The organism is Mesorhizobium sp. LNHC221B00, assembly GCF_000502935.1.
GTDB lineage: Bacteria > Pseudomonadota > Alphaproteobacteria > Rhizobiales > Rhizobiaceae > Mesorhizobium > Mesorhizobium opportunistum.
The window spans coordinates 1-47,397 of sequence record NZ_AYWR01000035.1 but is presented as its reverse complement, the minus strand read 5'-3'; the positions used below and the strand labels follow the sequence as shown (position 1 = coordinate 47,397).

Genomic DNA, 47,397 nt, shown 5'->3' with positions numbered 1-47,397 from the left:
CCAAGCTGGAACACCCCTCATCCGACCTCGCTTCGCGAGGCCACCTTCTCCCACAAGGGGAGAAGGGAAGGCCGCTTTATGCTTCTTCCTTAACCGCCGCAACCTTCTTCCAGTCTCCGGTCGTGTTCCACCAACGATTCGGGTTGGCGCGGTCGTCCAGCCCCTTGGACCTGCTGGCAAGGATCGGCTGGATGCGGATCACCGGCTCCTGATAGGAGTGCGCCTGGAAAATCGCCTCGACGACGCGGGCAGCCAGCGCCTGGTCATCGGGCAATTCGAATGAAACCTCGACCGTGCCCGGGCGGCGGCGCAATTCGGTTTCAGCGCCGGCCGCTGCCCCGTCAAGCGGCCTGTAGCGCTCGATGCCGTGCGCGGACTGATAGGCGTTGCGGTCGTAGTTGCCCATGGCCAGCGGGGCGAGCGCCACCACCGCGTCCATGATGCGGTCGACATCGGCGGCCGGAGCCTGGAAGCTCACAAGCAGCAGAAGCGTCATGCGCAGGGATGTGGTTTCAAAGCCGCTGTCGATCATGGGAGTGTCCTCAACTTCGGATGTTTTGGGGACACTCTTTTAACTGGGTGCTCCTGACAAGGTTCTGTCAGCATCGTGCCTCCGGGGCGGACAAGGGCTTCGACCGGTGCGAGGCTACAAAAGGATCTTGCGGATCAGCCTGAAGCAGACCAGGGCGATGTAGGCGCCGAAGAACAGGCCGAGCGACCAGCCGAAGCCAGACGGACCGAATGCATCCATGCCGATGCCGATCGCCTGTGGACCGAGCACCATGCCGACGCCGTAACAAAGCACGAAGGCGGCGTTGGCGGATGCCAGCTCATGGCCGGAAAGCTGCGAGCCGAGATGGGCAAGGCCGATCGTGTACATGGCCGCGACCACACCGCCCCACACAAACAAAAGGGCGGCCATCAGGTGCCAATTCTGCGCAAAGAAGGGCATGAAGACGGTGCCGACGAGACCGACGGTGGCGCAGGCGAGCAACAGGTAGCGGCGGTCGCTGACGCGATCGCTGATCATGCCGATCGGGATCTGCAGCAAAACGTTGCCGAGACCGATCATGGTCAGCAGCAGTGCCGCGTCGGCTTCGGAATAGCCGATGCGGTTGCCGTAGACCGGAAACAGCGCGAAGCCGCCGGTCTCGACGGCGCCGAACACCAGGACCGCGGCGGTCGCCGACGGCACCAGCCAGATATAGCGCAGGAAATTGCTGGTTTCGCCATCGGCTACGATGCTCGGGCTCTCGTTGCGCGCGGCCAGCACCGGTATCGCGGCCAGCGTCACCAGCGCGATGATGACGCCGAACGGCCTGAAGCCGGAACTGCCGAGATGAGCGAACAGCCACGGCCCGGCGGCAAAGCCGAGCGACAGGACGGTGGCGTAGATGCCAAGGACCAGACCGCGCCGGTGCGGCGGCGCCGAGGTGCTGATCCAGAACTCCGACAGGATGAACAGCACCGTCAGCGCGATGTGCAGCACGATGCGCAGCGGAAACCACATCCAGAAATCAGGCGCGAAGTGAAAGCCGACGAAGGCCAGCGCGCCGGCGGCGATCATCGCGATCATGGTCCAGGCGACACCGAAGCGCATGGCGAGCGGGGTGGCGAGCGGGGCGCCCGCGATCGAAGCCAGGCCGGCGACGGCCGTGTTGAGGCCGATCATCGAAGCCGAATGGCCGCGCGTTTCCAGGATGACGCTGAGCAACGGCATGCCGAGGCCGATGGCGATGCCGACGACGCTGATCGACGAGATCGCCGCCACCATCGGCAGCCAATGTACGCGTTCGTCGCCCTGTTGTTGGGTATCGACCGTCATGAGATGCTGAATACTCTGTCTTTTTGATGTTACGCAATTCCGGACGGAAAACCGCGTCACGCTTTTCCTGGAATTGCTCTAGAGAAGTTCGCGGGTGAAGCGGTTGCCGACAAGCCGGTAGAAGGGGACGGAACCGCCTGGACGCAGCAGCGGATCATGGGCGAGGCGCTTTTCCAGCTCGTCCAGGATCATTCGCGTGATGTCGGGGATGTCGGCTTCCCTTGCCTTGGCAAGCGGCAACCAGACCAGTTCCTCGAGTTCGTTGGTCGGGCCGCCCCCAGGCAATTCGACGGCGACATCGTCGCGCCAGGCGCTGAAGAAACGCGTGTCGAAGCGGCGCACCCGGTTGGGCGGGGTAATGGCCCGCGCGATAAAGCGCAGCATGTCCAGGGAGGGCTGCACGCCATGTTCGGCAAAGCCTTGCCAATCGCGCCTGGCGGTGGCGAAGACGCCTTTGCGGCCGATCAGCAGCCCGGCCTCCTCATAGGTCTCGCGGATCGCCGACAGGGCGATGGCGCGGGCGCGCGCCGAGCTTGTGCGGCCGGGACCGGCAAGCAACTTTGCTTGCTGCTCGGCGTGTAGTGCGGCGGCGACCGGGATGCGGCTGTCGGCAGGGTCGGTGCGGCCACCGGGAAAAACGAATTTTCCGGGCATGAAGGCATGGCCGGCGTGGCGGCGGCCCATCAGGACCAGTACTTCATCGCCCTTGCGGTCGAGAAGGATCAGGGTCGCGGCATCGCGCGGGCGCATCGGCCGATCGCTATGAGCGACCATGCTCCTCTCGATCCCGTCGACTTGCGCCTTGGTCATACCATCCATGCGCACGACCTAGCGGAAACTTCTTGCATGCGAAAGTGGCCTTAACCGTTGGCGTATTGCGCCAGCCTGCACCTCAGGCCCCGGGATGCGGCTCGATTGCATCCTTTTCGCCACCGAATCCGTGCATATAGAACGCCCATTGCAGTCCGATGACGGCACCTTTGACAGGCTGCAGCAGCGCAACCGACAAAAGGATGGTCAAGGGCACCCAGATGACGATGTGCTGCCAGGTCGACAAGGTCGACGTCGCTTCCACACCCATGAAGGCACCGAGAATGATGTGGCCGACAATGACGATGACCAGATAAGCAGGCAGGTCGTCGGCGCGATGATGGTGGATCTCTTCGCCGCAGACGCTGCAGGCGTCGACAGTCTTGGTGAAGCCGCGGAACAGCTTGCCTTCGCCGCAATTCGGGCAGCGGCCCAGCAGGCCGCGCTTCATCGCCGTCCACAGCGGGCGGGCAACCCGGCCCGAATGATGTTCGCCGCCGAAAACCTGTTCTTGTATCCCTAATTCTTTTGACATCATCGTCTCCTGCCGCGCGAACCCGGTCGCGATTGCGACGCGCGGGCGCGGCCCTTGGCCTTGTGAAACGACTTGACGGAGCCTGGCAGGGGCTTCGGGTCGGTCAACATCTCGAAGCGCATCGCGCCGGCCATCGGTGCCACCTCGACGAGCCGGACCTCGACCCGATCCGCGAGCTGGTAGCCTTTGCCCGAGCGTTCTCCAAACAGGGAGCGGGCCGTTTCGTCGTATATATAGTAATCGCCGCCCAGAGTTGACACCGGGATGAAACCATCGGCGCCATACTGCGGCAATTGGACAAATAGTCCCGATTTGGTGACGCCGGAGATGCGGGCGTCGAAGCGGTCGTCGATGCGCTCGGCGAGGTAGGCGGCGATCAGCCGGTCGACCGTATCGCGTTCGGCAGCCATTGCGCGGCGTTCCGTGCCGGAGATCAGCACCGCGACGTCTTCGAGCCGAGCCTCTTCGTCGCGCGTCAGCCCGCCCGGGCCGAGGCCGAGTGCGGCGATAAGTCCACGATGCACGATGAGGTCGGCATATCGGCGGATCGGCGAGGTGAAATGCGCGTAGCGCCTGAGGTTCAGGCCGAAATGGCCGATGTTCCCAGGCGAATATTCGGCCTGGCTCTGCGACCGCAGCACCACTTCGTTGACCAGCCCTTCATTGTCGGCGCCGCGCACCCGCTCCAGGATGCCATTGAACTGGCTGGGCCGCATCTGCGCGCCGCGCGCCAGCGACAGCCCCAGCGTCTGCAGGAATTCGCGCAGCGATTCCTGCTTGGCGAGCGATGGCGCGTCGTGGACGCGGTAGACCAGCGCCTGCTTCTTCGCCTCGAGCGACTCGGCGGCGGCGACATTGGCCTGGATCATGAATTCTTCGATCAGCTTGTGGGCATCGAGCCGCTCCGGCACGATGACGCGGTCGACCGTTCCATCCGGTTTAAGCAGGATCTTGCGCTCCGGCAGGTCGAGTTCGAGCGGCTGGCGGCCGTCGCGTCCGCGCTTCAGGATCGCATAGGCATCCCACAGCGGCTTTAGCACCGTGTCGAGGATCGGGCCGGTCTTGTCGTCCGGCACGCCGTCGATCGCCGCTTGCGCTTGCGGGTAGGCGAGCTTGGCCGCCGATTTCATCATGATGCGGTGGAAGGAGTGCCTGATCTTGTGACCGTCGGCGGAGAAGGTCATGCGCACTGCCAGCGCCGGACGGTCCTGGCCTTCGCGCAGCGAACAAAGATCGTTGGAAATGCGTTCGGGCAGCATCGGCACGACGCGATCCGGGAAATAGACCGAATTGCCGCGCTTCAGCGCTTCGCGGTCGAGCGCCGTGCCATAGCGCACATAGGCGGCGACATCGGCGATGGCGACCGTGACGACCACTCCGCCCGGATTCTTCTCATCGAGGTCCGGCGTGGCGAACACCGCATCGTCATGGTCCTTGGCGTCGGCCGGATCGATGGTGACCAGCGGCAGGTCTCGCCAGTCCTCGCGGTGATCGAGCGTCGCCGGCTTGACGGCCTCGGATTCGGCGATGACGTCGGCCGGGAAAATGTGGGGAATGTCGTGGGCGTGGATGGCAATCATCGAGACCGCCTTTTCGCTGGTCAGCGAACCCAGCACATTGAGCACCTTGGCGTGGGGCAGACCGTAGCGCGAGGCGCGCGCGGGCTCGACCTCGACCAGATCGCCGTTTTTGGCGCCGTTCTGGAATTCCTTGTCGACGATCAGTTCCGGCTGGCGCCGTTCCACCGGTTCGATGCGAAAGGTGCCGTCCTTGAGCACGCGGAAGACGCCGAGAACGGCATCGGTGCGTTTCTCGAAGATCTTCATCACCCGGCCGGTATAGGCAGGGCCGCCCAGCGCGACATTCGTCTCGTCGGCGGGAAAGGTCTTGGCCAGCACGCGGTCGCCAATGCCGGGCGCCGGTCCACCACCACTGCGCGACAGGCGGATGGAAACGATGGGCGGCGGTCCATTGGCCGTGTGTTCGATGGGACGCGCCAACAGCACGCCGTCGGCGTCACGGTCGAAAATATCAAGCACCGTGACGTGGGGCAGGGCGCCGACGCGGGCCAGCCCCTTGCGCTCCTTGGTCAGGACACCTTCGTCCTGCAGGTCACGCAAAATGTCCTTCAGCCAGATGCTGTCGTCGCCGCGCAAGGCGAACGCCTTGGCGATGTCGCGCTTTCCGGCGCGATCGGGATTTTCGGCGATGTAGCGCAGGATCTCGTCACGCGACGGCCGGTAGTCGTCCTTGACCTTGGCCCTGGTGTCGGCGGTGCGCGGATCGCCGTGGCTTCTTCCGGTGATCTTGCGCGCCACGCCGTCCTATCCTTTTTTCTTCGCGGCCGGCTTCTTGGTCGCTGCTTTCTTGGTTGCCGGGGACGCTGCCTTGCGGAACGGCTTCTTGCCGCCGCCGCCCTTGGCTTCCCTCTCGGCGATCAGCGCCAGCGCATCCTCGATCGTCACCGATTGCGGATCCTTGCCCTTGGGCAGCGTGGCGTTGACCTTGCCGAAATTGACGTAGGGTCCGTATTTGCCGTCGCGAACGACGATCTTGCCACCGCCCTCCGGATGGTCGCCCAGTTCTTTCAAGGCAGCGGCGGTGCCGCCGTTGCGGCCGCCCTTGGCCTTCGATTGCTTCTCGGCAATCACGGTGACGGCGCGGTTGAGGCCGATCGAAAACACGTCCTCGATGCTGTCGACATTGGCGTAGGTGCCGTCGTGCAGCACGAACGGACCGTAACGACCGAGCCCGGCCGAGATCATCTTGCCAGATTCGGGATGTTTTCCCACATCGCGCGGCAATGACAGCAGTGCCAGCGCTTTCTCATGGTCGATCGATTCGGGTGTCCAACCCTTGGGCAGGCTGGAGCGCTTGGCTTCCTTGCCGTCGCCGCGCTGGATGTAGGGGCCGAAGCGGCCTGAGCGCAGCGTGATTTCCTCTGCCGTGTAGGGATCCTTGCCGAGCACCTTGGTGCCGTCCTCGCCGCCGCCATTCTCGCCATTGGGGTTGGCGGCGTCGCCGAGCTGGCGGGTGAAGGAGCATTCGGGATAGTTCGAACAGCCGACGAAAGCGCCGAACTTGCCGAGCTTCAGCGACAGATTGCCGGTGCCGCATTTCGGGCAGATGCGCGGGTTCGAGCCGTCCTCGCGCGCGGGAAATACCAGCGGCGCCAGCTCCTCGTTCAGCGCATCGAGCACGTCGGTGACGCGCAGTTCCTTGATATCGGCGACGGCGCCTGAAAAATCCTTCCAGAAGTCGCGCAGCACGTCCTTCCAGGCGAGCTTGCCGTCGGAAATCTCGTCGAGCTTTTCCTCCAGCGAGGCGGTGAAATCATATTCGACATAGCGTTCGAAGAAGCTTTCCAGGAAGGCCGACAGCAGCCGGCCCTTGGCCTGCGGCACCAGCCGGCGCTTGTCGATCGTGACATAATCGCGGTCCTCAAGTGTCTTCAGGATCGCGGTGTAGGTCGACGGGCGGCCGATGCCGAGCTCTTCCAGCTTCTTGATCAGCGACGCCTCGGAATAACGCGGCGGCGGCTCGGTTGTGTGCTGGGTGGCGTTGATCGCCTGGCGGGCGAGCTGCTCGCCGGCGCGGATCTCGGGCAGGCGGCGGTTTTCCTCGTCCTCCGCGTCGTCTTCCTTCTGGTCGGTGTAGGCGGCGATGAAGCCGTCGAAGCGGACGACGGAACCGACGGCGCGAAGCTCGGCGGTGCGCGAGCCGTTCACCGCCTCGATCTCGACGGTGGTCCGCTCGATCTCGGCCGGCTGCATCTGGCTGGAGATGGCGCGCTTCCAGATCAGCTCATAGAGCCGCATCTGGTCGGAATCGAGGTACTGCCTGACCGATGCCGGGGTGCGCATGAAATCCGTCGGACGGATCGCCTCGTGCGCTTCCTGGGCGTTCTTGGCCTTGGTCGTGTAAACGCGCGGCTTTTCCGGCAGGTATTTCGGGCCGAATTCCTTGGCGATCGCATCGCGGGCAGCGTCGATCGCTTCCGGCGCCATCTGCACGCCGTCGGTTCGCATATAGGTGATCAGGCCGGTGGTTTCGCCGCCGATCTCCATGCCTTCATAGAGCCGCTGCGCCACCTGCATGGTGCGGGTGGCGGAGAAACCGAGGCCCGAGGAAGCCGCCTGTTGCAGCGTCGAGGTGGTGAAGGGCGGGCCCGGATTGCGCTTGGTCGGCTTGGCCTCGACGGACAGCGCCTCGAAGGCCGCACCTTCGAGCATCGCCTTGATGTCGTCGGCCTGGGCCTTGTTGGCAATGTCGAGCTTCTGCAGCTTCTTGCGCTCGAAGGCGGTGAGCCGGGCTTCGAAAGTCTCGTTGCGGGGCGTGCCGAGGATGGCGGCGATCTGCCAATATTCCTCGCGGATGAAGCGCTCGATCTCGGATTCGCGGTCGCAGACAAGGCGCAACGCCACCGACTGGACGCGGCCGGCCGAGCGGGCGCCCGGCAATTTGCGCCACAGAACCGGCGACAGCGTGAAGCCGACGAGATAGTCGAGCGCCCGGCGGGCCAGATAGGCATCGACCAGCGGCGCATCGATCTGGCGCGGATTGGCCATCGCTTCCAGCACCGACGACTTGGTGATGGCGTTGAAGACGACGCGGCTGACCGGCTTGTCCTTCAGCGCACGCTTCTGCTTCAGCACTTCCAGCACGTGCCAGGAAATGGCTTCGCCCTCGCGATCCGGGTCGGTGGCGAGGATCAGGCCATCGGCATCCTTGACCGCCTTGGCGATGTCGGCGAGGCGCTTGCCCGAAGCGGTGTCGACCGCCCAGGACATGGCGAAATCCTCGTCCGGACGCACCGAGCCGTCCTTGGCCGGCAGATCGCGGACATGGCCGAACGAGGCCAGAACCTTGTAGTTCTTGCCGAGGTATTTGTTGATTGTCTTTGCCTTGGCCGGCGATTCGACGACGACGACGTCCATGAGGTCTCTTATTCAGCTGTGATGCGCCAGAAGAATTCCGCTGCGCGCGACGAAATCTCGTTCCTGTTGCCGCTCACATGGCCGCGCTTTCGCATCCGGTCAAGGGGAAGCGCCCAAATTGCGGGGATGCCGGCAGCAATACACTCTTAGAGTGTATGGAGAAAATCACAGAATTTGGCTGAGAGAGACGATGGTCGCAAATTGGCGAAAACGACCGAGCCCCGTTTCGATGAGTCGAGGAATGCCGTCCCTCGATCATGAGGCCGGCCGCCGGCGGTATCGAAGGATGCCCGGCGACCAGCTGATGTCCCGCCAACAGGCGGGAAGGAGGCTCAGTCGGCCTTGACGACGTGCCAGACGCCAGCGACACCGTCACCGCTCATGTCGCCAGCCTTCTTGTCCTTGACGAAGGTGTAAACCGGCTTGCCGTCATAGGCCCACATCTTGGTGCCGTCGGTGCGTTTGACAACGCTCCATTCGTCGTCCGCCTTGGCGCTGGCCGCGGCCTTCAGCGGCGGCCAGTTGGCGGCGCATTTGTCGTAGCAGTTCGACTTGCCCTTGCTGTCCTTGTCATAGGTGTAAAGCGTCATGCCCTTGGCATCGGTGTAGATCTTGGTGCCGCCGACATCGGCTTCCTTCCACGCCTCGGCGGCGAAGGATGCGGCGGTGCTGAGCAGAAGCGCGGCCAGCCCTGCGGTTATGATTTTCATGGAAACCTCCCTGATATGTGGAGACGCGCGGGAAATCGCGGTCTCGTTGTGTCAACGCCTGCCGGCCGGAGGTTCTTCCCGAAAGGGCTTGTGGGATATCGGTAGCTGGGCTTTGGTTGTCAGTAACAATTCCCTCGGTTCGGTCGTACTTGGTTGGGTGGGGTCAGCGAGATTGCCCGAACAGCGACTGGTTGCCACACATTGGTGATTGGCGCACAGGCCAGGGCTTCGCTATATCGGCGCCCAAACAGTATCGTCGCCGAAACAGTAGGGCTTTTGGAATGGCATTGGATATCGGCTATGTCAGCGCGGTCGGGGCGGGCGCTATCTCGTTCCTGTCGCCATGCGTGCTGCCGCTGGTGCCGCCCTATCTCTGCTACATGGCCGGCGTCTCGGTCGACGATTTTCGCGGCAATGCGGGGGCGACGGCGCGTGAAGGCACGCGCGGCGCGCTGCTCTATTCCTCGATCGCCTTCGTGCTCGGCTTCTCGACCGTGTTCGTGGCGCTCGGCGCAGGCGCTTCGACCATCGGCCGGCTGCTGCGCGTCTGGCAGGAGCCGCTGGCGATGGGTGCCGGCGTGCTGATCATCCTGATGGGCCTGAATTTCCTCGGTATCCTGCGCATCCCGCTGTTGTCGCGCGAGGCGCGCTTCCAGTCGCAGGGCAAGCCGGCAAGCGCTGTCGCCGCCTATGTCATGGGACTCGCCTTCGCCTTCGGCTGGACACCTTGCATCGGCCCGGTGCTGGGACCGATCCTGACGCTGGCCGGCGGTCGCGAAACCGTGGGCGAGGGCGCGCTGCTGCTCGCCGCCTATTCGCTTGGGCTTGGCATACCCTTCCTGATCGCGGCGCTGTTTTCCGGCGCCTTCATGCGTTTCCTCGGCAAATTCCGCGTCCATCTCGGCCGAGTGGAAAAAGCGATTGGTGCGCTGCTGGTCGTCGCGGGCGTGTTTTTCCTCACCGGTGGCGTTCAGGCCGTCTCCTACTGGCTGCTGGAGAATTTCCCGGTGCTGGGACGGCTGGGCTAGCGATCCGGCCGCAGCACGGCCGTTTGATGTACCAGGCGGTAGACCTACTGATTAAAAGCCGCCTGCTCCGCCATCTCACCGGAATTTAACCGCATTGGTGCAGCATGGCGCCACTGCTAGCATGATTTGATTCCCAACGCTTTTCATATGGTTTTCCATCCATGAGCCAGAGATCCTGCCTGTCGATCATCCTCGCCGCCGGCGAAGGCACGCGCATGAAGAGCGCGCTGCCGAAGGTGCTGCACAAGATCGCCGGCCTGCCCATGGTCGCGCATGTGGTGAAGGCCGCCGAAGCCGCCGGGGCTGGCGACCAGGCGATGGTGATCGGCCATGGGGCGGAGGAGATGCGCAAGGCCGCGGCAAAATTCGCTGTGAAGGCCGAGACCTTCGTGCAGGAAAAGCGGCTTGGCACCGCGCATGCCGTGCTGGCTGCGCGCCAAGCGATATCAAGGGGTTACGACGATGTCCTGGTGATGTTCGGTGACACGCCGCTGATCGACCCGGGGGCGCTCACGGTGGCCCGACTGAAGCTGGCGGAAGGTGCTGCGGTCGCCGTCATCGGCTTTCGTACACCCAATCCAACCGGCTATGGCCGGCTGATCGAAAAGGGCGGCAAACTGGTCGCCATCCGCGAGGAGAAGGATTGCAGCGAGGAAGAGAAGAAGATCACCTTCTGCAATGGCGGGCTGATGGCGGCGGCCGGTAGCCAGGCGCTGAAGCTGCTCGACGCGGTCGGCAACACGAACGCCAAGGGCGAATATTACCTCACCGACATCGTCGAGATCGCCAGCGGGCAAGGCCTCGATGTGGTTGCGACCGAAGCCAGCTTTGAAAATGCGCTCGGCATCAACAACCGCGCCGAACTAGCGCAAGCCGAGGGTATCTGGCAGGCTCGCCGCCGGCATGAGGCGATGCTATCGGGCGTGACACTGATCGCACCGGAGACTGTTTTCTTCTCGCACGATACCGAGATCGGCCCGGACACGATCGTCGAACCCAATGTCTGGTTTGGGCCGGGCGTAAAGATCGCTGGCGGCGCCAAGATCCATGCCTTCAGCCATATCGAAGGCGCCACTGTCGCGGGCAATTGCGATGTCGGTCCGTTCGCACGACTGCGGCCGGGCGCCGATCTGCGGGAAAAGGCAAGAGTCGGCAATTTCTGCGAGGTCAAGCAGGCTGTTATCGAGGAAGGCGCCAAGGTCAATCATCTGACCTATATCGGCGATGCCCGGGTCGGCGCGGGCGCCAATATCGGCGCCGGCACCATCACCTGCAACTATGACGGCTACTCGAAATTCTTCACCGACATCGGCGAGGGCGCTTTTGTCGGCTCGAACTCTTCGTTGGTGGCGCCGGTCACCATCGGCAAGGGTGGATACATCGCCTCCGGCAGCGTCATCACTGAAAGCGTGCCCGACGACGCACTGGCCTTCGGTCGGGCGCGCCAGAAGACGATCCCCGGCAAGGGCAAGGAATTGCGCGAGCGCTTTGCCTCGGCCGCGGCTGCCAAAAAGAAGTAAGATCGGCCTTCAAAAACTGAACGATTGCAGTAACCGGATTGCAAGTGCGCTGTGTCATGATGCATGCGTGCAGAAGCGTCCGTTACAGCGGACGAAATGCAATGTGACTTTCGCGGCGAACCGGCCATCCCTAAATAGCGCTGGTTTTCCACGGGGAATTGGGGGCTGTCTGCATGTGCGGTATCGTTGGAATCGTCGGCCACTCGCAGGTTGCGCCGCTCATTGTCGATGCGCTCAAGCGGCTCGAGTATCGCGGCTATGACTCGGCCGGCGTCGCCACCATCGAGAAGGGTGAGCTTGGCCGCCGCCGCGCCGAGGGCAAGCTGGTCAACCTCGAACGGAGGCTGAAGGACGAGCCGCTCGAAGGCACCATCGGCATCGGCCACACCCGCTGGGCGACCCATGGCGTACCCAACGAGACCAATGCGCATCCGCATTTTTCCGCCGGCGTCGCCATCGTCCACAACGGCATCATCGAGAATTTCGCCGAACTGCGCGACGAACTGATCCGCGACGGCTATTCTTTCTCGTCGCAAACAGACACCGAAGTCGTTGCCCATTTGGTGGCGCGTGAACTCGCCAAGGGGCTGAAGCCGGTCGAGGCCGCGCATCAGGCGCTGAAGCGGCTGGAAGGCGCCTTTGCGCTGGCCATCATGTTCAAGGGCGACGAGGATCTGATCGTCGGCGCCCGCAACGGCCCGCCGCTGGCCGTCGGCCATGGCGATGGCGAGATGTTCCTGGGCTCGGACGCCATCGCGCTCGCCCCGTTCACCAATTCGATAACCTATCTCGAGGACGGCGACTGGGCGGTGGTGCGCCGCGACGGCGTCGCAATCTTCGACATCGATGGCAAAAAGGTTGCCCGCAAGCGCCAGCAGTCGCTGTCGACCAGCTTTATGGTCGACAAGGGCAATCGCCGCCATTTCATGGAGAAGGAAATCCATGAGCAGCCCGAGGTGATCTCGCACACGCTGGCTCACTATGTGGATTTCGTCTCCGGCGTCTCCAAGCCGCTCGACCTGCCTTTCGATTTCGCCAAGATCGACCGGCTGGCGATCTCCGCCTGCGGTACCGCTTACCTCGCCGGGCTGATCGGTAAATACTGGTTCGAGCGCTATGCACGGCTGCCGGTCGACATCGATGTCGCCTCGGAATTCCGCTACCGCGAAATGCCGCTGTCGGCCAACGATGCCGCATTCTTCATCTCGCAATCGGGCGAGACCGCCGACACGCTGGCCTCGCTGCGCTACTGCCGCAAGGCCGGCATGAAGATCGGCGCCGTCGTCAATGTGCGGGAATCGACCATGGCGCGCGAATCCGACGTCGTGCTGCCGACACTTGCCGGACCCGAGATCGGTGTCGCCTCGACCAAGGCCTTCACCTGCCAGCTGTCCGTTCTGGCCGCGCTTGCGGTGCGCGCCGGCGTGGCGCGCGGCACAATCTCGAAGGAACAGGAGAAAACCCTGGTGCGCGCGCTTTCGGAAGCGCCGCGCTATGCCAACCAGGTGCTCAAGCTCGAAGAGCAGATCGAGCGCATCGCGCGCGAACTGTCGCGCTACAAGGACGTGCTCTATCTCGGCCGCGACACCAATTTCCCGCTCGCCATGGAAGGCGCGCTGAAGCTCAAGGAAATCTCCTACATCCACGCTGAAGGCTATGCCGCGGGCGAGCTGAAGCATGGGCCGATCGCGCTGATCGACGAGAACATGCCGGTCATCGTCATCGCGCCGCATGACCGTATCTTCGAGAAAACCGTTTCCAATATGCAGGAAGTGGCGGCGCGCGGCGGCAAGATCATCCTGATCACCGACAGCAAGGGCGCGGCGCAGGTCAGCGTGAAGACGATGGAAACGATCGTGCTGCCCGATGTGCCCGAAATCATCTCGCCGATCATCTATGCGCTGCCGATCCAGATGCTGGCCTATTTCGCCGCCGTGTTCATGGGCACCGACGTCGACCAGCCACGCAATCTGGCGAAATCGGTGACGGTGGAGTAAGTTTTACCTCTCAAATCGGGAGGTTGAGCCGAATGGCATCGAAGTTCGCACGTCCAGTTCACCCCGGAGAATTCCTTCGTGAAGAATATCTCGTCCCCCTTGGCATGAGCGCTGGCGCTCTCGCAAAAAAGCTCAATCTTCCACGTACCCGTATCGAACGCATTGCCAAGGAGGAGATCGGCTTGACCCCCGACACTGCTTTGCGACTGGCGCGGTTTTTCAACACCACGCCTCAATTCTGGATGAATTTTCAGCAGGCTTACGAGCTTGAGACCGAAGCGAAGAAACTAGCGTTGGAACTTGAGAAGATAGAACCGCTGGAAGCGGCGGCATAATCGGGCCTTTAAAAACTTCGCAGTTCCAAACGGCCTTGCTGTTCACTAATGTTGCGCTGCAATTCGCGCCCCCGGTGAACCATGTCCGACGCTCCGAAGACTTCTGGCATGACCCGGCTGAGGAACTATTTCCTCACAGGCTTCGTCGTCTGCGCGCCGCTGGCGATCACCGCCTATATTGCCTGGTCGTTCATCGGCTGGGTCGATTCCTGGGTAAAGCCTTATATTCCAGCGCGTTACAGCCCCGATACCTACCTGCCGTTCCCCGTGCCGGGCTTCGGGCTGATCGTCGCCCTGATCCTGATCACGCTGATCGGCTTCCTGACGGCCAACATCGTCGGCCGCGCCATCGTCAATTTCGGCGAGCGCATGCTTGGCCGCATGCCGCTGGTGCGCGGCATCTATGGCTCGCTGAAGCAGATTTTCGAGACCGTGCTGTCGAACAAGGGCGACATGTTCCGCCAGGTCGGGCTGGTCGAGTATCCGCGCAAGGGCGTCTGGTCGCTGGTCTTCGTCGCCAGCGAGAAAGAGACCGAGATCAACCAGAAGCTTGATCAGGAAGGCGATCCGCTGATTGCCGTGTTCATGCCCTGCACGCCGAACCCGACCACCGGCTTCCTGATGTACGTGCCGAAGTCGGACATCGTGCTGCTCGACATGACGATCGAGGACGGTGCCAAGCTGATCGTGTCGGCCGGACTGGTGGCGCCCGAGGTCAAGCAAATGGTTGTCGTGAATGGTGAGCCTATCGAGGGAATGCTTGCCAACCCATCGGTTGCCGCCTTGGCTCATCCGGCGCGCAGGAGCCGAACGGCTTCGTCGCGACCGAACAAATAGAGCAACAGGCGCAGCGCCTCGCCGCGGTCGGATTGCAGCTCAGGGTCGCGCGACAGGATCAACCTTGCATCGTCGCGGGCAGCTTCCAGAAGATCGGCATGAGCCTCGATACGCGCCACCTGGAAGCCCGGCGTGCCGGACTGGCGGGTGCCCAAAAGCTCGCCTTCACCGCGCAATTTCAGGTCTTCCTCGGCGATCAGGAAGCCGTCCTCCGTCTCGCGCATCACCGACAGCCGGCGTTTGGCGGTCTCGCCGAGCGGATCCTTGTAGAGCAGCACGCAGGAGGACGGCTTGTCGCCGCGTCCGACACGGCCGCGCAGCTGATGCAACTGCGCCAGGCCAAAGCGCTCGGCATGCTCGATGACCATGACGGTGGCATCGGGCACGTCGACGCCGACCTCGATGACCGTGGTAGCGATCAGGATGCGCGTCTCGCCCTGCTTGAAGGCCCGCATTGCCTCGTCCTTCTCCGCACCCTTCATACGGCCATGGACAAGGCCGATGCGGTCGCCGAACAGCGGTTTCAGCGAGGCGAAACGATCTTCCGCCGACATCAGCTTGATCTCTTCGGATTCTTCGACCAACGGACAGATCCAGTAGATCTTCTGGCCGCCGGCGACGGCATCGACCATGCGGCCGACCAGTTCGTCCAGGCGCTCCAGCGGCAGCGTGACGGTTCGGATCGGCTGGCGGCCGGCCGGCTTTTCCGTCAATTTCGACACGTCCATGTCACCGAAGGCGGTCAGCACCAGCGTGCGCGGGATGGGGGTCGCCGTCATCACCAGCATGTCGGGCGCATCGCCCTTGGCGGTGATGGCAAGCCGCTGGTGGACGCCGAAGCGGTGCTGCTCATCGATGACGGCCAGCACCAGGTCGTGGAAAGTCACCGTTTCCTGGAACAGCGCGTGGGTGCCGACGACGATGTCGATCTCGCCGCTGGCCAAACCGGCCAGCGTGTCGGCGCGTTCGCGGCCTTTCTCGCGCCCGGTCAGGATGGCGATGCGCAGGCTTATGCTGGCGGCAAGCGGGGCGATCGTCGCCAGATGCTGGCGCGCCAGGATTTCGGTCGGTGCCATCAACGCCGCCTGGCCGCCAGCCTCGACGGCGCGCGCCATGGCAAGCAGCGCGACAACCGTCTTGCCGGACCCGACATCGCCTTGCAGAAGCCGCAGCATGCGTTCGGGATCGGCAAGGTCGGCAATGATTTCGGCCAGTGCGAATTCCTGGGAAGCGGTCAGCGAATAGGGAAGCGCGGCGCGCAGTTTCTCGACGATGCTGCCGTCGCCGACCAGGGGACGGCCGGACAGGCGGCGGATCTTTGCCCGCACCAGCGCCAGCGAGACCTGGCCCGCCAGCAATTCGTCATAGGCGAGGCGCCGCCAGGCGGCTCCGTCGATGGAGACGTCGATCGGATCGGTCGGGTTGTGGATGCGGGCGAGCGCATCGCCAAAGGTCGGAAAGGTGTGCCGGCGCATGAAGGCGCCATCCTGCCACTCGGGCAATTCGGGCAAGCGCGCCAGCGCCTGGCCGATCGCCCGACGCAACACCTTGCCGGACAGCCCCGCGGTGAGCGGGTAGACCGGTTCGACCAGCGGCAGGTTTTCCGCCTCGCTGGCCAGGGCGATATGGTCGGGGTGCACCATGGTCGGGCGGCCGTTGAACCATTCCATGCGGCCGGAGACCACGACATGCTCGCCGACTGGCATCGCCTTTTCGAGATAGGAGGCATGAGCATGGAAGAAGGTCAGGCCGATTTCGCCGGTGTCGTCATGGGCAAAGACCCGGTAGGGCACCGACCGGTTGCCGCGCGGCGGCGGCTGATGACGGTCGATGCGCACCTCAAGCGTGACGATCGCGCCTTCGGCGGCGAGCGCGATGCCCGGCCGGTTGCGGCGATCGATGACGGTGTGCGGCAGCACGAACAGAAGGTCGCCGGCGCGCGCCGCGCGATCGCCGAGGTCGGCGGCGACGACCTTCTCGATCAGCGCGCCAACCTTCGGCCCGACGCCGGCGAGCGAGGTGATCGGGACAAAGAGGGGGTCGAGGATGGAAGGACGCATGATGTCAGCTTATGTCGCGACGGCAGCAGCGCAAGGCTGACAGCCCCTTCTATCCACGCTATATGCGCCGCAGCAAGTGAGGATGCGCCACAATGACCGGAACGAAACGATCAAGCGAGGGGCTGGACGTCCACCGCCGCAAGCTCTTGTTCCGCTCCTGGCATCGCGGCTTGCGCGAGATGGATCTGATCCTCGGCACCTTCGCCGATGCCGAGATCGCCGCCTTGACGGCCGAGGAGATCGACCAATATGAGAGGCTCCTCGACATTCCCGACACCGAATTCCTGCCGCTGATAACCGGCGAACGCCCGGTGCCGGCGGATATCGACTGCGTCGTCCTGCAAAAGATCCTGGCGTCCCGCCGGACCATGATTTTCTGAACACAAGCAATTCCAGGAAAAGTGCCAAGCGGTTTTCCTGGGAATTGCGACAAACAAGACCGTGATTTGATGAGCCTCATTCCCACCATTGGTCTGCCGAAAGGCCATGCCGGCCAGTTCATCGTCGACGGTGTCGCCGATGGCTATGAAGCCTTCGCGCTGGTGCAGGCCGCGCTGGAGATCGCGCCCGACAAGCCGGTATTGTTCGTGGCGCGTGACGGCCAGCGCCTGCCGGCAATCATCGAGGCGTTGTCCTTCGCGGCCCCCGGCCTTCCGGTGCTCGAACTGCCGGCCTGGGATTGCCTGCCCTATGACCGCGTTTCGCCCGGTTCGGATGCCGCGGCCAAGCGCCTCGATGCACTGACCGCCATGATCGCGCTGGCCAGGAAGCCGCACCGCGCCGTCATCCTCACCACCGCCAATGCGCTGCTGCAGCGCATTCCGCCGGCAGAGCTTGTCGAAGCGCAGACCTTTCACGCCAGGCCGGGCAACCAGATCGACATGAACGCGCTGGTGTCGCGGCTGGAAACGTCGGGCTTCGAACGGGTGCCGACGGTGCGCGGCATCGGCGAATTCGCGGTGCGTGGCGGCATTCTCGACCTCTTCGCGCCGGGATGGACCGAGGCGCTGAGGCTCGATTTCTTCGGCGATACGCTGGAATCGATCCGCGTCTTCGATGCCGCCACGCAGCGTACCACCGGCCAGCGCAAGTCGATGGCGCTGCAGGCGATGAGCGAGGTGGCGCTGACGCCCGAAACCATCAGCCGCTTCCGCCGCGCCTATATCGAAGCTTTCGGCGCGCCGCAGCGTGATGACGGTCTCTATGCGGCGGTCAGCGAGGGTAGGCGCTTCGCCGGCATGGAGCACTGGCTGCCGTTCTTCTACGAGCGGCTGGAGACCGTGTTCGACTATCTGCCCGACACGCCTGTTATCTTCGACCATCTGGCGCATGAGGCGTTGGCCGAACGCCACACGCTGATTCTCGACCATTACGAGGCGCGCAAGAAGCAGGCGGACGCGGCTTTGAAGGATGCCGTGCCCTACAAGCCGGTGGCGCCGGATCTGCTTTATCTCTCGCCGGAGAACCTGATCGCCTCGCTGGGGCCGCGCGAAGCGATCGACTTCACGCCCTTCGACGCGCCCGATGCCGGCGCGAAAAAGGTCTACCACGCCGGTTCGCGCCATGGCCGCAGCTTCGTCGAGGAGCGCGCCGATCCGAACGTCAATGTTTTCGACGCCGTCGTCAGGCACATCGCCGACGAGCGTGCGGCACGCCGCCGGGTTATCATCGCCGGCTGGACCGAAGGTTCGCTCGACCGGCTTGGCCAGATCCTGGCCGAGCATCATCTCGGCAACCTCAAGCAGGTCGAGACGCTGGCCGAAGCCGAACAACTCGAGCCGGGGCAAGCGGCCTTGGCCGTGCTGCCGCTCGAATCCGGCTTCGAGACCGAAAAACTGGTCGTCGTCGCCGAACAGGACATTCTGGGCGACCGGCTGATCCGCCGCTCGAAGCGCAAGAAGCGGGCATCCGACTTTATAGCCGAGGCCTCGGCCTTGTCGGCCGGCGATATCGTCGTCCATGCCGACCACGGCATCGGCCGCTTCATCGGCCTGCGCACGATCGAAGCCGTCGGTGCGCCGCATGACTGCCTGGAAATCCACTATGCCGGCGACGACCGGCTGTTCCTGCCGGTGGAAAACATCGAGCTCCTGTCGCGTTACGGCTCCGACACAGCCGAGGCAACGCTGGACAAGCTCGGCGGCGGCGCCTGGCAGTCGCGCAAGGCGAAGTTGAAGAAGCGCTTGCTCGACATGGCCGGGCAACTGATCCGCATCGCCGCCGAGCGGCAGATGCGCGCCGCACCGGCGCTGGTGCCGGCCGAAGGCCTTTATGACGAATTCTCGGCTCGTTTCCCGTACGAGGAAACCGACGACCAACAGACGGCGATCGACTCGGTCAGGGATGACCTCGGTGCCGGCAAGCCGATGGACCGGCTGATCTGCGGCGACGTCGGCTTCGGCAAGACCGAAGTGGCGCTGCGCGCCGCCTTCATCGCGGCCATGGAAGGGTTCCAGGTCGCAGTGGTGGTGCCGACGACGCTGTTGTCACGCCAGCACTTCAAGACGTTTTCGCAGCGGTTTTCCGGCCTGCCGATCCGTGTTGCCCAGGCCTCGCGGCTGGTCGGCGCCAAGGAACTGGCCGAAACCAAGAAAGGCATTGCCGAGGGCCAGGTCGATATCGTCATCGGCACCCATGCGCTGCTCGGGTCTGCCATTTCGTTCAAGAATCTCGGCCTGCTGATCATCGACGAGGAGCAGCACTTTGGCGTCAAGCACAAGGAACGGCTGAAAGACCTGAAGACGGACGTCCACGTGCTGACGCTGTCGGCGACGCCGATCCCGCGCACGCTGCAACTGGCGCTGACCGGCGTGCGCGAATTGTCGCTGATCGCCACGCCGCCTGTCGACCGCATGGCGGTGCGCACCTTCATCTCGCCCTTCGATCCGCTGGTCATCCGCGAGACGCTGCTGCGCGAGCGCTATCGTGGCGGGCATTCGTTCTATGTGGTTCCGCGCATCAGCGATCTCGCCGAAATCCATGATTTTCTGCGTGAATCCGTGCCGGAACTGAAAGTCGCCGTGGCCCATGGCCAGATGCCGCCGGGCGAACTCGACGACATCATGAATGCCTTCTACGACGGCCAGTACGACGTGCTTCTGTCGACGACCATCGTCGAATCCGGCCTGGACATCCCGACCGCCAACACGCTGATCATCCATCGCGCCGACATGTTCGGCCTGTCGCAGCTCTACCAGCTGCGCGGCCGCGTCGGCCGCTCGAAAGTGCGCGCCTATGCGCTGTTCACCCTGCCGGCCAACCGCAAGCTGACCGACACGGCCGAGCGCCGGCTGAAAGTGCTGCAGTCGCTCGACACGCTGGGCGCCGGCTTCCAGCTTGCCAGCCACGATCTCGATATCCGTGGCGCCGGCAATCTTCTGGGCGAAGAACAGTCCGGCCACATCAAGGAGGTCGGCTTCGAGCTTTACCAGCAGATGCTGGAAGAGGCCGTGGCCGAGGTGAAGGATTCCGGCGAGGTCCAGGATGGCGGCTGGTCGCCGCAGATCGCCGTCGGCACCGCGGTGATGATCCCGGAAAGCTATGTGCCCGACCTGCAGCTCAGGCTGGCGCTTTACCGCCGCCTCGGCGATCTCGAAAACACCGAGGAGATCGATGCTTTCGGCGCCGAGCTGATCGACCGTTTCGGCCCGCTGCCGGACGAGGTGAAGCATCTCTTGAAGATCGTCTTCATCAAGGCGCTCTGCCGCAAGGCCAATGTGGAAAAACTCGACGCCGGGCCGAAGGGCGTCGTCATCCACTTCCGCAAGCGCGAATTCTCCAACCCGGTCGGTCTGGTCAAGTTCATTGGCGAACAGGGGTCATTGGCCAAGATCAGGCCTGACCACAGTGTCGTCTTCACTCGCGACTGGCCGACGGCCGAGAAGCGGCTTGCCGGCTCCGCGGTCGTCATGACGCAGCTGGCGCGGCTGGTGGAGAAGGCCGCCTAGCCGCCGGCCATCATTCGCCAGCGCTGAAATTCCGGTCTAGAATAGAAAATCGGCTTCGTGTATGGAGCCGCCACCCCTATAGGGGCTGGAAATGGCGGGCGAGGGTGCTTGCCGGAAAGAGCGTTGGGTGCAGCGATGACGAAATGGTCGCCGAATTCGTGGAGAGCAAAGCCGATCAAGCAGGTTCCTGCTTATCCGGATCTTGGCGCGCTGAAGAACACGGAGGCCCAACTCGCCACCTTTCCGCCGCTGGTCTTTGCCGGCGAGGCGCGCAAGCTGAAGAAGCAGCTCGCGGCTGTCGCCGCCGGCGAGGCCTTCCTCCTCCAGGGCGGCGACTGCGCCGAGAGTTTTGCCGAACATGGCGCGGACAACATCCGCGACTTCTTCCGCGTCTTCCTGCAGATGTCGGTGGTGCTGACCTTTGCCGGCGCGCAGCCGGTGGTGAAGGTTGGCCGTGTTGCCGGCCAGTTCGCCAAACCGCGCTCGTCCGACAACGAGACCAAGGGCGAGGTGACGCTGCCGAGCTATCGCGGCGACATCATCAACGGCATCGAATTCGATGCCAAATCGCGCATTCCCGATCCCGCCCGCCAGGAAATGGCGTACCGCCAGTCGGCCGCGACGCTCAACCTTCTGCGCGCTTTCGCGCAGGGCGGCTATGCCAGCCTGGAGAACGTGCATCGCTGGATGCTCGGCTTTGTCTCCGACAGCCCGCAAGGCGAGAAGTACGAGTCGCTCGCCAACCGCATCACCGAGACGATGGACTTCATGAAGGCCGTCGGCATCACCTCGGAAACCAACTATGCGCTGCGCGAGACCGATTTCTACACCAGCCACGAGGCGCTGCTGCTCGGTTACGAGGAGGCGCTGACCCGTGTCGATTCGACCTCCGGCGACTGGTACGCCACGTCAGGCCACATGATCTGGATCGGCGACCGCACCCGCCAGCCCGACCATGCCCATGTCGAGTATTGCCGCGGCATCAAGAACCCGCTCGGCCTGAAATGCGGCCCGTCGCTGACGCCGGATGGCCTGCTGGAGCTGATCGACCTGCTCAATCCGGACAATGAGCCCGGCCGGCTGACGCTGATCGCGCGCTTCGGTTCCGACAAGGTCGCCGACCATCTGCCGAAGCTGGTGCGCGCGGTGCAGAAGGAAGGCCGCAGCGTCGTCTGGTCGTCGGACCCGATGCACGGCAACACCATCGAGGCCGCCGGCTACAAGACGCGGCCTTTCGACCGCATCCTGAAGGAGGTGCAGACCTTCTTCGAGGTGCACCGCGCCGAAGGCACGCATCCGGGCGGCATCCATGTCGAGATGACCGGCAAGAACGTCACCGAATGCACCGGTGGCGCGCGCGCCATCACCGCCGAGGAACTGCAGGACCGCTACCACACGCATTGCGACCCGCGCCTCAATGCCGATCAGGCGATCGAACTGGCGTTCCTGGTGTCGGATCTCCTGAAGAAGAGCCATCCGGTGCGGCACAAGCAGGTCGTGAACGGCTGATTGTTGGCAGGCTGAACTCACGAGAAAAGGCGCCTGGCAAATCCCGGCGCCTTTTCTGTTTGTGGTCGAGTGACTGCCGAGCCGACAGAGCGGGGATGGAAGGCTTCAGTCCTTCTTGTAGAGAAGCCAACTCTTGCCGGCGCGGCCGGCCATCGTCGAATGCTTGGTGACGCGGTTGCGCCCGCTGACCTTGGAACGGTAAAGCGCCCGGTCGGCCTTGGTGTAGAGGTCTTCCGGGCCATCGGCCTCGGATGCCATGCAGATGCCCATGGAGACGGTGACGGTGCCGTAATTGGCGCCGGTCTGGCTGCTGGTGAACGGCGTCTGCTCGATCAGCGCACGGATGCGCTCCGAGATATCGTAAGTGGCGTCCTCGCTGGCGCCCTCGATGATCAGCGCGAACTCCTCGCCGCCGGTGCGGGCGACGAACATGTCGCCGCGAATGCTGGTCTGGAAAATCTCGGCGATGATCTGGATGATCTTGTCGCCGACCGGATGGCCGTAGCGGTCGTTGATGTCCTTGAACCGATCGATGTCGGCAAGGATCAGGGCATTGAACAGGATGCCCTTGTTGCTGTTGTAGATCCTGGTGATTTCCTTGTCGAAGGCGCGGCGGTTCCAGATCTGGGTCAACGGGTCGGTGTCGGCCAGCCGCTTGTATTCCTCGAGCTTCGACTTGACGCTCTCGAGTTCGGCGGTCTTGTCACGGAGTGTCGATGCAATCTGCCTGCCATGATCGATCGTCGAACTGGTGGCGACCGACATGGCGTTGGCGATCTTCTGCAAGAGGTCCTGCGACAGTAGGCTGCGGCCGCTCAGACCGCTCGATGTCTCGTCGAGGATCCTGCCGTATTTCTCGATGTGGCTGCGCTCGCTCCGCAGGAGTGATGCGACTTCCTCAAGCTCCCTAGCGATGACATCCCGCGCATGCTCAACGATGCCGGGGCCATGGTTGTGGGCAAAGAAGGTGCGCCCGATCTGATCCAGCTCATCCTGCGTCGGCCGGCTGCTCAGCGACACGACGGCGAGACTGAGCTCGCGGTTGGTGCCGCTCAATGCCTCGTAGAAAATCTCGTAGTTGCGCGGCACGCCGAGCACGCCAAGCTGGCGCATGGTCGTGACGACGGTGCTGGCGATATCGGTGTTTCTTTCGGTCTGGGTGGCTGCCGGCTGCATGTCTGATCCACTCTTCCCCTCGGATCCCGGCGAAGATTTGCGGGTCCACTTATCGCCGACATGGGGGAATGCTACCGACATTCCAGAACGAGACGCGAAGAGGCGCGTCCCCACCCGCAACCTTCACAGGACATGACCATAGATGCGCTAGCGCTAAAGTTTCCTTAATTCGCATAAAATCCGCAGGTTTTTCTCCGGCTGCGGCCGTAAAGGCTTCAGCCTGCCACCAACAATCCGAAAACAATGCCGGTTTGGCAGCCTGAGTTCGCAGGCCTGTTACGCTGTTGGAGAAACCGAATTTCGGATTTGCTGCACCAGAGCATGTCGCATTTGCTTGCGCGCGGGCGCCGCGAAGCTGGAATCCTGGCGGTGAGGACGATGCCGCGTTTTCGGAGGAGGTTGGAATGAGTGACAGTCACCAGGGATCTTGTCTGTGCGGAGCGGTCCGCTTCCGGACGCGCGGCGCGCTGCGCGGCGTTGTCTATTGTCACTGCTCGCAGTGCCGCAAGCAGAGCGGCCATTTCTACGCCGCGACCAATGTCGCCGACGCCGATATCGTCATCGAAGGTTCGGAAAGCATCACATGGTACGAGGCTTCCTCCTTCGCCAGGCGGGGCTTTTGCAAGGCATGCGGGTCGGTGCTTTTCTGGAAGCCGGGGGATCAAAACTACATTTCGGTCATGGCGGGATCGTTCGACAGGCCGACGGGCCTCAAGGGCGACTGTCATATCTTCGTTGGCGACAAGGGCGACTATTATTCGATCGATGACGGGCTGCCGCAGTTTGAAAAGTCGACGCCATCGATACCGGTCGCGGAATGAATTTTGGACGAGACGGCTTATTCCATTGATCGGGCCATTGCTTTATCCCGTGCCGGTGGTTCGGAGAGGGATTTGGGCATGCAGCGGCTGATCGACGCTTTTATCAATTCGGTGCGAGCGTTTCGCAAGCTGGCCGCCAACGAGAAGGCATTCCAGCAGGAGCTGACGCTCCTTGCGCTCGCCTTGCCGGCAGGGTGGTTCGTTTCGGTCTCGTGGCGCGGTTATGCGTTGCTGATCGGCGCGGTTCTGCTGCTGATCATGGTCGAGGTCTTGAACACCGGCATCGAGGCGGCCTGCGACGCCTTCAGCCGCGAGTTCAATGTCGACATCCAGCTGGCCAAGGATTGCGGTTCGCTAGCGGTGCNAGCGGTGCTGATTTCGGTGGTCATCGTCGCCGGCGTCTGGGGCATTGCGCTCATCGAGCGGCTCACCGGCTTTCCCATCTGACCCATCTGACGTCCGCGACATCACTGCTCGTCGCCGCGCTCCTGCTTGGCGATATGGTGGGCGACCAGCCAGGCAAGTACGGCCACGGCGAGGCCGATGCCAAGTCCGATGAACAGCCGCTCGTGGCGCATCAGCGCCTGGCCGATCAAATGCTCGGCCCCCAGTCCAAAGACATAGCCGATCGAGCTGAACAGCACCGCCCAGATCATCGACGAGATGGCATTGAGGATGACGAAGCGCGGTGCGGCTATGGTCGAAAGGCCGGCCGCGATGCCGCCGACCAGGCGCATGCCGTAGACGTAGCGGTTCGACAGCACGAAGATGTTGGGATGGGTGTTGAGCAGGCGGTAAGCGCGGCGGAAACCGGGCCGGCCGCGCAGCCTGACGACATGGCGATTGTCGGCGAAACTTCGGCCCAGGATGAAGAACAAGGTGTCGCCGGCAAAGGCCCCGAAGGCTGCCGCGACAACGGCATGCCACAGCACGAAAACGTCCTGATGAGCGAAGAAGCCGCCGAGGATGGCAGCACTTTCCCCTTCGGCAACGCAGCCGAGAAAGACGGCAAGCAGGCCATACTGTTCGATGAAATGATGGATCGCGTCGGTCATGTAGCCGACTGTTGCGACAGCCTCTCGTCGATCCGCTTGACGAGATCGGCCAGCCGCGCGATCTCTTCGCGCATGCCGAGGATCTGGCTGTGGCGCAGCTCATCCAGCTTTTCGTGCAGTGCCATGATCTCGATCTCGGCCTTCAGGTTGACCTCATAGTCATGGGCGGCATCGATGCGGTCGCGTTCGGTCTGGCGGTTCTGCGCCATCATGATCACCGGCGCCTGCAGGGCGGCGACCATCGACAGCACCAGGTTGAGGAAGATGAACGGGTAGGGGTCGAAAGCATCGCGCGACAGCAGCCAGACATTGCCGGTGGTCCACAGGGCCAGAAAAGCCAGGAAGGCCAGGATGAAGGACCACGAGCCGCCGATGCGGGCGATCGTATCGGCAAGGCGGTCGCCAAAGGTCTGGTGGAAAGCCACCGCCTTGTTGGTGTCCCTGGAGATCGTGGTGCGCTCGAGCGCCGATTGCAGCACCCGGCTTTCCAACGGGCTGAGACCGTCCGGCCGACGCTTGAGCCAGCGGTTCGCCAGTTCATCGATCGTCTTGTTCATGGCCATCTCCATCGTCGGTGGAGATAGACGTAGAGGCTGCCGGCCCTGACGGGAAGTGGTACATTCAGCCGGACAGCGAGGGACCGATGGCCGATTTCAAGAAAATTCGTCTGCGCGCGGCAAAACGCAAGGGCGGTGAGGCCGAGCTTGCGACGCTGCTGGGGCCTGTGCCCGACAATGCAGCAGTGGCCGACATACCGGACGATCGTATCCTCTCGACCATCGCCGAGCGCGTTTTCGCGGCGGGTTTCGTCTGGCGCGTCATCGAGCAGAAGTGGCCGGGCTTCGAGGAAGCGTTCCTGCGTTTCGAGCCCAAGCGGCTGTTGTTCCAGCCTGACGATTTCTGGCACGACCTGGCTTCCGACCAGCGCATCGTTCGCAACCCGCAGAAGATCAGGTCCGTCCGGGAAAATGCGGCCTTCGTCGAACGCGTATCCAGGGAACATGGCGGCTTCGGCAATTTCCTCGCCGATTGGCCAGCCGATGATCAAGTCGGGCTGATCGCCTATCTCGGCAAGCACGGCAGCCGGCTCGGCGGCAACACCGGCCAGTATTTCCTGCGCTGGCTGGGATGGGACGCCTTCGTCATTTCGGCCGATATGGCCGCAGCCCTTCGCGATGCCGGCCTCGATATCGCCGATAGTCCGACCTCGAAGCGGGATCTCGACAAGATCCAGACACAGATCAATCGATGGGTGGCGGACACCGGCCTACCGCACCGGCACATTTCGCGTATCCTGGCGATGTCGATCGGCGAGAACCATTCGCCGCAGTCGTTGCGCGAGTATGTGGGCGACGATTGAACGCCAAAGCCTGGCCCGAATTGGTCCAAACGAACGCCATTGCGAGGCCAATTCCGCCGCGCTAAACCGGAAAGCATGACCAAGAAGCTCGACATCCTGCGCATCGCGATCGCCCAGCTCAACCCGACCGTCGGCGATGTCGCCGGTAACCTTGCCAAGGCGCGGGAGGCGAGGGCGGATGCCGCGCGCCAGGGCGCCGACCTCGTGCTCTACACCGAGCTTTTCCTTGCCGGCTATCCGCCGGAGGATCTGGTGCTGAAGCCGGCCTTCCTGAAAGCCTGTGAAAAGGCCGCGCAGGACTTTGCCGCCGACACCGCCGATGGCGGCCCCGGCGTCATCATCGGCACGCCGCTGAAGCGCAAGAGCGGCACCCACAATTCGATCGTCTTCGCCGATGGCGGCAAGATCATCGCCGAGCGCTACAAGCTCGACCTGCCGAATTACGGCGAGTTCGACGAGAAGCGCGTCTTCCAGGCCGGGCCGGAGATCCAGGGGCCGGTCAACTTCCGCGGCGTGCGGCTGGGCATTCCGATCTGCGAGGATATCTGGGGTGAAGTCGGCATCTGCGAAACGCTGGCCGAAAGCGGAGCGGAAATCCTGCTGGTGCCGAACGGTTCGCCCTACTACCGCGCCAAGATCGATGTCCGCCACCAGGTCGTCATCCGCCAGGTCATCGAATGCGGGTTGCCGATCATCTATGCCAACCAGCTCGGCGGCCAGGACGAACTGATCTTCGACGGCGCGTCGTTTGCCATCGGCGCCGACAAGACGCTCGCCTTCCAGATGAGCCAGTTCGAGGATGCGGTCGATGTCACGACCTGGAAGCGCACGGACGACGGCTGGGCTTGCGCGGAAGGGCCGATGTCGAAGATTCCCGAACGGGAAGAGGCCGACTACCGCGCCTGCATGCTGGGCCTGCGCGACTACGTCAACAAGAACGGCTTCAAGAATGTCGTGCTTGGCCTGTCCGGCGGCATCGATTCGGCGATCTGCGCCGCCCTTGCCGTCGATGCGCTCGGCGAGGAGCGGCTGCGCGCGGTGATGATGCCTTACCGCTACACGTCGAAGGATTCGCTGAAGGACGCCGAGGACTGCGCTCGCGCGCTCGGCTGCCGCTATGACATCGTGCCGATCTTCGAGCCGGTCGAGGGCTTCCTGCATGCGCTGACGCAGCTTTTCGAGGACACCAAGGAAGGCATCACCGAAGAAAACCTGCAGAGCCGCGCGCGCGGCACCATCCTGATGGCAATCTCCAACAAGTTCGGCTCGATGGTGGTCACTACCGGCAACAAGAGCGAGATGTCGGTCGGCTATGCCACGCTCTACGGCGACATGAATGGCGGCTTCAATCCAATCAAGGACCTATACAAGATGCAGGTCTACGCGCTGTCGCGCTGGCGCAACAGCCATGTGCCGCCAGGCGCGCTCGGGCCTTCGGGCGAGGTGATCCCGAAGAATATCATCGACAAGGCGCCGTCGGCGGAATTGCGCGAAAACCAGACCGACCAGGATTCGCTGCCGCCCTATCCGGTGCTGGACGACATCCTCGAATGCCTGGTCGAGAACGAGATGGGGGTCGACGACATCGTCGCGCGCGGCCATGACCGGGCGACGGTGACGCGCATCGAGCACCTGCTCTACATCGCCGAGTACAAGCGCCGGCAGGCGGCACCGGGTGTGAAGATCACCAGGAAGAATTTCGGCCGCGACCGCCGCTATCCCATCACCAACCGATTCCGGGATCGCGGCTAGAGCAATTCCAGGAAAAGTGTGAAACGGTTTTCCCGGGAAAAGCGCGTAGCGCTTTCCCTTAGGAATTGCGTTAAAACAAAGAGTTAGAGCAGTTCGCCGTTTCCGTGAAACGGCGAACTGCTCTAGTGGACCGATGCCGGATGCGCGTTGGCGGATCAGGCAGGAACGTAGGTCAGCCTGATCACGTCATCGTCAATCAGATCGCTGGCCACAAAGCGAAGCGGTGGCCGAGGGCCGGCGAAGAACGGCTTGCCGTGACCAAGCACGACCGGGTGGAAGTAGAGCTGGTACTCGTCGATCAGACCAAGGTCGGTCACGCTTCGGGCAAGGTTGGGGCCAGACAGCGAAATCTCCCCAGCGAGATCAGCCTTCAGCCCACGGATCACCGCCTCGACGTCGTCCTGGACAAGTGTGGCATTGGGGCCGACTGACGTCAGCGAGCGCGACACGACCCATTTCGGTTGGTTTCGCCACGCCGCCGCGAACTCGTGTCCTTCCGCGCTCCACTCGGGACGGTCTTCGTCCCAATAACGCATGACCTCGTACATGCCGCGACCGTACACGCTGCCGGCAAGGTCGCGCACTTGCTCTGTCCAGTGACGGAAGAGCGTGGGGCGTGAGGGCATTGCCAGGTGGTCGACGTAACCATCAAGGGACTGGTTCATCCTGAAAATGAGCTTGGCCATGCTGCAAGGTCTCCAACCCGGGCCTTCAGGATAATCCGAGCCACCGTTATGCAGAAGGGAGATCGGAGGCAAACCGTGTGCCGGCGAGCACGCGGCCAAGCGTCCACCAGCCGTTGTTGCAAAATAACCTCAGTAGCTGGACCAGATATACTTTCGGGCATGGGCTGGTCTTGGCGATGCGTCAGGCTGTCACTATAAGGACCGTTCCGCGATTCATTTGCGGGAGGTCCGAATGGCAGTATTTCAAATGGTAATGCGAGGCCGCGAAGCTTAGGTCTCATCCGGCGCTCCGCGAGGGTCTGTCTCTCGTGCCGAAGCCGGATCGAGCTCAGGCTTATGCCGATGCCGGTCGCCGCCCTCCCGAGGGCTCGACGCCAATATGCCACTCCGCATCCCGGGCACCATCTGCCTCAGCGCGGCTTTTCAATTTTCGACCTTACTGGGATCGGGCTCGTTTGCGCCCGAATGACATCATGGCTCGTTTTAAGATCGATCTGCGCGCGAGCGCCTTTCGCAACGTTCTTGGCTTCACGCTCACTCATTGGCGGCGCCAGCCATGGCGGCTGTCGCTCATCATGGGCGGTTTTCTGCTGTCGACGCTGGCTGATGTGCTGACGCCGCTCTATTCCGGCCGGCTGGTCGACGCCGTGGCCAGCAGCGCCGGCGCGGATGCCATTGCCTGGAATGCCGCGATGACGGCGTTTTCCATCCTGATGGCGCTCGCCCTGACCGGCGTCGTGCTGCGCAACCTGGCCTTCATGGGAATCGTCGAGCTGACGCTGAAGATGATGGCCGACATCGCCGCCGATGCCTTCCATCGCGTCCAGCGTTTTTCCACCGACTGGCATGCCAACAGCTTTGCCGGCTCGACGGTGCGCAAGGTGACGCGCGGCATGTGGGCGCTCGACCTGCTCAACGACACGATCCTCATCGCGCTGCTGCCGTCGGTTGTCATGCTCGTTGGCTCGACGCTGCTGCTTGGCTGGTTCTGGCCGCTGATGGGCGCGGTCGTCGCGGCAGGCTCGGTGCTGTTCATCATGATGACGGCGATGCTGTCGCTCGGCTATGTCGCTCCGGCGGCAAGGCTTGCCAACACCTGGGACACGCGCCTCGGCGGATCGCTGGCCGACGCGGTGAGCTGCAACGCCGTGGTCAAGGGTTTTGGCGCCGAGGAGCGCGAGGAGCACCGCCTCGCCAAGGTGGTTGCCAAATGGCGTGCGCGCACGCGGCGCACCTGGGTGCGCGGCACCATCAACGGCACCACGCAAGGGGCGCTGCTGCTGGCCATGCGCGCCGCGGTGATCGGCCTGGCGCTGATGCTGTGGTCGTGGGGGCAGGCGAGCGCCGGCGACGTCGCCTTCGTGCTCACTTCGTTCTTCGTGCTGCAGGGCTATTTGCGCGATATCGGCACGCATATCCGCAATCTGCAGCGCTCGATCAACGACATGGAGGAACTGGTGGATTTCCAGTCGGAGCCGCTCGGCATCGAGGATCGGCCCGGCGCCAGGCCGATCCGGATCACGCAAGGGGCGATCAGCTTCGGCAACGTCACCTTCCATTATGGCAGCCACCGGTCGCCGCTCTATCGCGACTTCTCGGTCGACATCGCACCGGGTGAACGTGTGGGGCTGGTCGGCCATTCGGGGTCGGGCAAGACGACTTTCGTCAAGCTGATCCAGCGGCTCTACGATGTGAACGCTGGAAAGATCCTGATCGACGGCCAGGATATCTCGCAGGTGGCACAGGCATCGCTGCGCGGGCAGATCGCGATCGTCCAACAGGAGCCGATCCTGTTCCACCGGTCGCTGGCCGAAAACATTGCATATGCCAGGCCAAGTGCGACGCAGGATGAGATCGAGCATGCCGCACGCCTGGCGAGCGCGCACGACTTCATCACCAGCCTGCCGAAGGGTTACGGTACGCTGGTGGGCGAGCGCGGCGTGAAACTGTCGGGCGGCGAGCGGCAACGCGTGGCGATCGCGCGTGCCTTCCTCGCCGATGCCTGCATCCTGATCCTGGACGAGGCGACATCGAGCCTCGATTCGGAATCGGAGGTGCTGATCCAGCAGGCGATGGAACGGCTGATGGTCGGCCGCACGACGCTGGTCATCGCGCACCGGCTCTCGACGGTGCGGGCGCTCGACAGGCTGCTGGTCTTCGATTGCGGCAAGATCGTCGAGGAAGGCTCGCATGACGAGCTGATCCGGCTGAAAGGCGGCATCTACCGCCGACTGTTCGAGCGCCAGGCGCTTGAACTGACCAAGGGCCTGGTCATTTGACGAGAGGTGGCCTCCGGCTTCGGCCGGAGGCCCTCCCAGGCATCGGTCAGCTGGAGCGACGTACGCGGCATCGTTTTTGCGCACCCGGTTTCTAGGCGTGTTGGTTATAACGCAGGCCGCGACACGTCGTTTCTACCATTGGTTGCCGCTCATTTACTCAAAAGCAACCCAGAGATAGTAGGTGCGTATCCTGGGGATCGGATTGATCAGCGCAGGATTTTGGCTTGCCTCTTGTTTCCACAAATGCCGGTCCAGAAAAGGTGACTTCGCCTTCGGTGCTGGACTCCCAACACGGTTCGGTTCGGCCGCTGGCCGCCGAAGATCTCGAGCGGGTCGCAGCACTCTTCCTGACCAAGTTTCGGCGGCGGCGTCACCTCCGCGATCGCGCGGTCGCGGAGACGGCCGGGTATATGAGGGAGATCTATCTCGACCCTGCCGGCCAGTCGGGTCCGAGCAACGCTCTTGTCCAGATCAACCCGCAAGGTGATCTGGGCGGGTTCCTCGGCGTCCTGAAAGCCCGCTACGAGCTCAACGGAACAACATTGAAAGCGGCGATCATCGGTCCGCTGATGGCCGACCCCGGCACCGATCACGGTTCGGCCGGCCCGCAATTGCTGCGTGCCCTGCATCAAGGCGAATTCGATCTGTATCTGACCGATTCCGCCAACCGGGTGTCCCTGGCCTTCGCGCGCCCGATGAAATATCAGCTCCTGCCGGTGCATTGTCTGGGATGGACCTGTATTTTCCGGCCGGCCGCGATGGCCGCCGCCATGTTGCACCGTAGATGGCCCGGCCTGCCTCGCCTGGTACTTGATCCCGGCGCGAGAGCATTCGATGCACTTGCGAAAAGAAGGTTCGGGTCCCCCATCCAGCCTTCATCGTCGCATCGGGTCCATCATGAACCGATGGATGCCGCGCAGTTTGCCGAGCGGTTGCCGACCCTCCTGTCCGATTACGCTCTTCGACCGAGCTGGGAGGATGGCGAGCTGCTACGGCTGCTCGCGCTGGCGGCAGAGAAGCGGGCCGACGGTCCGCTTCATTTCGGTGGGACTTACGACGAAACGGGCAAAATGCTCGGTTGTCATGCCTTCTATGGTCAAGCTGGCGGCATCGCGAACCTGTTGCAAATCCAGGCGTCCGGATCTCACTGGGGCGCGACGTTGGACGGACTTGTCGCGGCTGCGTGGGATTTGGGCTGCGTGGGCATCACCGGGCAGACGCAGAGCCGATTCATGCCTCAACTCTTCGGCTACAGGAATGTCTTCTTCCGCTATGCCGGGGGGACGATGGTCCGCTCGCGAATTGCCGAGGTCACGGAAGCGGTCCGCTCCGGCGACATCTTTATCGGTGGGCTGATGGGCGACCGCTGGACCCGCCTCAGTTCCGACGACTTCGGCCACTGATCGGCTTCAACGACCTGTTTGCCGGCGCCGTCCCTCGACGAGTTGACCCATGGCGGCAGGGAAGGCGGCCCATGTAGCCGCCTGGGCCCACGCCACCCCGGTCTTTTCATTGCTTGCGCCATGTTCTATGTCTGCCGCACGGCGCGGGGGCGCATCTTGTCAATCACCAAGGCATCCGGTACGCCCCGCTCATGACAGTTACCGTTCGTTTCGCTCCGTCACCGACCGGCCGCATCCATATCGGCAATGCGCGCACCGCTCTGTTCAATTGGCTGTTTGCGCTCAACAACAAGGGCCGCTTCATCCAGCGCTTCGACGACACCGACATCGCCCGCTCGAAGCAGGAATTCTCCGACGCCATCCTCTACGACCTGCATTGGCTGGGCATTTTTCCGGATGCCACCGAATATCAGTCGCGACGCTTCGAGATCTATGACGCGGCGGTCGAGCGGCTGAAGGCGGCGGGCGTTCTCTATGCCTGCTACGAAACGCCCGAGGAACTCGATCTCAGGCGCAAGGTGCGCCGCACGCGCGGCCTGCCGCCAGTCTATGGCCGCGAGGCCTTGACGCTGACGCAGGAGCAGGTGGCCGAATACCAGGCCGACGGCCGCCGGCCGCACTGGCGCTTCCTGTTGCCCAATTTCTCCGCCGATCCGCAGCAGCCGGAGCGCACTGAGATCCATTGGGACGATCTGGTGCGCGGCGAGGAAACGGTTGACCTGGCCTCGCTGTCCGACCCAGTCCTGGTGCGCGAGGACGGTACCTATCTCTACACGCTGCCTTCCGTCGTCGATGACATCGAGATGGGCATCAGCCATGTCATCCGCGGCGACGACCATGTCACCAATACGGGTGTCCAGATCGCCCTGTTCCGGGCATTGGGTGCCGAGCCTCCGGTGTTCGGCCACCACAATCTTTTGACCACCGTCTCGGGCGAGGGGCTGTCGAAGCGGACCGGCGCGCTGTCCATCGAAAGCCTGCGCGAGGATGGTATCGAGCCGATGGCGGTCGCTTCGCTCGCCGTGCTGGTCGGCACATCGGAGAACGTCGCGGCCGCCCATGATCTCGGCGAACTCGCCGGCCACTTCGACCCGGCCGCGACATCGAAATCATCGGCCAAGTTCGATCCGGACGAGCTTTTCGTGCTCAACCGCGTGCTGCTGCACCATATGCCGTTCGACGAGGCGCGCGACCGGCTGATGGTGCTTGGCATTTCAGGCGAGCAGGCCGAACCGTTCTGGCTGGCCGTGCGCGGCAATCTGGACAGGTTGGCGGATGCCGTGGCCTGGTGGCGGGTCCTGCGCGAGGGACCGCAGGAGAAGCCCGAATTTTCCACTGATGACCGCGATTTCCTTCACCAGGCCTTCGATGTCCTGCCTGAAGATCCTTGGAGCGGGACGGTCTGGAAGGATTGGACGGGCAAGATCAGGGAAGCGACCGGGCGCAAGGGCAAAGCGCTGTTCATGCCGCTGAGGCTTGCCCTTACCGGGCTATCTTCGGGGCCGGAGCTTGCAGATCTATTGCCGCTGATGGGTCGGGAAGGAACGTTGGCCCGACGACCCTGACCTTGCGCTGCTCCGGCGGCAAGGCGGACACGGGCGACGTCACCGGCTTGGCGGAGAGACGCTTGATGGCTTCGCGGTCGAGCCCGCCTTCCATATTCGCCAGGGTCTCCGGATCCGCCCCCGGATCGGGCTTGGAAGGCGGAACCGGGGTGAACGATGTTGCGTTCGTCTCGGGCTGGGACTGCTCAGGGGCGGGCGGGTTGCCGCCGATGATCTGGAAATTCTGCGCGGCGTTGCAACCGCAGGCCGGCGGCCGCGCCACGTTGGACTGCTTGTAGAGATAGGCGGTCGGCAATTCGCTGTAGGGCCTGCCGGTGACCGATGACGTCATCGATGCCGAATCGTCGTCCATGCCGCGTGAATAGAAGACCTGCATCTCGGTGCCGGGGCAGCTCGATTCGCAGTTCTTCTGGTCGCGCTCGAAGTCGCTGGTCGAGGCGGCGTTCGACATCGGGAAGAAATAGCCGTCGCAGGTGCGCACGCAGGTGGTGTGGAATTCACCGCCGGTGCCCGGAAAGTCCGGAATGCCGGGCCGGTTCAGGACGCGGCTTACACCGCGCTCTTCATCTGTATCGTCAGGCTGGTCCCTCGTATCGTCAGATTGGTCCGACCTGTCGGCCTGCCGGTTGTCACCGCCGAAAAGCTGCTCGAACAGGTTTGCGTTGCCGTCTTCACGGCTTGCTTCCCGCAAGGGTTCCCGGCGCGGCGCAACCGGGTCGTCGCGGCAGCCATTGGCGTCGAGCGCGGCCAGGATGCGGCCACGGTCGCGGCGCGATCCGCCGCCGCCGGCGAGCTGGGCTCGCTTGGCCTGCAGGCTGTCGAGATTGGCGTTCATGCGGTCGATGGTGGCGTTGAGGCCGGCGCACTGGTTGACGTTGCGGGAAAACAACGAAAACCCGCATCCGGCGCCGTTCGCCTGGCTGCGGGCTTTTGAAATCTGCTCACGCTGCCGTTCGATCGCGGCGTCGTATTTGCGGATCATTGCCGGACCGCCGCCACCGCTGCGCGAGGCAGCGGCAAGGTCGGCTTCCAACTGGCGGCAGACCCGCGAGGCAGCCTGCGGCTCGGTGATTGTGGCGCCGGACAGCAAAAGGCCAAGCAGCACGGCAGCATGCGCCTGCTTCAACCCTCCGACTGTCATCCGTCCAACTCCGCCTGATCGTCCGCAAGGCTATCGTATTCGCGGTTAACCGCAATTTACTGCGAAAGCTGCGTTGAGCCCAGATCGACGATCGCCTGTGCCTTGTGCGCGGCTTCGACGACGGCCAGCGCGGTCATGTTGACCACGCCGCGCGACGTGACCGAAGGCGTCAGAATATGCGCCGGCTTGTCGGTGCCGAGCAGGATCGGCCCGACATGCAGCGCATCCATCATGGCACGCAGCGCCGTCAGCGTGATGTTGGCCGAATCGAGGTTCGGGAACACCAGGAGATTGGCTTCGCCCTTCAGCCGCGAATGCGGATAGACGCGCTGGCGCAGATGCTCCGACAAAGCGGAATCGGCATGCATTTCGCCGTCGCACTGCAATTCCGGCGCGATGCGCGCCAGGATCGCCGCCGCCTGCCGCATCTTGAGCGCGCTCGGCGAATCGCGCGAGCCGAAATCCGAATGCGACAGCAGTGCCGCCTTCGGCTCGATGCCGAAGCGCTGGATTTCCTCGGCCGCCAGCACGGTCATCTCGGCGATCTCCTCGGCGGTCGGGTCGACGGAGACGTGGGTGTCGGTGAGGAAGATGATGCCGCGCTGCGAGATCAGCATCGACAGCGTCGACAAATCATAATCCTTGATGCCGGCGCGCGGCCCGATGATCAGCGTCACGTTGCGCAGATGCCGCTCGAAGCGCCCTTCGAGGCCGCAGACCATGGCGTCGGCATCGCCACGCTTCAGCGCCAGTGCGGCGATCACCGTATTGTCGGTGCGCACCATGGTGCGCGCGGCCTCCGTCGTCACGCCGCGCCGGCCGGCGAGTTCGATCAGGAGGTCGACATAGTGGCGATAACGCGGATCGTCTTCCGGGTTGATCAGGCCGAAATCGACACCCGGCTTGATGCGCAGGCCGTAGCGCTTCAGCCTGACTTCGATGACATGCGGACGGCCGATCAGGATCGGTTCGGCTATGCCTTCCTCGAGCACCACCTGGGCGGCGCGCAGCACACGCTCATCCTCGCCGTCGGCGTAGATGACGCGCTTGGCGCTCGAGGCCTTGGCGGACGAGAACACCGGCTTCATCACCAGGCCGGAGCGGAAGACGAAGCGGTTGAGCTTGTCGATATAGGCGGCGAAATCGGTGATCGGCCGTGTCGCGACGCCGGTGTCGCAGGCCGCCTTGGCGACCGCCGGCGCGATGCGCAGGATGAGCCTGGGATCGAAGGGCGAGGGGATCAGGAAATCGGGTCCGAAGATCGGCGTCTCGCCCGAATAGGCGCGCGCGGCGACGTCCGAAGGCTCTTCGCGGGCAAGGGCCGCGATGGCGCGGACCGCCGCCATCTTCATCTCCTCGTTGATGGCGCTGGCGCCGCAGTCCAGCGCACCACGGAAGATGTAGGGGAAGCAGAGTACGTTGTTGACCTGGTTGGGAAAATCGGACCGGCCCGTGCAGATCATCGCGTCGGGGCGCGCCGCGCGCGCAACCTCCGGCATGATCTCCGGATTGGGGTTGGCCAGAGCCAGGATCAGCGGCTTCGGCGCCATGTGCTGGAGCAGTTCCGGTTTCAGCACGCCGGCGGCCGAAAGGCCGAGGAAGACGTCTGCACCCGCAATGACGTCGGCCAGCGTGCGCGCCTCGGTATCCTTCACATAGGGGTCTTTCCAGCGGTCCATCTCGTCGGTGCGGCCCTTGTAGGCGACGCCGAAACGGTCGGTGACCCAAATATTTTCGACGCGCACGCCGAGCGAGACCAGGAGGTTGAGGCAGGCGAGGGCCGCGGCACCGGCGCCGGAGGTGACGACCTTGATGTCCGAAATGGTCTTGCCGGCGAATTCCAGCCCGTTGAGCACGGCCGCGGCGACGATGATGGCGGTGCCATGCTGATCGTCGTGGAACACCGGTATCTTCATGCGCGCCTTGAGCCGTTCCTCGACCTCGAAACACTCCGGCGCCTTGATGTCCTCGAGGTTGATGCCGCCGAAGGTCGGCTCCAGGGCGGCGACCGTTTCGACCATGCGCTCGATTTCGGGCGCGTCGATCTCGATGTCGAAGACGTCAATGCCGGCGAATTTCTTGAACAGGACCGCCTTGCCCTCCATCACCGGCTTGGACGCCAGCGGGCCGATATTGCCGAGGCCGAGCACGGCCGAGCCGTTGGAGACGACGCCGACCAGGTTGGCGCGCGCCGTATAGTCGGCGGCGGTCGCCGGATCGTCGCGGATCTCCAGGCAAGGGGCCGCCACGCCAGGCGAATAGGCGAGCGCCAGGTCGCGCTGGTTGCCGAGCGGCTTGGTCGCCTGGATTTCAAGTTTTCCAGGCGTCGGATACTTGTGGAAGTAGAGGGCGGCTTCGTCGAGGTCCGAACGTGCCGTTTTCTTGCTCTCGCCAGTCATTCCGGCCCTCCCTGCGCTCTGCCTGCGACCCTTCTTAGCATGCGGCCGCGGTTTTTCGAGACGCCAAATGACGCAATCGCGGATCACATTGGCGAGACAGGAATAGCTGATTTATTTCAGCCGCTTCGACAGGGTTTCTTTCGCGTTGCGATTACCGAGGCTCAGAACGCGCTGACGTAGAGGCCGCCATCCACCGGAATGTTCTGCCCGGTCAGGTAGCCGGCATGGACCGAGCACAGGAAGGCGCAGATCTGGCCGAATTCCTCGGGCGTGCCGAGCCGCTTGGCCGGCACGTCGGCGCTGATGCGGGTCTTGCGCGCCGCCGCCGCGGCGGGCTCCTCGACGGAGCCTGCCTCATGCGGGCCGCGCAGCCGGTCGGTATCGAGCTTGCCCGGCAGCAGGCTGTTGATGGTGACGTTGCGGTCGATCACCGTGCGCGCCACGCCGGCGAGGAACGAAGTCAGGCCGGCGCGCGCCCCCGACGATAGGTCGAGGCCGGGGATCGGCACGTAGACCGACAGCGAGGTGATGTTGACGATGCGGCCGAAGCCACGTTTGGCCATGCCGTCGATGACGGCCTGCACCAGCTCGATCGGTGTGACCATGTTCTGGGTGACGCCTTCGAGGATTTTGCCGCGATCGAGTTCGCGGAAATCGCGCAATGGCGGGCCGCCATTGTTGTTGACGAGAATGTCGGGTTCGGGGCAGGCGGCAAGCAGAGCCTTCTGCACTTCGGGTTTCGAGACATCACCGACGACTTCCGTGACCGTCACGCCGTAGCGCTCGCGCAGCTCGGCGGCGGTTTTCGCCACCAGTTCGGCGTTGCGCCCGTTGACGACGACGTCGCAGCCGGCCTCGGCCAGCGCCATGGCGCAGCCTTTTCCAAGTCCCTTGCTTGAAGCGCAGACGATGGCTTTCTTGCCGCGAATACCGAGATCCATGACGATTTCTCCTGTGATTTGGCCGGCAGGCTAGCTCTTAGGCTGGCCCAATCGCAACCGTCATACGGTTGTTGCATGAATCGGGGCATAGGCTGCACGAAAGCAACGGTGAAACGCGATGTCCGGCCAAGAGCCCCGCACCTTCCGCAGCATGTTCATTTCCGATGTCCATCTCGGCTCGAAGGCGGCCAAGGCCGAATTCCTGATCGATTTCCTTCGCTATCACGACGCCGACATCATCTATCTGGTCGGTGACATCGTCGACGGCTGGCGGCTGCGGCGGAGCTGGCACTGGCCGCAAAGCCACAATGACGTCGTGCAGAAATTGCTGCGCAAGGCGCGCAAGGGTGCCTCGATCACCTATATCGCCGGCAACCACGATGAGTTCGCCCGCCAGTTCCAGGGCGTGCATTTCGGCGGGATCGTCGTCGCCGACCGCGCCATCCATGAGACCGCCGACGGCAGGCGCCTGCTGGTCATCCATGGCGACCAGTTCGACACCGTCGTGCACAACCAGCGCTGGCTCGCCTATCTCGGCGACCATGCCTATGACGCGGCCATGCAGGTCAACCGTGTCATCACGCGTCTGCGCCAGCTGCTCGGCCTGCCTTACTGGTCGTTCTCGTCCTGGGCCAAGGTCAAGGTCAAGAAAGCGGTGAACTTCATCGGTTCGTTCCAGACCGTGCTCAGCGAGGAAGCGCGGCGCTCGCATGTCGACGGCGTCATCTGCGGCCACATTCACCACGCCGCGATCGAGAATTATGGCGATGTGCAGTACATCAACACAGGCGACTGGGTGGAGAGCTGCACGGCGGTGGTCGAACATTTCGACGGCCGCATGGAAATCCTGACCTGGGCGCATATCCTGCCTGAAGCGCCGGACGAGCCTTTCATCCCGATGTTGATCGAAGACCGGGTCGGGCAGGCGGCCTGACACGGAATTCACGGCGGCTTTCAGCGTTAATCGGTTAGTCCAGCCGGTTTCGCCTGGTTTTCCGCCATGTTAAGGGATCGATCTACATCGCCAGCCGGCCGAGCGCGGCTTAATTGGATCGATTCATGTCCCTGCCGCCGCTTTCGCCAGAACAACTCGTCAAGCCGCGCCATTTCGAGCTGCGCATGAGCCTGATCTTCGCGACATTGTTCGTGTCGCAAGGCACGCATCTGCCCTATTTTCCGCTCTGGCTGCAGGCGAAAGGTTTCGGCGCGGAACAGATCGCCGTCATCCTTGCCGCGCCGATGTTCCTGCGCGTTCTGACGACGCCCATGCTGACGGCACTTGCCGACCGGGCGAAGGACCGCGCCGACGTCTATATCGTGCTTGTCGCGGCAACGATGGTCATTTCGGCCGGCTATTTCCTGCCGGCGACCTACGCGATCGTGCTGGCCGTATCACTGATTCTGACGATCGTCTGGACACCGCATTCGCCATTGGCCGATTCGCTTGCATTGTCCGGGGTGCGCCGCTTCGGCTCGAACTACACCGCCATGCGCAAATGGGGCTCGATCTCCTATCTCTGCGCCAATGTCGTGGGCGGCTTCATCCTGGCGGCGGCCGGAGCCAAAGCCGTGCCGGTGATCATTTTCGCGGCGCTCGCAGCAGCGCTTGCCGCAGCCTTGTTCGCGCCGCGCATGGGGCGGCCGCGCAAGGCTTCGCCGTTGTCGGCCACTGAAATCCAGCACGCGGCGCCGAGCCTCTTCAACGCCTATTTCCTCTATTTCACCTTTGGCGTTGGCATCATCACCGCCAGCCACGCCTTCCTCTACGGTTTCGTTTCCATCTATTGGAAATCGATCGGCATCAGCGATTCCGTCGTTGGCCTGCTGTGGGCCTGGGGCGTGGTGTCCGAAGTCTGCATGTTTTTGTTTTTCAATCGCATTTTCGCCTCCGTATCCGTGGTCAAGGTGATGGTGATCGCCGGCATAGGTTCGATCGTGCGCTGGATCGTCTTTCCACTGGTATGGCCGCTAGGCCTTGGCGTCGCCGGCTTCTTCGCCGTGCAGTCGCTGCATTCGGTGTCTGTCGCAATGGTGCTGATCGGATTGCAGAAAATGATCGGCGAGACCGTCTCCGAAGAGCGCACCGGTGCCGCGCAAGGCATCGCCTATTTCTTCAACGGCTTCTTCATGGCGGCCGTCACGCTTGCGTCCGGTCCACTCTACGACCGTCTCGGCGTCGATGGGTTCCTGGCGATGATCCCGATCGCGATCGTCGGCCTTGTGCTGATCGGGCTTGCGGCGCGCTCAGCCCCAAAGCACCCGGTCCGGGGGTGAGACGAGCGAACCCCGGTAGACAAGGCCCGGCTCGCGGTCGCGCGCAAGCAACAGCGGACCGTCGAGGTCGACGAAATCGGCGTCCTGGGCGAGCACCACCGCAGGCGCCATCGCCAGCGAGGTGCCGACCATGCAGCCGACCATGACGCCGAAACCGAGTTCCCGGGCGCGGTCGCGCAGGACGAGCGCCGCCGTCAGCCCGCCGGACTTGTCGAGCTTGATGTTGACGGCGTCATAGAGGCCGACAAGCAAATCCAGGTTTTTCGCCTCGTGTACGCTTTCATCGGCGCAGATCGGCACCGGATGCGCGATGTGGCGCAGGATGCCGTCATGGCCGGCCGGCAGCGGCTGTTCGATCAGCGCGATGCCTTGTTCCGCAGCAAAGGCGAGGTTCGCGACGATGTTGTCGTCGGTCCAGCCCTCATTGGCATCGAGGATGATTCGGCTCTCGGGCGCGGCCTGTCTCACCGCCTGGATCCGGGCGATGTCGTTGTCGCCGCCGATCTTGACCTTCAGCAGCGGCCGGCCGGCATTGGCGCTGGCCTGTGCCGCCATCGCCGAGGGTTCGCCGAGCGACAGCGTGTAGGCGGTTTCGAGCGGTCGCAGCGGGGCGGGCCAGATTGCGTCCGCCACCGGAATGCCGCTGGTCTTGGCTTCGAGGTCCCACAGGGCGCAGTCGACGGCATTGCGGGCCGCGCCCGCCGGCATCGCATCGAGCAGGGCGATCCGGTCGATGCCGCCGGCGATCCGCCCGCGCATGGCCTCTATCGCCGCATGCACGCCGTCCATGGTCTCGCCGTAGCGCTTGTAGGGAACGCATTCGCCGCGCCCGACATGCCCATCCTGGCTGATTGTGCAGGTGATGACCTCGGCCTCGGTCTTGGAGCCGCGCGAAATGGTGAAGGTGCCGGCGATCGGGAAACGCTCGGCCTCGACCGAAATGACACGCGCCATATTTTTCTGCTCCGGCTGTGCGAGAAGGGTTGTCGGCAAATCGACAAGGTCGGACCCATCAGGCTAAACAGGACGCCATGTTGACCATAGGCAAGCGCGACGCAAGCGGCACGACCGCCTCGGAGGCTGACCACCAGCCGCGCGTGGCTATCGGCGAGGAGGGCGGCGTTCTCGGCTGCGCCTTCTCCGGTGTCTGGACGACACGGACCGTGGCACTGATCGACGCGGACATGCGCAAGATCGAGAAACGAAGCGGTTTCAAGACTTTGGCCCTCGATCTTTCCAAGATCGAGAAGATCGACACCGCCGGCGCCTGGCTGATCGACCGGCTGGTCAGCGTCTTCGAGAAGAAGAACGTCGAGGTCCGGCTGCAGGGCCAGAGCGAGATCGCGTCCATCCTGCTCGATGCGGTGGGTGAGGCCGTCCGCCGCGAACCCGAATCCGGGCCGGCGCGGCCGCCCAACATCGTTCTTCGCGCCCTGGAGGCGGTTGGCCGGCGCGTCTATGAGATGCGCGACGATTTCCTTGCCTCGATGAATATTTTGGGCGCCACCATCCGCGGCGCGCAGATGAAGCTCGGCCGCGGCCATGCCGTCAATCCGGCGGCGATCTTCAACCAGATCGATCGCATGGGCGTCGGCGCCATACCGGTGGTGGTGCTGATGTCGGCCATCGTCGGCGCGATCGTCGCCCAGCAAGGGGCCTACCAGCTCAGCTATTTCGGCGCCGATATCTTCGTCGTCGACCTCGTCGGGGTGCTGATCCTGCGCGAGCTCGGCGTGCTGATGACGGCAATCATGATCGCCGGCCGTTCCGGCAGTGCGATCACCGCCGAGATCGGTTCGATGAAGATGCGCGAGGAGGTCGACGCGCTGAAGGTCATCGGCCTCAATCCGATCGGCGTGCTGGTCTTTCCACGCCTGGTTGCGCTGGTGATCGCCTTGCCGTGCCTGACGATCATCGCCAATTTCGCGGCGCTCGGCGGCGGCATCGCCGCGGCCTGGCTCTACTCCGACATTCCGCCGGCCGCCTTCCTCGACCGGTTGCGTGTCGCCATCGATCTCAGCACCATTTTCGCCGGCCTGATCAAGGCTCCGTTCATGGCGATGATCATCGGCACGATTGCGTCCGTGGAGGGTATGAAGGTCGGCGGCAGCGCCGAATCGCTCGGCCAGCACGTGACCGCCTCGGTGGTGAAGTCGATCTTCGTCGTCATCATCCTCGACGGGCTTTTCGCCATGTTCTACGCAGCGATCGAGTTCTGACATGGCTGAGGGGAATGGGATCGCGACGAAGGAGCAGGACGAGGGCGACCTCGTGCTTTCGGTGCGCGACGTCACCGTTGCCATCGAGGACAAGCTGATCCTCGACAAACTCTCGCTCGACATCAAACGCGGTGAGATCCTGGGTTTCGTCGGCGCTTCGGGCGCCGGCAAGTCGGTCTTGTTGCGGACCATTCTCGGGCTGATGCCCAAGCAGTCGGGAACGATCAAACTGTTCGGCGTCGACGTCGACAAGGCAAGCGATATCGAGCGGCTGCGCATCGACATGCGCCTGGGCGTGCTGTTCCAGCATGGCGCGCTGTTTTCGGCGCTGACCGTGCTGGAGAACGTGCAGGTGCCAATGCGCGAATATCTCGACCTGCCGAGAAAGCTGATGGACGAACTGGCATTGCTCAAGATCGAGCTGGTCGGCCTGCCGCCGGATGCGGCGCAGAAATTCCCCTCCGAACTCTCCGGCGGCATGATCAAGCGCGCCGCCCTGGCGCGCGCACTGGCGCTCGACCCGGATATCGTCTTTCTCGACGAGCCGACGTCGGGCCTCGATCCGATCAGCGCGGCCGAGTTCGACGAACTCGTCGTCAAGCTGCGCGACACCATGGACCTGACCGTCTATATGGTCACGCACGACCTCGACACGCTGTTTACCGCTTGCGACCACGTGGCGGTGCTCGGCAAGAAAAAGGTGCTGGTCGAAGGCACCATCGACGACATGCTGAAAAGCGAAGAACCGTGGGTGAAATCCTATTTCCGCGGAAAACGCGCCCGGCAACTTGATCTTGCGGCGCGCGCATAGCCATAAGTGAAGCAATGGAAACCAGAGCCAACTACGTCATTGTCGGGATTTTCACGCTGGTTGCGATCCTGGCGGCGTTCGGCTTCGTCTATTGGACGGCCGCGATCGGTGACAGGGGCGAGACGACGCTGCTGCGCGTGCGTATCCCGGGTTCGGCTTCCGGCCTCGGCCGCGGCAGCTTCGTGCTGTTCAACGGCGTCAAGGTCGGCGACGTCAAGCGTGTCTATATCGACGTCGACAATCCGACCGTCGCCATCGCCGACACCGAGATCGACCGGATGACGCCGATCACCAAGTCGACGCAGGCCGATATCGGCCTTGCCGGCCTCACCGGGCAGGCAAACATCGAGCTCAAGGGCGCCGATCCCAAGGAAGTGAAGCTGCTCGACCAGGCGGAAAAGGAAGGCAAGGTCGCCGAGATCGTCGCCAACCCATCCGCCGTGACCAATCTGTTGCAGACGGCGCAGAACATCTTCAACCGCGCCGACAAGGTGCTGAGCGAACTCGAAGGCTTCACCAAGGATGTCCGTGGACCGCTGACGCAGACCGTGAAGAATGTGCAGACATTCTCCGACGCGCTGGCCAAGAATTCCGACGGCATCGACAAGTTCCTGTCCTCGGTCAGCGCGCTCTCCGACGAACTGAAGGGCGTGTCCGGCAAGCTCGACGGCACGCTGAAGGCGGCGGAAGGCCTGCTCAATGCCGTCGACAAGGACAAGATCAAGAGCATCGTGGCCAATGTCGACACGGTGACCGCGAACCTAAAGCAAACCTCGCAACAGCTCGATGGCGTCATCAAGAATGTCGACACCGCGGTCGGGTCCGTCAACGACTTCGCCAAGCAGACGCAGGGCACGCTGGCCAAGGTCGACGGCGTGCTCGACGGCATCGACCCGGCGCAGGTGCGCACGGCGCTGGCCAACATCCAGAAGGCCAGCGAAAACGCCAACAAGGCCGCCGCCGACATCGCCGTCGTGACCAACAAGTTCGCCAACCGCGCCGACGACATCGACCAGACGATCAAGGATGCAAAGCAATTGGCACAACGGCTCAACGATGCCTCGGTGCGTGTCGACGGTATCCTCGCCAGGGTCGACAAATTGCTCGGCTCCGGCCAGGCGGATGGCGTGATGGCCGACGCCAGGGCGACGCTGAAATCGTTCAAGCAGGTCGCCGACACGCTGAATGCGCGGCTTGGCGTCATCACAGACAATCTGGCGCGCTTCTCGGGCCAGGGCCTGACGAATGTCGAGGCGCTGGTGCAGGACAGCCGCCGTTCGATCAACCGCATCGAGGAAGCGGTGACGGATCTCAGCCGCAATCCGCAGCGCATCCTTTCGGGTGGCGACGGCGAGGTTCGGCAATTCGATGGCAGGGCTCGGCGTTGACTTCGGCACCGGCTCGCCCCAAAAACATGAGCTGCAAAAGCGGGTTGATCTTACGATCCGGGGACAACGGGGATCGCGCGTGAAGTCTGTGTGGGTGAGAACGGGCGGGTTGACGTCGGCTGCGGCACTGCTTGTCCTGACGCTGGCGGGCTGCGCGGCGTTAGGCGGCAAGCCGGCGCCGCTCGACACCTTTGAACTGTCTGCGCCTTCGGTCGACGCGCATGGCCATAGCCGCAAGCAGATCCTGATCGCCCAGCCTTCGGCGCTCAAGGCGCTGGACAGCCAGAACATCGTCATCAAGCCCTCCGACGGCTCGATCCAGTATCTCAAGGGCGCGCAATGGGCCGATCGCCTGCCGCTGATCGTGCAAGCGCGGCTAGCCGAGACGTTCCAGCGCTCGGGCAGCTTTGCCGGAGTCGGCAAGCCGGGCGAGGGTCTGGCGATCGATTACCAGGTCATCGTCGAGGTCCGGTCCTTCGAAGTGCGCGTCGACGGTGGCGAACACGCCGAGGTCGACCTGTTCGTGCGCTTGCTCAACGACCGCAATGGCGAGGTTCGCGCTTCCAAGAGCTTCAACGCATCCGCACCCGTTTCGGGCAAAGGCAACTCCGCCTATGTCGGTGCGCTCGACAATGCGTTCGGCGATGCCGCCAGGCAGATCGTTCGCTGGACGGATTCGGTGATCTGAGCGCCGGTCTCGTTAGCTGAATCTCGCCAACGCTTTCAAGCTACAGGCGCTCGAAGACGTCCGGCCGCAGCTTTGCGTCAGCATCAGATGCTGCAGCGTGTAGGCCAAGGACACCGCATCGTCGAGCGCGTCATGCCCATGCAATGGCGGGTGCTCGACGCCGTAATAGTCCGCGAGCTTGTTGCTCGGCGTCCTCGCCAGATCCTCGATCGGCATCCCGGCCGCGATCAGCAGCTTGACGGCATTGTCAAACCGGGTGGCCGGGATCGAAGGCTGAATGCCCGCGACAAAGCAGCTGATGGCGATCATGTTCAGTTCGTCCTTGCCCCAGGACCAGAGCCGCGCGCCACTGGAAAAACGATCGATTTCGGCGAGAGCTTCTCCCAGCGCGCGCCCTTCGGTCTCAACGTCTTCCTCGGTGATGCCGGTCAGTTTGGTGAAGAACGGGTCGAGAGCGTATCTCCGGCCAAACCGGTCGACCGGTCTGATATAGCCTTTGTGCGTGCCGAGCAGCGGAAAGTCGTCCTCGAGCCCAAGCTTGACCGCGCCGATCTGCGCGATGACCGGGTCGGGATCGTGGGCCGCGCACCAGAATCGGAGTTGCGAGCCCTCAAGGCAAAGAAACTCACAGTCGAATATGATTGCCGTCTTCACGGTCACACCCTTGAGCGCTAGGGCCGCAGGTTCTGTCGGTGGATTTTCGCCTTGCCGGGGGAATCGAACCCTGGATCGTTCCTGAACCTAGTCGCTGCGGGCAGGGTCAGCCCGTGCCGGAGATTTGGAGGAGCAACAGGCGGGACATTGCCCCGCCTGTTGAATTCCTGGCTTAGTGCAGGCGGCCGCTGGCGTGGGCCAGCATGGTGTAGACCTTGCCGGTGTCCGACGTCAGGTAGGTCTGCGCCATGATGTTGTCGCGGTCGTTGCGCGAGACATCCTTGAGCAGTTTTTCGAAGTCGTCGCAGTAGCGGTCGACGGCGGCGCGGAATTCGGCCTCGGCCTGGTACTTGCGGCGGATCTCGTCGAACGTCTGCTGGCCCTTCAGCGTGTAGAGCCGGCGCGTGAACACGTCCCGCTCGCCGCGCCGATAGCGGTTCCACAACTCGATCGAGGCATCATGATCGATGGCCCGTGCGATGTCGACGGAGAGCGAGTTCAGCGATTCCACGACGTGCAGCGGCGAGCGCTGGGCAGGGGCCGCCGCGCGTGGTGCTTCCGTGGGCGCGGAAGGCGTCGTGGGCCTGAGGTCTCCTTCGTTCGATGCTGCGGCCAAGAGATCGCGTACCCAGCCGCCCTGCGGCGTGCGGGTGTTGGCGTCGGCGCGAGGGCGCGGTGCCGCCTCGGCCGGACGATCGAGGTCGAGCGTGCCGCGCAACGCGGTGCCGCCCAGCG

General features: G+C 63.5%; 38 protein-coding genes and 1 pseudogene. 21 read left to right on the top strand and 18 right to left on the bottom strand.

Translation table 11 applies throughout. The annotated features are described in order from the left end of the window. Nucleotides 1–76: 76 nt before the first annotated feature. The 7 genes from X741_RS138435 to X741_RS138465 all read right to left on the bottom strand — a co-directional run bounded on the left by X741_RS138435 (nucleotide 77) and on the right by X741_RS138465 (nucleotide 8,817). The gene (locus X741_RS138435; RefSeq protein WP_023763634.1) at nucleotides 77–532 is read right to left on the bottom strand and encodes a hypothetical protein; all 456 of its coding nucleotides are present in this window, start codon (nucleotides 530–532) and stop codon (nucleotides 77–79) included. A 114-nt stretch (nucleotides 533–646) separates the two neighbouring features. Beyond that, nucleotides 647–1,825, bottom strand: coding sequence for an MFS transporter (locus tag X741_RS138440; protein ID WP_013895218.1), 1,179 nt, complete (start codon nucleotides 1,823–1,825; stop codon nucleotides 647–649). A 78-nt stretch (nucleotides 1,826–1,903) separates the two neighbouring features. Continuing rightward, nucleotides 1,904–2,644, bottom strand: a complete 741-nt coding sequence (locus X741_RS138445) for an NUDIX hydrolase (protein WP_023780597.1) — start codon at nucleotides 2,642–2,644, stop codon at nucleotides 1,904–1,906. A 73-nt stretch (nucleotides 2,645–2,717) separates the two neighbouring features. Continuing rightward, nucleotides 2,718–3,170 (bottom strand): DUF983 domain-containing protein, encoded by a 453-nt coding sequence (locus X741_RS138450; protein WP_031250642.1) that lies wholly within the window; start codon nucleotides 3,168–3,170, stop codon nucleotides 2,718–2,720. Beyond that, nucleotides 3,170–5,488, bottom strand: a complete 2,319-nt coding sequence (gene rnr / locus X741_RS138455) for a ribonuclease R (RefSeq protein ID WP_023780595.1) — start codon at nucleotides 5,486–5,488, stop codon at nucleotides 3,170–3,172. The genes X741_RS138450 and rnr overlap by 1 nt, the downstream gene beginning before the upstream one ends. Nucleotides 5,489–5,494: 6 nt before the next feature. Then, on the bottom strand, nucleotides 5,495–8,107 hold the full coding sequence (gene topA / locus X741_RS138460) for a type I DNA topoisomerase (RefSeq protein ID WP_023780594.1): 2,613 nt from the start codon (nucleotides 8,105–8,107) through the stop codon (nucleotides 5,495–5,497). A gap of 332 nt (nucleotides 8,108–8,439) precedes the next feature. Next, nucleotides 8,440–8,817, bottom strand: a complete 378-nt coding sequence (locus X741_RS138465; protein WP_023780593.1) for a hypothetical protein — start codon at nucleotides 8,815–8,817, stop codon at nucleotides 8,440–8,442. Nucleotides 8,818–9,098: 281 nt separating this feature from the next. Here X741_RS138465 and X741_RS138470 point away from each other — a divergent pair, with 281 nt between their 5' ends. The 5 genes from X741_RS138470 to X741_RS138485 all read left to right on the top strand — a co-directional run bounded on the left by X741_RS138470 (nucleotide 9,099) and on the right by X741_RS138485 (nucleotide 14,534). Next, the gene (locus tag X741_RS138470) at nucleotides 9,099–9,845 is read left to right on the top strand and encodes a cytochrome c biogenesis CcdA family protein (protein ID WP_013895224.1); all 747 of its coding nucleotides are present in this window, start codon (nucleotides 9,099–9,101) and stop codon (nucleotides 9,843–9,845) included. 161 nt (nucleotides 9,846–10,006) lie between these two features. After that, nucleotides 10,007–11,365: a bifunctional UDP-N-acetylglucosamine diphosphorylase/glucosamine-1-phosphate N-acetyltransferase GlmU gene (glmU, locus tag X741_RS138475; RefSeq protein ID WP_023780592.1), complete on the top strand. Its 1,359-nt coding sequence runs from the start codon at nucleotides 10,007–10,009 to the stop codon at nucleotides 11,363–11,365. 173 nt (nucleotides 11,366–11,538) lie between these two features. Further along, on the top strand, nucleotides 11,539–13,362 hold the full coding sequence (gene glmS, locus X741_RS138480; RefSeq protein ID WP_023780591.1) for a glutamine--fructose-6-phosphate transaminase (isomerizing): 1,824 nt from the start codon (nucleotides 11,539–11,541) through the stop codon (nucleotides 13,360–13,362). A 32-nt stretch (nucleotides 13,363–13,394) separates the two neighbouring features. Then, on the top strand, nucleotides 13,395–13,697 hold the full coding sequence (locus tag X741_RS0136065) for a HigA family addiction module antitoxin (protein ID WP_031250641.1): 303 nt from the start codon (nucleotides 13,395–13,397) through the stop codon (nucleotides 13,695–13,697). Nucleotides 13,698–13,778: 81 nt separating this feature from the next. Then, entirely contained in the window at nucleotides 13,779–14,534 is a 756-nt protein-coding gene (locus X741_RS138485; RefSeq protein ID WP_023780589.1) for a DUF502 domain-containing protein, read from the top strand. Here the strand turns inward: X741_RS138485 and recG are convergent. Further along, a complete protein-coding gene (gene recG / locus X741_RS138490) occupies nucleotides 14,486–16,594 on the bottom strand; it encodes an ATP-dependent DNA helicase RecG (protein ID WP_023780588.1) in 2,109 nt (702 codons plus the stop codon). The genes X741_RS138485 and recG overlap by 49 nt on opposite strands. A gap of 92 nt (nucleotides 16,595–16,686) precedes the next feature. Between recG and X741_RS138495 the strand changes: the two genes are divergently transcribed. The 3 genes from X741_RS138495 (at nucleotide 16,687) to X741_RS138505 (ending at nucleotide 22,050) form a co-directional block, all read left to right on the top strand. Next, a complete protein-coding gene (locus tag X741_RS138495; protein WP_023780587.1) occupies nucleotides 16,687–16,974 on the top strand; it encodes a succinate dehydrogenase assembly factor 2 in 288 nt (95 codons plus the stop codon). Between the two features lie 69 nt (nucleotides 16,975–17,043). Continuing rightward, a complete protein-coding gene (mfd, locus tag X741_RS138500) occupies nucleotides 17,044–20,541 on the top strand; it encodes a transcription-repair coupling factor (protein WP_023780586.1) in 3,498 nt (1,165 codons plus the stop codon). Nucleotides 20,542–20,676: 135 nt separating this feature from the next. Beyond that, on the top strand, nucleotides 20,677–22,050 hold the full coding sequence (locus tag X741_RS138505; protein WP_023780585.1) for a 3-deoxy-7-phosphoheptulonate synthase class II: 1,374 nt from the start codon (nucleotides 20,677–20,679) through the stop codon (nucleotides 22,048–22,050). 105 nt (nucleotides 22,051–22,155) lie between these two features. Here X741_RS138505 and X741_RS138510 read toward each other — a convergent pair whose 3' ends face one another. Further along, nucleotides 22,156–23,226, bottom strand: a complete 1,071-nt coding sequence (locus tag X741_RS138510) for a diguanylate cyclase (protein ID WP_023763648.1) — start codon at nucleotides 23,224–23,226, stop codon at nucleotides 22,156–22,158. Between the two features lie 404 nt (nucleotides 23,227–23,630). On the opposite strand from X741_RS138510, the gene X741_RS138515 reads away from it, so the two are divergent. Then, a complete protein-coding gene (locus tag X741_RS138515; protein WP_023780584.1) occupies nucleotides 23,631–24,047 on the top strand; it encodes a GFA family protein in 417 nt (138 codons plus the stop codon). Between the two features lie 78 nt (nucleotides 24,048–24,125). After that, complete coding sequence (locus X741_RS138520) at nucleotides 24,126–24,494, top strand: diacylglycerol kinase (protein ID WP_023780583.1); 369 nt, start codon at nucleotides 24,126–24,128, stop codon at nucleotides 24,492–24,494. Between the two features lie 20 nt (nucleotides 24,495–24,514). Here X741_RS138520 and X741_RS138525 read toward each other — a convergent pair whose 3' ends face one another. Together X741_RS138525 and X741_RS138530 are read right to left on the bottom strand one after the other, a co-directional pair. Continuing rightward, the gene (locus X741_RS138525) at nucleotides 24,515–25,102 is read right to left on the bottom strand and encodes a DedA family protein (RefSeq protein WP_023780582.1); all 588 of its coding nucleotides are present in this window, start codon (nucleotides 25,100–25,102) and stop codon (nucleotides 24,515–24,517) included. Continuing rightward, nucleotides 25,099–25,659: a DUF1003 domain-containing protein gene (locus tag X741_RS138530; RefSeq protein ID WP_023763652.1), complete on the bottom strand. Its 561-nt coding sequence runs from the start codon at nucleotides 25,657–25,659 to the stop codon at nucleotides 25,099–25,101. The genes X741_RS138525 and X741_RS138530 overlap by 4 nt, the downstream gene beginning before the upstream one ends. 86 nt (nucleotides 25,660–25,745) lie before the next feature. Here X741_RS138530 and X741_RS138535 point away from each other — a divergent pair, with 86 nt between their 5' ends. Together X741_RS138535 and X741_RS138540 are read left to right on the top strand one after the other, a co-directional pair. Beyond that, nucleotides 25,746–26,462, top strand: a complete 717-nt coding sequence (locus X741_RS138535) for a DNA-3-methyladenine glycosylase I (RefSeq protein WP_023780580.1) — start codon at nucleotides 25,746–25,748, stop codon at nucleotides 26,460–26,462. Nucleotides 26,463–26,537: 75 nt separating this feature from the next. After that, complete coding sequence (locus X741_RS138540; protein ID WP_023780579.1) at nucleotides 26,538–28,214, top strand: NAD+ synthase; 1,677 nt, start codon at nucleotides 26,538–26,540, stop codon at nucleotides 28,212–28,214. A 155-nt stretch (nucleotides 28,215–28,369) separates the two neighbouring features. Here the strand turns inward: X741_RS138540 and X741_RS138545 are convergent, their stop codons facing one another. Next, a complete protein-coding gene (locus tag X741_RS138545) occupies nucleotides 28,370–28,900 on the bottom strand; it encodes a dihydrofolate reductase family protein (RefSeq protein ID WP_023780578.1) in 531 nt (176 codons plus the stop codon). Nucleotides 28,901–29,373: 473 nt separating this feature from the next. Between X741_RS138545 and X741_RS138550 the strand changes: the two genes are divergently transcribed. From X741_RS138550 to gltX, 3 genes are all read left to right on the top strand, one after another. Beyond that, a complete protein-coding gene (locus tag X741_RS138550; protein WP_031250640.1) occupies nucleotides 29,374–31,179 on the top strand; it encodes an ABC transporter ATP-binding protein in 1,806 nt (601 codons plus the stop codon). Between the two features lie 224 nt (nucleotides 31,180–31,403). Then, nucleotides 31,404–32,582 (top strand): hypothetical protein, encoded by a 1,179-nt coding sequence (locus X741_RS138555; RefSeq protein WP_031250639.1) that lies wholly within the window; start codon nucleotides 31,404–31,406, stop codon nucleotides 32,580–32,582. Between the two features lie 191 nt (nucleotides 32,583–32,773). After that, nucleotides 32,774–34,147 (top strand): glutamate--tRNA ligase, encoded by a 1,374-nt coding sequence (gltX, locus tag X741_RS138560; RefSeq protein WP_023780575.1) that lies wholly within the window; start codon nucleotides 32,774–32,776, stop codon nucleotides 34,145–34,147. On the opposite strand, the gene X741_RS138565 is transcribed toward gltX, so the two are convergent. The 3 genes from X741_RS138565 to X741_RS138575 form a co-directional block, all read right to left on the bottom strand. Then, entirely contained in the window at nucleotides 34,065–35,288 is a 1,224-nt protein-coding gene (locus X741_RS138565) for a DUF2865 domain-containing protein (protein ID WP_031250638.1), read from the bottom strand. The two genes, gltX and X741_RS138565, sit on opposite strands and share 83 nt — an antisense overlap. 56 nt (nucleotides 35,289–35,344) lie before the next feature. Next, the gene (locus X741_RS138570) at nucleotides 35,345–37,687 is read right to left on the bottom strand and encodes an NADP-dependent malic enzyme (RefSeq protein ID WP_023780573.1); all 2,343 of its coding nucleotides are present in this window, start codon (nucleotides 37,685–37,687) and stop codon (nucleotides 35,345–35,347) included. 161 nt (nucleotides 37,688–37,848) lie between these two features. Beyond that, a complete protein-coding gene (locus X741_RS138575; RefSeq protein WP_023780572.1) occupies nucleotides 37,849–38,628 on the bottom strand; it encodes an SDR family oxidoreductase in 780 nt (259 codons plus the stop codon). Nucleotides 38,629–38,746: 118 nt separating this feature from the next. On the opposite strand from X741_RS138575, the gene X741_RS138580 reads away from it, so the two are divergent. Continuing rightward, nucleotides 38,747–39,562, top strand: coding sequence for a UDP-2,3-diacylglucosamine diphosphatase (locus X741_RS138580; RefSeq protein ID WP_023780571.1), 816 nt, complete (start codon nucleotides 38,747–38,749; stop codon nucleotides 39,560–39,562). A 125-nt stretch (nucleotides 39,563–39,687) separates the two neighbouring features. Beyond that, complete coding sequence (locus tag X741_RS138585) at nucleotides 39,688–40,902, top strand: MFS transporter (protein WP_023780570.1); 1,215 nt, start codon at nucleotides 39,688–39,690, stop codon at nucleotides 40,900–40,902. On the opposite strand, the gene dgcA is transcribed toward X741_RS138585, so the two are convergent. After that, nucleotides 40,873–41,856: an N-acetyl-D-Glu racemase DgcA gene (gene dgcA, locus X741_RS138590; RefSeq protein ID WP_023780569.1), complete on the bottom strand. Its 984-nt coding sequence runs from the start codon at nucleotides 41,854–41,856 to the stop codon at nucleotides 40,873–40,875. The genes X741_RS138585 and dgcA overlap by 30 nt on opposite strands. Before the next feature lie 77 nt (nucleotides 41,857–41,933). Here dgcA and X741_RS138595 point away from each other — a divergent pair, with 77 nt between their 5' ends. From X741_RS138595 to X741_RS138610, 4 genes are read left to right on the top strand one after another with little or no spacing between them, the layout of a single operon-like run. Continuing rightward, entirely contained in the window at nucleotides 41,934–43,121 is a 1,188-nt protein-coding gene (locus X741_RS138595; protein ID WP_023763664.1) for an ABC transporter permease, read from the top strand. A 1-nt stretch (nucleotide 43,122) separates the two neighbouring features. Next, a complete protein-coding gene (locus tag X741_RS138600; RefSeq protein ID WP_023780568.1) occupies nucleotides 43,123–43,932 on the top strand; it encodes an ABC transporter ATP-binding protein in 810 nt (269 codons plus the stop codon). Nucleotides 43,933–43,946: 14 nt separating this feature from the next. Beyond that, nucleotides 43,947–45,320 (top strand): MlaD family protein, encoded by a 1,374-nt coding sequence (locus tag X741_RS138605; RefSeq protein WP_023763666.1) that lies wholly within the window; start codon nucleotides 43,947–43,949, stop codon nucleotides 45,318–45,320. Beyond that, a complete protein-coding gene (locus X741_RS138610; protein WP_032928415.1) occupies nucleotides 45,301–46,008 on the top strand; it encodes an ABC-type transport auxiliary lipoprotein family protein in 708 nt (235 codons plus the stop codon). The genes X741_RS138605 and X741_RS138610 overlap by 20 nt, the downstream gene beginning before the upstream one ends. 40 nt (nucleotides 46,009–46,048) lie before the next feature. Here X741_RS138610 and X741_RS02230 read toward each other — a convergent pair. Beyond that, nucleotides 46,049–46,662 (bottom strand): annotated as a pseudogene (locus tag X741_RS02230) (3'-5' exonuclease). Between the two features lie 172 nt (nucleotides 46,663–46,834). Further along, nucleotides 46,835–47,397: hypothetical protein (locus X741_RS01000000167260; RefSeq protein WP_032928413.1), on the bottom strand; the 563-nt coding region annotated here is incomplete at its 5' end.

Excerpts from the sequence above, each read along its gene's own strand:
- X741_RS138435 (WP_023763634.1), bottom strand. The coding sequence starts at position 532 with ATGATCGACAGCGGCTTTGAAACCACATCCCTGCGCATGACGCTTCTG.
- X741_RS138440 (WP_013895218.1), bottom strand. The coding sequence starts at position 1,825 with ATGACGGTCGATACCCAACAACAGGGCGACGAACGCGTACATTGGCTG.
- X741_RS138445 (WP_023780597.1), bottom strand. The coding sequence starts at position 2,644 with ATGGATGGTATGACCAAGGCGCAAGTCGACGGGATCGAGAGGAGCATG.
- X741_RS138450 (WP_031250642.1), bottom strand. The coding sequence starts at position 3,170 with ATGTCAAAAGAATTAGGGATACAAGAACAGGTTTTCGGCGGCGAACAT.
- topA (WP_023780594.1), bottom strand. The coding sequence starts at position 8,107 with ATGGACGTCGTCGTCGTCGAATCGCCGGCCAAGGCAAAGACAATCAAC.
- X741_RS138465 (WP_023780593.1), bottom strand. The coding sequence starts at position 8,817 with ATGAAAATCATAACCGCAGGGCTGGCCGCGCTTCTGCTCAGCACCGCC.
- X741_RS138470 (WP_013895224.1), top strand. The coding sequence starts at position 9,099 with ATGGCATTGGATATCGGCTATGTCAGCGCGGTCGGGGCGGGCGCTATC.
- glmU (WP_023780592.1), top strand. The coding sequence starts at position 10,007 with ATGAGCCAGAGATCCTGCCTGTCGATCATCCTCGCCGCCGGCGAAGGC.
- glmS (WP_023780591.1), top strand. The coding sequence starts at position 11,539 with ATGTGCGGTATCGTTGGAATCGTCGGCCACTCGCAGGTTGCGCCGCTC.
- X741_RS0136065 (WP_031250641.1), top strand. The coding sequence starts at position 13,395 with ATGGCATCGAAGTTCGCACGTCCAGTTCACCCCGGAGAATTCCTTCGT.
- X741_RS138485 (WP_023780589.1), top strand. The coding sequence starts at position 13,779 with ATGTCCGACGCTCCGAAGACTTCTGGCATGACCCGGCTGAGGAACTAT.
- recG (WP_023780588.1), bottom strand. The coding sequence starts at position 16,594 with ATGCGTCCTTCCATCCTCGACCCCCTCTTTGTCCCGATCACCTCGCTC.
- X741_RS138495 (WP_023780587.1), top strand. The coding sequence starts at position 16,687 with ATGACCGGAACGAAACGATCAAGCGAGGGGCTGGACGTCCACCGCCGC.
- mfd (WP_023780586.1), top strand. The coding sequence starts at position 17,044 with ATGAGCCTCATTCCCACCATTGGTCTGCCGAAAGGCCATGCCGGCCAG.
- X741_RS138505 (WP_023780585.1), top strand. The coding sequence starts at position 20,677 with ATGACGAAATGGTCGCCGAATTCGTGGAGAGCAAAGCCGATCAAGCAG.
- X741_RS138510 (WP_023763648.1), bottom strand. The coding sequence starts at position 23,226 with ATGCAGCCGGCAGCCACCCAGACCGAAAGAAACACCGATATCGCCAGC.
- X741_RS138515 (WP_023780584.1), top strand. The coding sequence starts at position 23,631 with ATGAGTGACAGTCACCAGGGATCTTGTCTGTGCGGAGCGGTCCGCTTC.
- X741_RS138525 (WP_023780582.1), bottom strand. The coding sequence starts at position 25,102 with ATGACCGACGCGATCCATCATTTCATCGAACAGTATGGCCTGCTTGCC.
- X741_RS138530 (WP_023763652.1), bottom strand. The coding sequence starts at position 25,659 with ATGAACAAGACGATCGATGAACTGGCGAACCGCTGGCTCAAGCGTCGG.
- X741_RS138535 (WP_023780580.1), top strand. The coding sequence starts at position 25,746 with ATGGCCGATTTCAAGAAAATTCGTCTGCGCGCGGCAAAACGCAAGGGC.
- X741_RS138540 (WP_023780579.1), top strand. The coding sequence starts at position 26,538 with ATGACCAAGAAGCTCGACATCCTGCGCATCGCGATCGCCCAGCTCAAC.
- X741_RS138545 (WP_023780578.1), bottom strand. The coding sequence starts at position 28,900 with ATGGCCAAGCTCATTTTCAGGATGAACCAGTCCCTTGATGGTTACGTC.
- X741_RS138550 (WP_031250640.1), top strand. The coding sequence starts at position 29,374 with ATGGCTCGTTTTAAGATCGATCTGCGCGCGAGCGCCTTTCGCAACGTT.
- gltX (WP_023780575.1), top strand. The coding sequence starts at position 32,774 with ATGACAGTTACCGTTCGTTTCGCTCCGTCACCGACCGGCCGCATCCAT.
- X741_RS138565 (WP_031250638.1), bottom strand. The coding sequence starts at position 35,288 with ATGACAGTCGGAGGGTTGAAGCAGGCGCATGCTGCCGTGCTGCTTGGC.
- X741_RS138570 (WP_023780573.1), bottom strand. The coding sequence starts at position 37,687 with ATGACTGGCGAGAGCAAGAAAACGGCACGTTCGGACCTCGACGAAGCC.
- X741_RS138575 (WP_023780572.1), bottom strand. The coding sequence starts at position 38,628 with ATGGATCTCGGTATTCGCGGCAAGAAAGCCATCGTCTGCGCTTCAAGC.
- X741_RS138580 (WP_023780571.1), top strand. The coding sequence starts at position 38,747 with ATGTCCGGCCAAGAGCCCCGCACCTTCCGCAGCATGTTCATTTCCGAT.
- X741_RS138585 (WP_023780570.1), top strand. The coding sequence starts at position 39,688 with ATGTCCCTGCCGCCGCTTTCGCCAGAACAACTCGTCAAGCCGCGCCAT.
- dgcA (WP_023780569.1), bottom strand. The coding sequence starts at position 41,856 with ATGGCGCGTGTCATTTCGGTCGAGGCCGAGCGTTTCCCGATCGCCGGC.
- X741_RS138595 (WP_023763664.1), top strand. The coding sequence starts at position 41,934 with ATGTTGACCATAGGCAAGCGCGACGCAAGCGGCACGACCGCCTCGGAG.
- X741_RS138600 (WP_023780568.1), top strand. The coding sequence starts at position 43,123 with ATGGCTGAGGGGAATGGGATCGCGACGAAGGAGCAGGACGAGGGCGAC.
- X741_RS138605 (WP_023763666.1), top strand. The coding sequence starts at position 43,947 with ATGGAAACCAGAGCCAACTACGTCATTGTCGGGATTTTCACGCTGGTT.
- X741_RS138610 (WP_032928415.1), top strand. The coding sequence starts at position 45,301 with ATGGCAGGGCTCGGCGTTGACTTCGGCACCGGCTCGCCCCAAAAACAT.